Annotated in this window: 56 protein-coding genes and 1 riboswitch (1 of these 57 cut by a window edge); of the genes, 17 read left to right on the top strand and 39 right to left on the bottom strand. The window is 41.9% G+C overall.

The annotated features are described in order from the left end of the window. Positions 1-2,085, bottom strand: the 5' portion of a protein-coding gene (locus EBQ12_RS08375; protein WP_125589691.1) for a 3-hydroxyacyl-CoA dehydrogenase/enoyl-CoA hydratase family protein. Its footprint begins 303 nt before the window's first position; the window shows 2,085 of its 2,388 coding nt (coding positions 1-2,085); its start codon is at positions 2,083-2,085; the stop codon falls past the left edge of the window. 199 nt (positions 2,086-2,284) lie between these two features. On the opposite strand from EBQ12_RS08375, the gene EBQ12_RS08370 reads away from it, so the two are divergent. Genes EBQ12_RS08370 through EBQ12_RS08360 form a run of 3 tightly spaced genes read left to right on the top strand, consistent with a single transcriptional unit; the run spans position 2,285 to position 3,044 of the window. Next, positions 2,285-2,422 (top strand): YuzL family protein, encoded by a 138-nt coding sequence (locus EBQ12_RS08370; protein WP_008347049.1) that lies wholly within the window; start codon positions 2,285-2,287, stop codon positions 2,420-2,422. Positions 2,423-2,450: 28 nt separating this feature from the next. Next, positions 2,451-2,684 carry a hypothetical protein gene (locus tag EBQ12_RS08365; protein ID WP_234833634.1) on the top strand — a complete coding sequence of 78 codons (234 nt, stop codon included), beginning with the start codon at positions 2,451-2,453 and terminating at the stop codon, positions 2,682-2,684. A 12-nt stretch (positions 2,685-2,696) separates the two neighbouring features. Continuing rightward, the gene (locus EBQ12_RS08360; protein ID WP_017359283.1) at positions 2,697-3,044 is read left to right on the top strand and encodes a spore coat protein; all 348 of its coding nucleotides are present in this window, start codon (positions 2,697-2,699) and stop codon (positions 3,042-3,044) included. A 31-nt stretch (positions 3,045-3,075) separates the two neighbouring features. Here the strand turns inward: EBQ12_RS08360 and EBQ12_RS08355 are convergent, their stop codons facing one another. The 3 genes from EBQ12_RS08355 to EBQ12_RS08345 all read right to left on the bottom strand — a co-directional run bounded on the left by EBQ12_RS08355 (position 3,076) and on the right by EBQ12_RS08345 (position 4,822). Beyond that, positions 3,076-3,327, bottom strand: a complete 252-nt coding sequence (locus tag EBQ12_RS08355) for a YusU family protein (protein ID WP_017359282.1) — start codon at positions 3,325-3,327, stop codon at positions 3,076-3,078. Positions 3,328-3,399: 72 nt separating this feature from the next. Next, the gene (locus tag EBQ12_RS08350) at positions 3,400-4,230 is read right to left on the bottom strand and encodes an ABC transporter ATP-binding protein (RefSeq protein ID WP_008347057.1); all 831 of its coding nucleotides are present in this window, start codon (positions 4,228-4,230) and stop codon (positions 3,400-3,402) included. Between the two features lie 145 nt (positions 4,231-4,375). After that, positions 4,376-4,822: a YusW family protein gene (locus EBQ12_RS08345; protein WP_171465740.1), complete on the bottom strand. Its 447-nt coding sequence runs from the start codon at positions 4,820-4,822 to the stop codon at positions 4,376-4,378. Between the two features lie 113 nt (positions 4,823-4,935). On the opposite strand from EBQ12_RS08345, the gene EBQ12_RS08340 reads away from it, so the two are divergent. After that, positions 4,936-5,778 (top strand): oxidoreductase, encoded by an 843-nt coding sequence (locus EBQ12_RS08340; protein ID WP_125589689.1) that lies wholly within the window; start codon positions 4,936-4,938, stop codon positions 5,776-5,778. Between the two features lie 244 nt (positions 5,779-6,022). On the opposite strand, the gene EBQ12_RS08330 is transcribed toward EBQ12_RS08340, so the two are convergent. Beyond that, positions 6,023-7,393 carry a S1C family serine protease gene (locus EBQ12_RS08330; protein ID WP_017368023.1) on the bottom strand — a complete coding sequence of 457 codons (1,371 nt, stop codon included), beginning with the start codon at positions 7,391-7,393 and terminating at the stop codon, positions 6,023-6,025. 337 nt (positions 7,394-7,730) lie between these two features. Between EBQ12_RS08330 and EBQ12_RS08325 the strand changes: the two genes are divergently transcribed. Next, complete coding sequence (locus EBQ12_RS08325) at positions 7,731-8,405, top strand: response regulator transcription factor (protein WP_017359278.1); 675 nt, start codon at positions 7,731-7,733, stop codon at positions 8,403-8,405. Then, positions 8,402-9,733, top strand: a complete 1,332-nt coding sequence (locus tag EBQ12_RS08320; protein ID WP_065461027.1) for a HAMP domain-containing sensor histidine kinase — start codon at positions 8,402-8,404, stop codon at positions 9,731-9,733. Before EBQ12_RS08325 ends, EBQ12_RS08320 begins: the two co-directional genes overlap by 4 nt. A 21-nt stretch (positions 9,734-9,754) precedes the next feature. Here EBQ12_RS08320 and spxO read toward each other — a convergent pair whose 3' ends face one another. Continuing rightward, complete coding sequence (spxO, locus tag EBQ12_RS19335; protein ID WP_008347070.1) at positions 9,755-9,919, bottom strand: anti-adapter protein SpxO; 165 nt, start codon at positions 9,917-9,919, stop codon at positions 9,755-9,757. Between the two features lie 192 nt (positions 9,920-10,111). Between spxO and EBQ12_RS08315 the strand changes: the two genes are divergently transcribed. Beyond that, entirely contained in the window at positions 10,112-10,990 is an 879-nt protein-coding gene (locus tag EBQ12_RS08315; RefSeq protein WP_041091874.1) for a TetR/AcrR family transcriptional regulator, read from the top strand. 110 nt (positions 10,991-11,100) lie between these two features. Here EBQ12_RS08315 and fumC read toward each other — a convergent pair whose 3' ends face one another. Beyond that, positions 11,101-12,495: a class II fumarate hydratase gene (fumC, locus tag EBQ12_RS08310; protein WP_008347076.1), complete on the bottom strand. Its 1,395-nt coding sequence runs from the start codon at positions 12,493-12,495 to the stop codon at positions 11,101-11,103. Between the two features lie 87 nt (positions 12,496-12,582). After that, a complete protein-coding gene (locus EBQ12_RS08305) occupies positions 12,583-12,750 on the bottom strand; it encodes a YvzF family protein (RefSeq protein ID WP_003213147.1) in 168 nt (55 codons plus the stop codon). Positions 12,751-12,865: 115 nt separating this feature from the next. Between EBQ12_RS08305 and EBQ12_RS08300 the strand changes: the two genes are divergently transcribed. From EBQ12_RS08300 to EBQ12_RS08285, 4 genes are read left to right on the top strand one after another with little or no spacing between them, the layout of a single operon-like run. Further along, the gene (locus EBQ12_RS08300) at positions 12,866-14,290 is read left to right on the top strand and encodes a spore germination protein (RefSeq protein ID WP_060781388.1); all 1,425 of its coding nucleotides are present in this window, start codon (positions 12,866-12,868) and stop codon (positions 14,288-14,290) included. Then, the gene (locus EBQ12_RS08295; protein ID WP_008347081.1) at positions 14,277-15,371 is read left to right on the top strand and encodes a GerAB/ArcD/ProY family transporter; all 1,095 of its coding nucleotides are present in this window, start codon (positions 14,277-14,279) and stop codon (positions 15,369-15,371) included. The genes EBQ12_RS08300 and EBQ12_RS08295 overlap by 14 nt, the downstream gene beginning before the upstream one ends. After that, positions 15,368-16,489, top strand: coding sequence for a Ger(x)C family spore germination protein (locus tag EBQ12_RS08290; RefSeq protein ID WP_060781390.1), 1,122 nt, complete (start codon positions 15,368-15,370; stop codon positions 16,487-16,489). The genes EBQ12_RS08295 and EBQ12_RS08290 overlap by 4 nt, the downstream gene beginning before the upstream one ends. Before the next feature lie 37 nt (positions 16,490-16,526). Further along, positions 16,527-16,895, top strand: a complete 369-nt coding sequence (locus tag EBQ12_RS08285) for a hypothetical protein (protein ID WP_007500307.1) — start codon at positions 16,527-16,529, stop codon at positions 16,893-16,895. A gap of 42 nt (positions 16,896-16,937) precedes the next feature. On the opposite strand, the gene liaR is transcribed toward EBQ12_RS08285, so the two are convergent. The 7 genes from liaR to EBQ12_RS08250 all read right to left on the bottom strand — a co-directional run bounded on the left by liaR (position 16,938) and on the right by EBQ12_RS08250 (position 22,219). Further along, the gene (liaR, locus tag EBQ12_RS08280; protein ID WP_007500305.1) at positions 16,938-17,573 is read right to left on the bottom strand and encodes a two-component system response regulator LiaR; all 636 of its coding nucleotides are present in this window, start codon (positions 17,571-17,573) and stop codon (positions 16,938-16,940) included. Beyond that, positions 17,570-18,634, bottom strand: coding sequence for a two-component system sensor histidine kinase LiaS (gene liaS, locus EBQ12_RS08275; RefSeq protein WP_007500303.1), 1,065 nt, complete (start codon positions 18,632-18,634; stop codon positions 17,570-17,572). Before liaS ends, liaR begins: the two co-directional genes overlap by 4 nt. Beyond that, entirely contained in the window at positions 18,631-19,395 is a 765-nt protein-coding gene (gene liaF / locus EBQ12_RS08270; RefSeq protein ID WP_035389364.1) for a cell wall-active antibiotics response protein LiaF, read from the bottom strand. The genes liaS and liaF overlap by 4 nt, the downstream gene beginning before the upstream one ends. 30 nt (positions 19,396-19,425) lie before the next feature. Further along, positions 19,426-20,295 (bottom strand): LiaG family protein, encoded by an 870-nt coding sequence (liaG, locus tag EBQ12_RS08265; protein WP_046527522.1) that lies wholly within the window; start codon positions 20,293-20,295, stop codon positions 19,426-19,428. A 111-nt stretch (positions 20,296-20,406) separates the two neighbouring features. Beyond that, complete coding sequence (gene liaH / locus EBQ12_RS08260; RefSeq protein WP_060832637.1) at positions 20,407-21,072, bottom strand: stress responsive protein LiaH; 666 nt, start codon at positions 21,070-21,072, stop codon at positions 20,407-20,409. A 15-nt stretch (positions 21,073-21,087) separates the two neighbouring features. After that, complete coding sequence (locus EBQ12_RS08255; RefSeq protein WP_041091879.1) at positions 21,088-21,483, bottom strand: hypothetical protein; 396 nt, start codon at positions 21,481-21,483, stop codon at positions 21,088-21,090. Between the two features lie 166 nt (positions 21,484-21,649). Continuing rightward, positions 21,650-22,219, bottom strand: coding sequence for a cob(I)yrinic acid a,c-diamide adenosyltransferase (locus EBQ12_RS08250; protein WP_125589684.1), 570 nt, complete (start codon positions 22,217-22,219; stop codon positions 21,650-21,652). Positions 22,220-22,408: 189 nt separating this feature from the next. Here EBQ12_RS08250 and EBQ12_RS08245 point away from each other — a divergent pair, with 189 nt between their 5' ends. Next, on the top strand, positions 22,409-23,155 hold the full coding sequence (locus EBQ12_RS08245) for an SDR family NAD(P)-dependent oxidoreductase (protein WP_125589682.1): 747 nt from the start codon (positions 22,409-22,411) through the stop codon (positions 23,153-23,155). 234 nt (positions 23,156-23,389) lie between these two features. Here EBQ12_RS08245 and pdxA read toward each other — a convergent pair whose 3' ends face one another. The 20 genes from pdxA to EBQ12_RS08145 form a co-directional block, all read right to left on the bottom strand. After that, positions 23,390-24,394: a 4-hydroxythreonine-4-phosphate dehydrogenase PdxA gene (gene pdxA / locus EBQ12_RS08240; RefSeq protein WP_125589681.1), complete on the bottom strand. Its 1,005-nt coding sequence runs from the start codon at positions 24,392-24,394 to the stop codon at positions 23,390-23,392. Beyond that, complete coding sequence (locus EBQ12_RS08235) at positions 24,370-25,716, bottom strand: four-carbon acid sugar kinase family protein (protein ID WP_125589678.1); 1,347 nt, start codon at positions 25,714-25,716, stop codon at positions 24,370-24,372. The genes pdxA and EBQ12_RS08235 overlap by 25 nt, the downstream gene beginning before the upstream one ends. A 25-nt stretch (positions 25,717-25,741) precedes the next feature. Then, positions 25,742-27,526, bottom strand: a complete 1,785-nt coding sequence (locus tag EBQ12_RS08230; RefSeq protein WP_206428017.1) for a sigma-54-dependent Fis family transcriptional regulator — start codon at positions 27,524-27,526, stop codon at positions 25,742-25,744. 146 nt (positions 27,527-27,672) lie between these two features. Next, positions 27,673-28,848, bottom strand: coding sequence for a sialidase family protein (locus tag EBQ12_RS08225; RefSeq protein WP_008347099.1), 1,176 nt, complete (start codon positions 28,846-28,848; stop codon positions 27,673-27,675). Next, on the bottom strand, positions 28,848-30,251 hold the full coding sequence (locus EBQ12_RS08220) for a sodium:solute symporter family protein (protein ID WP_025207958.1): 1,404 nt from the start codon (positions 30,249-30,251) through the stop codon (positions 28,848-28,850). Before EBQ12_RS08220 ends, EBQ12_RS08225 begins: the two co-directional genes overlap by 1 nt. 71 nt (positions 30,252-30,322) lie before the next feature. Beyond that, positions 30,323-31,495, bottom strand: coding sequence for an iron-containing alcohol dehydrogenase (locus EBQ12_RS08215; RefSeq protein WP_125589674.1), 1,173 nt, complete (start codon positions 31,493-31,495; stop codon positions 30,323-30,325). Positions 31,496-31,499: 4 nt separating this feature from the next. Next, a complete protein-coding gene (gene dapA / locus EBQ12_RS08210) occupies positions 31,500-32,402 on the bottom strand; it encodes a 4-hydroxy-tetrahydrodipicolinate synthase (RefSeq protein WP_079919746.1) in 903 nt (300 codons plus the stop codon). 179 nt (positions 32,403-32,581) lie between these two features. Then, positions 32,582-33,868: a heme ABC transporter ATP-binding protein gene (locus EBQ12_RS08205; protein ID WP_125589671.1), complete on the bottom strand. Its 1,287-nt coding sequence runs from the start codon at positions 33,866-33,868 to the stop codon at positions 32,582-32,584. Next, on the bottom strand, positions 33,865-34,923 hold the full coding sequence (locus tag EBQ12_RS08200) for a FecCD family ABC transporter permease (protein WP_125589669.1): 1,059 nt from the start codon (positions 34,921-34,923) through the stop codon (positions 33,865-33,867). The genes EBQ12_RS08205 and EBQ12_RS08200 overlap by 4 nt, the downstream gene beginning before the upstream one ends. Further along, entirely contained in the window at positions 34,889-35,839 is a 951-nt protein-coding gene (locus EBQ12_RS08195) for an ABC transporter substrate-binding protein (RefSeq protein WP_125589667.1), read from the bottom strand. Before EBQ12_RS08195 ends, EBQ12_RS08200 begins: the two co-directional genes overlap by 35 nt. Positions 35,840-36,010: 171 nt before the next feature. Continuing rightward, positions 36,011-37,402 (bottom strand): glycoside hydrolase family 28 protein, encoded by a 1,392-nt coding sequence (locus EBQ12_RS08190; RefSeq protein WP_058336917.1) that lies wholly within the window; start codon positions 37,400-37,402, stop codon positions 36,011-36,013. A 20-nt stretch (positions 37,403-37,422) separates the two neighbouring features. After that, positions 37,423-38,916 (bottom strand): UxaA family hydrolase, encoded by a 1,494-nt coding sequence (locus EBQ12_RS08185; RefSeq protein WP_125589665.1) that lies wholly within the window; start codon positions 38,914-38,916, stop codon positions 37,423-37,425. Beyond that, positions 38,913-40,364, bottom strand: a complete 1,452-nt coding sequence (locus EBQ12_RS08180) for a tagaturonate reductase (protein WP_125589663.1) — start codon at positions 40,362-40,364, stop codon at positions 38,913-38,915. The genes EBQ12_RS08185 and EBQ12_RS08180 overlap by 4 nt, the downstream gene beginning before the upstream one ends. A gap of 55 nt (positions 40,365-40,419) precedes the next feature. Then, entirely contained in the window at positions 40,420-41,430 is a 1,011-nt protein-coding gene (locus tag EBQ12_RS08175; protein ID WP_125589660.1) for a substrate-binding domain-containing protein, read from the bottom strand. A 67-nt stretch (positions 41,431-41,497) separates the two neighbouring features. Continuing rightward, positions 41,498-42,934 (bottom strand): glucuronate isomerase, encoded by a 1,437-nt coding sequence (gene uxaC, locus EBQ12_RS08170; RefSeq protein WP_125589658.1) that lies wholly within the window; start codon positions 42,932-42,934, stop codon positions 41,498-41,500. Positions 42,935-43,069: 135 nt separating this feature from the next. Further along, positions 43,070-44,824, bottom strand: coding sequence for a HAMP domain-containing sensor histidine kinase (locus tag EBQ12_RS08165; protein ID WP_017359251.1), 1,755 nt, complete (start codon positions 44,822-44,824; stop codon positions 43,070-43,072). Between the two features lie 3 nt (positions 44,825-44,827). Continuing rightward, positions 44,828-45,550, bottom strand: coding sequence for a response regulator transcription factor (locus EBQ12_RS08160; protein WP_008347112.1), 723 nt, complete (start codon positions 45,548-45,550; stop codon positions 44,828-44,830). A 177-nt stretch (positions 45,551-45,727) separates the two neighbouring features. Continuing rightward, positions 45,728-46,543: an ABC transporter ATP-binding protein gene (locus EBQ12_RS08155; protein WP_017359249.1), complete on the bottom strand. Its 816-nt coding sequence runs from the start codon at positions 46,541-46,543 to the stop codon at positions 45,728-45,730. Between the two features lie 21 nt (positions 46,544-46,564). Continuing rightward, positions 46,565-47,587 carry a FecCD family ABC transporter permease gene (locus EBQ12_RS08150; RefSeq protein ID WP_048003212.1) on the bottom strand — a complete coding sequence of 341 codons (1,023 nt, stop codon included), beginning with the start codon at positions 47,585-47,587 and terminating at the stop codon, positions 46,565-46,567. After that, on the bottom strand, positions 47,588-48,640 hold the full coding sequence (locus EBQ12_RS08145) for a FecCD family ABC transporter permease (RefSeq protein ID WP_008347113.1): 1,053 nt from the start codon (positions 48,638-48,640) through the stop codon (positions 47,588-47,590). A gap of 258 nt (positions 48,641-48,898) precedes the next feature. Between EBQ12_RS08145 and EBQ12_RS08140 the strand changes: the two genes are divergently transcribed. Continuing rightward, positions 48,899-49,837, top strand: a complete 939-nt coding sequence (locus EBQ12_RS08140) for an ABC transporter substrate-binding protein (protein WP_125589655.1) — start codon at positions 48,899-48,901, stop codon at positions 49,835-49,837. 37 nt (positions 49,838-49,874) lie between these two features. Here EBQ12_RS08140 and EBQ12_RS08135 read toward each other — a convergent pair whose 3' ends face one another. From EBQ12_RS08135 to EBQ12_RS08120, 3 genes are all read right to left on the bottom strand, one after another. Next, on the bottom strand, positions 49,875-51,284 hold the full coding sequence (locus EBQ12_RS08135) for an amino acid permease (protein WP_025207968.1): 1,410 nt from the start codon (positions 51,282-51,284) through the stop codon (positions 49,875-49,877). A 192-nt stretch (positions 51,285-51,476) separates the two neighbouring features. Then, positions 51,477-51,655: riboswitch (Lysine riboswitch) on the bottom strand. Between the two features lie 122 nt (positions 51,656-51,777). Then, the gene (gene sspJ, locus EBQ12_RS08125) at positions 51,778-51,921 is read right to left on the bottom strand and encodes a small acid-soluble spore protein SspJ (RefSeq protein WP_008347117.1); all 144 of its coding nucleotides are present in this window, start codon (positions 51,919-51,921) and stop codon (positions 51,778-51,780) included. 82 nt (positions 51,922-52,003) lie between these two features. Further along, a complete protein-coding gene (locus EBQ12_RS08120; protein ID WP_007500254.1) occupies positions 52,004-52,432 on the bottom strand; it encodes a MarR family winged helix-turn-helix transcriptional regulator in 429 nt (142 codons plus the stop codon). 171 nt (positions 52,433-52,603) lie between these two features. Here EBQ12_RS08120 and EBQ12_RS08115 point away from each other — a divergent pair, with 171 nt between their 5' ends. The 4 genes from EBQ12_RS08115 (at position 52,604) to modB (ending at position 56,626) form a co-directional block, all read left to right on the top strand. Beyond that, positions 52,604-53,095: a metal-dependent hydrolase gene (locus tag EBQ12_RS08115; RefSeq protein WP_008347118.1), complete on the top strand. Its 492-nt coding sequence runs from the start codon at positions 52,604-52,606 to the stop codon at positions 53,093-53,095. A gap of 123 nt (positions 53,096-53,218) precedes the next feature. Then, on the top strand, positions 53,219-55,069 hold the full coding sequence (locus tag EBQ12_RS08110; RefSeq protein ID WP_017368052.1) for an LTA synthase family protein: 1,851 nt from the start codon (positions 53,219-53,221) through the stop codon (positions 55,067-55,069). A gap of 115 nt (positions 55,070-55,184) precedes the next feature. After that, on the top strand, positions 55,185-55,961 hold the full coding sequence (gene modA / locus EBQ12_RS08105; protein WP_125589653.1) for a molybdate ABC transporter substrate-binding protein: 777 nt from the start codon (positions 55,185-55,187) through the stop codon (positions 55,959-55,961). Further along, a complete protein-coding gene (gene modB / locus EBQ12_RS08100; RefSeq protein ID WP_008347121.1) occupies positions 55,961-56,626 on the top strand; it encodes a molybdate ABC transporter permease subunit in 666 nt (221 codons plus the stop codon). The genes modA and modB overlap by 1 nt, the downstream gene beginning before the upstream one ends. 180 nt (positions 56,627-56,806) lie before the next feature. Here the strand turns inward: modB and EBQ12_RS08095 are convergent, their stop codons facing one another. Next, positions 56,807-57,652: an aldo/keto reductase gene (locus tag EBQ12_RS08095; RefSeq protein WP_017359243.1), complete on the bottom strand. Its 846-nt coding sequence runs from the start codon at positions 57,650-57,652 to the stop codon at positions 56,807-56,809. Between the last annotated feature and the right edge of the window lie 19 nt (positions 57,653-57,671).

The following is a 57,671-nucleotide window of genomic DNA, read 5'->3' as shown; positions in this document are numbered from 1 at the left end:
ATCAAGAGAAAGAACGAGTTGTTTCGCATCATGGATTAAATGATCACCATTCATGCTGATCCGGTCATTCACTCGGAGCATCTTCATATCACGCGCTTCCTCTGCTGATGTAGATACCTTTGCCATCGCAATGGCTTCAAAGGTTTGTAGCGTAGCATCTTGGATCGCAGTTGCTGATGGCTTTTCCGCTCCTTGCAGATGGCGAATATAGAGTTCTTTGTTTCCGCCTCCGCCCGGTATGAGTCCGACCCCCGCTTCGACAAGCCCCATATACGTTTCACTGGACGCTTGGATAGCGGCTGCTGGTAGACAAAGCTCCGTCCCTCCGCCAAGTGTCATACCAAATGGTGCAGCCACAACTGGACGGTCACTATACTTCACCTTCATCATCGCCTGCTGGAACCTGCGAATGACAAAATCAATTTCAAAGAAGTTGTCGTCCTGTGCTTCCATTAAAATTAAGGCGAGATTCGCACCAACACAGAAGTTCTTTCCTTGGTTACCGATGACCAGCCCTTTATAATTCTTTTCCGTTTCATCTACAGCACGATTGATCATATCAATGACATCAAGCCCAATGGCATTACTTTTCGAATGAAATTCAAGCAAGACAACATCATCCCCGATATCGATCAAGCTTGCACCTGTATTTTTAAAAATGACATCGTGTTTCTTTTTCAATCTAGCTAACGACATATTCTTGTCGTTTCCCTTTTCCTGTTCATAAGCACCATTCTGATAAAATGCACGGTCTCCTTCGGCATTTTCTTGATAGAATGTGTCATGTCCTTGTGAAAGCATATCTCGCACCCAGGTCGGGATGCTGTGCCCTTCCGCTTCCATTCGACTGACGGCTTTTTTCACGCCAATCGCATCCCACAGCTCGAACGGGCCATGCTGCCAGCCAAATCCCCATTTCATGGCGTTATCGATGGACTGAATATCATCCGCAATGTCGCCTTTTAGTTGAGCTGAATAAAGAAGAACAGGTGCGGTCATATTCCAAAGCAATTGCCCAGCACGGCCGTCTTGATAAATAAGCGCTTTCAATTTCGCTTTTGTCCCCTTTTGCTGCTTGGCAATGTCAATGCCCGGATCCTTCAGCTTTGTCCGTTCTCCGTATGTGAGTGTGACAGGATCAAGCTCTAAAATGCTCTTTCCGTTTTTTTGATAAAATCCTTGCCCTGCTTTGCTGCCGATCCACCCTTTTTCGAGCATTCTTTCCATAAACTCAGGCAGCTGAAAAATATCTTTTTCCTTTCCTTCTACCTGTTCATACACATTGCGGGCTACATGAGAAAATGTGTCGAGTCCCACCACATCAAGTGTGCGGAAGGTCGCACTTTTCGGTCTGCCAATGAGTGGACCTGTAACAGAATCGACCTCTCCGATCGTGTATTTGTTCTCAAGCATTTCACGCACTGTGACAAGAAGCCCATAAGTGCCAATTCGGTTGGCAATAAAGTTCGGTGTATCTTTTGCTTCGACCACACCCTTGCCAAGTACATCTTCACCAAATGTTTTCATATATGAGAGTACTTCTGGATCTGTTTCTTGAATAGGAATTACTTCTAACAGCTTTAAATAACGAGCTGGGTTAAAAAAGTGAGTGCCTAAAAAGTGGCGTTTAAAATCAGCTGATCGGCCTTCTGCCATTTTTTCAACAGAAATACCGGATGTATTGCTGGATACGATGCTGCCTTCTTTGCGGTGTTCGTCGATGAGAGAGAATACGTGTTGTTTAATGCTGAGCTTTTCAGTGACGACTTCAATGATCCAGTCAGCATCGTGTAATAAGGAAAGGTGATCTGTGAGATTTCCGGGTGTGATGTATGATAGGTTTTTGGCTGAAGTAAGAGGTGCTGGCTTTTGCTTTAACAATTTTTTCATTGCGTCTTGGCTTAATCTATTCCGAACACTAGGGTGATCAAGCGTTAGCTTTTTTGCCGTTTCTTCCTTTGTCAGTTCATGTGGCACAATATCTAGCAATGTTACTGGTATCCCGATATTGGCTAGATGTGCAGCAATGCCTGAGCCCATGACACCTGAACCAATGACAGCCGCCTTGCGAATATGTTTGCCCATAAATATCCCCCTAAACATTTTGAATGAACAGTCATTCATTTTTTGTCCAAAAAAAAGCAATGCCTCTTTCTTTATCTTAAAAGATTTTCCGAAACAGTTCAATAGCAGATTTCAAAAATTTACACATTCTCATGCGTCTTTCTTTACAGCGTATGAATTAAAGACGAGGGGGAATTGTAAGAATGGAGGTGATGTCCACATGTCTCGTTTGCAAAAGAACCCATCAAAAGCAGGCGTAAGTGCTGCAAGTGTGAAAGGAAACGCAGGTCCATCACAAGAAGCAGACCTAGGTGGTAAAAAGACCAGTCAAAATCAGCAATATAAAAAGAAATCGTAAGGAGGAACACAACTTGAACAACCAGCAAATGAATATGCCCCCACAGGTAATTTCAGTAAAGGATTCCTTGTACCTAGAGGATATGCTGAACTGGAATTTGATCGCGATGAAAAAGGCCCACTTTATGGCCGAGCATTGTCAGGATCAAACATTGAAACAAGAACTCAATCAAGTTGGTCAAATGCACCATCAGCATTACACACAAATACTTCAACATTTAGGCAGCTCAGGGCAAGGCCAGTCTTCTGGCTTTATGCAATAGGAGGTAACAGACATGGAACAGCAAAACCAACAAAAAATCGGGAATCCACAAACGCCGGTTCCAACAACGACAAACATGAACGATCGCGACTTTGTCACAGACCTTTTGTCGACTGAAAAATATATGACAAGCGGATATAACACAGCGCTCAATGAATTCAGCCATGAATCTCTTTACCAAGATATTCAGCGAATTGCGCTCGAAACACAAAAAGCGCAAAGACATTTATATGATGTCATGTTCAAATATGGCTGGTACTCTGTCGAAGCTGCTGACCAGCAGAAGCTTCAGCAAGCACATCAGAAGTTCCAGCAAACACTGACAGATCAATCACCGTACGGATCATCACCCATGTCATAAAGAAAAACTGCCAGCTCGTACTGGCAGTTTTTTAACGGTCTTTATTGGCACGATGAGCTTCATTTAATTGCTTGATCCGCTGAATCGTTTCTTTGATGTCTTCTTTTGCCTCTGGATACGTGTCATTAAAATGCTTGGCTAAAGGCGGCATGCTTTTGGCAATATGAGAATAGATGATCCACTGCGAGACATCTCTTTTCAGTTCCTCATTCGTTTCACCAAGCAGCAGCTCTGTATATTTATCAAGCAGGCCTTCGAGCTTTTCATCTAATTCATTTCCCATTTGTATTCCGCTCCTTTTTTCAGAAAAAAGCCTGACTCTGCGTGTAACAGATGTCAGGCTTTTCACATACGATTATCTTGCAGCAAGAAATGTCTCAGCTTGTGCCTGTTGGACAATACAGCGTCCTCTGCCGTGCGGAATACATAACGGTGTTCCGAATAAAGGATCTGTTGTTACTTGGCAGTTCATATCAAAGACATTTTTCACAAGATCACAGTTAATGACAGTTTCCGGTCTTCCTTCTGCATAAATTGACTTGTCTTTAATGGCCACAAGGTGATGCGCATATCTGCAAGCGAGATTGAGGTCATGCAGAACCATGACAATCGTGCGCTGCTCTTTTTCATTTAAATCAAAAAGAAGATCCAGGATTTCAATTTGGTGCGTCATGTCTAAATACGTTGTTGGCTCATCTAATAGAATAATATCCGTCTCCTGTGCCAATGTCATCGCAATCCATGCACGCTGCCTTTGTCCACCTGATAATGAATCAACCGTTCGATCAGCAAGGTCTTCCATCTTCGTTGATTTCAGTGCGCGATTTACCGCTTCTTCATCTTGCTTTGACCATTGCTTCAGCCAATTTTGATAAGGATATCGCCCTTGCTTGACGAGTTGATGTACCGTTAATCCTTCTGGCGCTTCTGGCCCTTGCGGAAGAATGGCGAGCTGTTTCGCCACTTCCTTTGTTGGTAATTTGGCAATGGAATGACCTTCAAGCAGGACAGAACCACCCATTGGCTTCATGAGACGGGCCAAAGAGCGAAGTAGCGTGGATTTACCGCATCCATTGCTGCCAATAAATACTGTGATTTCACCCTTAGGGATTGACACATTTAGTTCGTCTATGATCATTGTTTCTCCGTAACCTAAGCTTAAACCTTCAGTAGAAATGGCACTCATTCCGCTCAAACGCTCCTTTTCTCATCCAAATTTTTTATATTGAATATCGTCTATGTAGACGTCAAAGATCACTTATCTCAATTTAGTGTATCAGATTTAAGTGATCTTGAAAATCATTTTCAATTAAAAAATGAGAAAGTCTCGTTTACTTTTTCTTTTCGAATGCACGTTTTGTTCCATCTTCGAGCTTGATATCGACTCGTATCCGCTGATAATCATCATCTAAATTAAAAGCAGATAATAATTCATTGACATATGTTTCATTCAGCTTTGCACTAGGAATCGACATATCATTGAGCTTCATCTTCATTTCACGTAAAGCTTCTTCCCCTTCATAGCGGACACCATTCATATGATCTCGAATCAGTGCTTCTTCTCTTCCACCAGCTTGACGATAGGTAGCTTCATATAATTCGCTTTTTTGTCCATATTGTACGTGCAATTGCAAATGCTGAAATGGCAGTTCCTTCATTTGAACAGCTGACAGACTTTCAGCTTCTGCTTCATGTGGATGTTGTATTGGTTCGATTGAACGACAGCCAGACAGCATAAAGAACAGCACTCCTAGCAGTCCCGCCTTCTTCCAGCACATCATGTATTTCCTCCTATTTCATAGCATCGTTTTTTATTCTTCTCCAAGCCCCTTTTCGTTATTCAATAAAACAGCAGACTATGGTAGATTAAAACAAAAAGGAGAACCGGATGATGAATAAAACAGCCATTGTGACTGGTGCCAACAGCGGTTTCGGAAAGCTCATCACATTGCGTCTTGCTCAGCAAGGGTACACTGTGATTGCTGGCGTAAGACAGGAAACCAATGCGAAAAAGCTTGCCGAAGAAGTAAAGAACGCCGCTTTATCCGAATCGATACATATTGAAGCATTAGATGTGACAGATACACAGTCCATTCAAGCATTTCAGAAAAGGCTTAATGCCTATGCTCCGATTCACCTGCTTGTGAACAATGCGGGAACGGCCTATGCTGGTTTTGCTGAAGAGGTGCCTGTTGATCAGTACCGAGAGCAATTTGAAGTGAATGTCTTTGGTGTGATGGAAATGACACAAGCAGTCCTTCCGTTGATGACGAGCGGTGCAAAAATATTGAATATGAGCAGTATCAGCGGACTCATGGGAATGCCCGCACTCTCTCCATATGTATCGTCAAAGTTTGCGCTAGAGGGCTATACAGAGAGTTTGCGAATTGAGCTGGCTGCGTTTGGCATTCAAGCCGCTTTGATTGAGCCGGGTTCTTTCCAAACGAACATTTGGAACACCTCCATGAATGAGCAAATGACACCACCCGCAGCAGGTTCTAAATACACAACTATTTATGAAAACATGATGGCCTATATAGAGGCGCAAAAAAACAACTATGGTGATCCCGGCGAAGTTGCAGAGCTTGTGGTTTCGCTTGCAGAGAAGAAGCGGCTAAAGAAGCTAAGGTATCTTGTCGGGAAAGGTGTTCGGCTTTCATTCATAGCAAAGCAGCTCCTGCCTTGGAATGTATGGGAAAACATTATTTTACGGACACTATCCTCAAAAAAATAGGCACAAAAAAACAGGTGGATCGATTATCCACCTGTCAGCGTGTAGACAAACCCTCGCATTCTTTGTCAGTCCTGCGTGCTGGTGCTCACGAATGTGAAATTCGCTCCGCGCCAGTACTCGTCCTTCCTAGACTGCAAAGGCTTTCTATCACGCTGAAAAAAAGAAGACAAAGGGCTAAAATCAAGTTCATTTTAGCCCTTTGTCAACAATCTAACAGGTGGATCGTTTATCCACCTGTTTTCTTTTATTCGTTATCAGACTGCCCAAGGGTAATATCAAGATTTTTGTTCTTTCCATCACGAATGACAGTCATAGTCGTTTTATCGCCAATTTTTGTTTCTTTATAAAGGATTTCTTTCAGCTGTGAGCTGTTCGCTACATCTTTTCCTTTGAACTTGATGATGACATCTCCAGACTTCAAGCCTGCTTTTTGTGCAGGAGATCCTTTTGAAACATCTTTTACATAAATGCCTTTACCGATTTGTTTATCAAATAGGCCAAGTGTATTTTCCTGATACGTTTCAGGCACTTGCTCAAGGTCAATCATTTGTACACCAAGGTAAGGACGTTCGACTTTTCCATTTTTCAACAGCTGATCTACGATCGGTTTTACATCGTTACTTGGGATCGCAAATCCGAGTGATTCTACTCCGCTTTCGCTAATTTTCAAACTGTTGATGCCGATGACTTGACCGTCTGTATTGATCAGCGGACCGCCACTGTTTCCAGGGTTAATGGCTGCATCTGTTTGAAGCACATTCATCTCAACAGTTCCAGATGATGTATTGGCTTCAACGGTACGATCGAGACCACTAATAATCCCTTCTGTTACTGTACCAGAGAACTGCGCACCAAGCGGGTTCCCGATTGCGATGACTTTGTCTCCAGCACGAAGCTTAGAAGAATCTCCAAAGCTTGCAACTTTATCAATGCCGTCAGCATTTATTTCCACGACAGCTAAATCTGTCATTACGTCACTGCCGACAAGCTTCGCATCTTTTGTTTTTCCATCGTATAGTGTGACCTTTAATTTATTGGCACCCTCGACTACATGGTTATTTGTGATAATGTATGCTTTTTTGCCATCTTTTTTGAAGATGACACCAGAACCCGTTCCAGCTTCTGCTTCAGTTGAATCACCGCTAAGACCGAACGAGTTTTGTGTAGATTGATAGTTTGAAACCCCTACAATCGTCGGCTCTAAATCTTCTACCATATCAGCAACATTCGTCGCATTGGTGATTTGTTTTGTTGAGAAATTTTCAGATGAAGCCGGTTCGCTTGATGCTGTTTGGGTTTGAGTGTTTGCCGCTGTATCTTGTGACTGCGGTAAAAGCGGTGTAATGCCAAGCACAAGACCGCCTCCAATAATCCCTCCAAGAATAGGACTCAGCCATGCAGCCTTTCGTTTTTTCTCCTTTTTAGACGAACGGTCATCAATCACTTGAGGAGACCCGTTTGACACCCTCTCCTGAGAGGCAGATGCTTCGTTTTCATGATGGTGAAAAACGAGTTCTTTCTCTTTTTCTGGTTCTTCTATTTGTTTCTCATTCTCTTGATGTGTGTGTTCTTGATCATTCATCTTTTTCTCTTCATCTTCTCTTCGGAAATCCATCGCTTGCACTCCTTTGCATCATTTTCATGAAATGCTTCATTCATATGTCTAGACAGGACTCATGTCCTCTTAATGGCAATATCATTGAAAAATTCTTTATGACAATATGTCAAATTATATAATACTTATTCATAGAAAAAAAGCAAGGTGTGCACATTGGTGAAAAGCACCTATTCATTAGCCTTTTGTCTATGCCCTTTTTTCCCTTGAGCTTATCATAAACAAACATTATGGGATAATGATGAGAAGAATATGTGAAATTGTGAAAAAAGCGTGTGATTGTTGACATGCCGCCTTTGTATCCCGTTATAATGACGTTGAGAGGATGTGGAAGACTTTGTCGTACACCATTTATTTAGTTGAAGATGAGCAGAATTTAAATGAACTGTTAACCAAATATTTAGAGAGTGAAAATTGGAATGTGTCCTCTTTTTTAACCGGAGAAGCGGCACGCGAAGCAATGAACAAGCCCCCGCATCTATGGATTTTAGATATTATGCTGCCTGATACAGACGGCTACACACTCATTAAAGAAATCAAAGCAGCCTCGCCTGACGTACCGGTCATTTTTATTTCGGCACGTGATGCAGATATTGATCGTGTGCTTGGCTTAGAACTCGGGAGCAGTGATTATATTGCGAAACCCTTTCTTCCACGCGAGCTGATCATCCGCGTGCAAAAGCTGCTGGAGCTTGTATATAAAAACAGTGACACACCGCAGCAAAGCGTCACACCCGTTTCTTCCTATATCATTCATGAGGACGTAAGAGAGGTGTATGAAGGAGATCAGCTGATTAACTTAACGTCTAAGGAATTTGATTTGTTGCTCTTATTTACCCATCATCAAGGACATGCCTTTTCCCGGGAAGATATCCTCGTCAAGATCTGGGGGCACGATTACTTCGGGACAGATCGTGTGGTCGATGATCTTGTCAGACGGCTGCGCAAAAAAATGCCTGACTTAAAAGTAGAGACCATTTATGGATTTGGCTATAGGATGCTAAAAGGATGAAGAACAAACCACTCGCTTTTCAAATTTGGGTTGTCATCTCTGGCATTTTACTCACCATCTCGATTGTCCTGATCATTTTATTTTCAAATACATTACGCAGCTTCTTTACGAATGAAATTTATAAAAACATCGAAAACGAGCAGCAAGTGTTAACAGAATACCCTCTGAATCGAGACGGCTCACCAAAGTCGACACCAGAAAACCGCTCGGTTCAGCACATTCTGATTCCGTCAGATGAATTAAATCAAATGGCTCAGTTTTTCCCGCATGCCTTTATTGAAAAAGTGCAGTCCTTTGTTAAAAAACAAAAAAGCGCAACAAAACGCTATTCTGAAGAAGTGAATGGTCAGCATATCTTTTTTGTGATCAAAAAAGTCTCAACAGGCAATACACAATATATTCTCTTGTCATATGCACCCGATTCTTATAGAGATGACTTGTCCTTTACACTGTTTAAACAGCTGATTTTCATCTTAGGAACGGTTATTTTACTAAGCTGGATTCCATCGATTTGGCTCGCCCGCTACTTATCACGTCCAATTGTCGCGTTTGAAAAGCACGTCAAGCGCATTGCACAAGAAGACTGGGACGATCCTGTGATTGTTGACCGGCAAGATGAAATTGGCAAACTGGGGCATACGATTGAAGAAATGAGACAAAAGCTCATTCAAAAGGATGAAACAGAACGAACGCTTTTGCAAAATATATCACACGACTTAAAAACACCTGTGATGGTCATCCGCGGTTATACGCAGTCTATTAAAGATGGAATTTTCCCTAAAGGAGATCTTGAACAAACGGTGGAAGTGATTGAAGGCGAAGCGGAAAAGCTTGAGAAGAAAATCAAAGATTTGCTGTATTTAACAAAGCTTGATTATTTATCAAAACAACATCCGGCGCATTCTCCCTTCCTTGTGAGTAATACAATGCTGGAAGTGGTTGACCGTTTACGCTGGTCGAAAAATGAATTGCAGTGGAACGTGGACTTAGATGATGAGGCTGCACTTGAAGGCGATCCAGAACAATGGAGCAAATTATTTGAAAATGTATTAGAAAATCAACTTCGCTACGCAAAAAATAAAATTGATATTCATATGAAGCAGGAAGAGGATCAAATTCGCATCGTCATTCGTAATGATGGCCCTCCAATTGAAGAACACATGCTATCCAGCCTATACGAACCTTTTAGTAAGGGAAAAAAGGGCGAATTCGGCATTGGATTAAGCATTGTCAAACGAATTCTTTCGATGCATCAAGCGTCCATATCAATTGAAAATGATGAACTAGGTGTACGCTATACGATCACTGTTCCAAAGAAGAGGCTGTAGGTTTTACACCGCAGTCTTTTTTTAGATGAATGAATACCCATTGAAATCACGGTATGTGGCTTTGATCTTCTTGCCAGCTTGATACATCCATTTCTTTTCAATGGTTGTCTCTTTCGGCATTTTGACTTTTTCTACTTGAATTCCTTTTGCTTTCAAGCGTCTAATCATATCATCAATTTCTCTCATGGAACATCATCCTTTCACATTTTTTGACCGGTTGGTCACCTTACTTTATAATATAAAGAATTACACTGTAAAAAACAAGTTACAATCTGATTAATTTTTGAAAAGTTTTGTCGTTTATGACCGATAAGTCACATCTCTTTGCGCACGTTTCCTAAGACATTTGTCGCTCGGTAAGAAAGGATGACATTCATATTGAAAAAGAAAGAAAAAATGATTATTGAGGCTGGTATGAAGTTATTTGCCAGCAAAGGCTATAATACAACGTCTGTTCAGGAAATTGCGGATGAATGCCACATGTCAAAGGGTGCGTTTTACCTTTATTTCAAATCGAAGGAAGCACTACTTATTTCGATCTTGCATTACTATTACGATAAGGTATTTACCCGGATTCATGAGGTTCAAACAGAGGGCGGCACACCAAAAGAGACCTACCGGAAACAGCTCACTGTCTATTACGATAATATTTTGCAGCAAAAAGATTTTATTAAAATGCAGCTAAGCGACAGGGCGCTCCCATTGAACGAAGAAACGCAACAGCTCGCAAAGCAAATTCGACTTGCGACGATTCAGTTGCACATTGATAACATTAAGCAAGTGTATGGAGATGCGGCCATTCCTTATATGGCTGATCTATGTTTAACGATTGAGGGCATGAGTCACGTTTACTTTGAGCTTGCCATTTTATATGATTTTCAGCTCGAAGCAGAGGAGCTTGCCGCAACAATGATTCACCGTATCGATGATCTAATGGGCGGTATGATGAAGCGCAATGACCATCCACTCATTTCTGTGGACCAAGCAAGCGACTGGTTTGGCCCGATTTATGAACGATCATTTGACCCGCTCACAGAATCTCTATTAAAAGAATTAAGAGAACTGGCAGAAGCACATTATGAAGTGAAAGACGAGCCAGATTTATTTGAAGCGCTTGGCATTTTAGAAAACGAGTTAAACAAACAAAAACCAAGACAAGTCATCGTCAAAGGCATGCTTTATCAATTGAAATTATACACACCGCTTCAGCCGGTCTCAGACTCCTTATTACGCATTCTAAAAGAAGATCATTTATAAAACCCAGGGCTTGGTTGCCCTGGGTTTTATTGTGACAAATAATCAAAATTCTTTTCTGTTATGTCAGGAAGTTTCCATAAAAAACCAGAGGCACAGAGGCCTCTGGTGTCTTATTTTGCTTTCGGTGTCACCATTTCTTCTGGTTTCACAAACTCTTCAAACTGCTCTTCTGTTAATAGCTCTAATTGAAGGGCAGCTTCTTTTAGTGTTAATCCTTCTTTGTGCGCAAGCTTCGCAATTTTCGCTGCATTTTCATATCCGATGTGCGGGTTGAGTGCCGTCACAAGCATCAATGAATTGTTTAGGTTTTTCTCGATTGTTTCTAGGTTTGGTTCAATTCCAATGGCACACTTGTCATGGAATGAGTTCATACCGTCAGCTAGCAATTCAACTGACTGCAAGAAGTTATAGATGATGACCGGCTTAAATACGTTCAGCTCGAAGTTTCCTTGGCTTGCGGCAAAACCGATTGTTGCATCATTCCCCATGATTTGAGCGGCAATCATTGTTAAAGCTTCACTTTGAGTTGGGTTGACTTTTCCTGGCATAATGGAGCTGCCTGGCTCATTTTCAGGAATGATCAATTCACCAATTCCGCAACGAGGACCACTTGCAAGCCATCTCACATCATTGGCAATTTTCATTAAGTCAGCTGCAAGTGCTTTAAGCGCACCGTGTGCATATGTGATTTCATCATGACTTGTCAGCGCATGGAATTTGTTTGGTGAAGAATTGAACGTTTGACCTGTTAACTGGCTGATTTCTTCTGCCACGTATTTACCAAACTCAGGATGTGCGTTAATTCCCGTACCAACAGCTGTTCCGCCAATGGCAAGTTCTCTCATTTTTTCAGTAGATTCTAAAATCATTTCTTTTGAACGATCAAGCATGTACACCCAGCCGCTAATCTCTTGGCCCACTGTAAGAGGTGTTGCATCTTGCAAATGCGTACGGCCAATTTTCACGATCTCTTGGTATGCTTTTGCTTTCTCATCAAGCGTCGCTCTTAACTGGTCAATCGCAGGCAATAGCTTTTTGTACACAGCTAAAACAGCTGCCACGTGCATAGCCGTTGGGAATGTATCATTTGAACTTTGGCTACGGTTCACATCATCATTCGGGTGAATGCTGAATTCACTATTTTTATCTTTCAAGTAAGCAGTTGCTCTATTTGCAACAACTTCGTTCATGTTCATGTTACTTTGTGTTCCACTTCCTGTTTGCCATACAACAAGCGGGAAATGCTCGTCATATTTTCCACTGATGATGTCATCACATACAGCAGCAATCGCTTCTGCTTTTTCACTTTCTAAGTTGCCTAGACGTTCGTTCGCAATCGCTGTGCTACGTTTCAAAATTGCAAACGCATTCACAACTTCCTTTGGCATTTTCTCAGAACCGATTTTGAAATTTTCTTTGCTTCGTTGTGTTTGTGCACCCCAGAACTTGTCCTGTGGCACCTTGATTTCGCCCATTGTGTCTTTTTCGATTCTAAATTCTGTCATTATGTATCCCTCCATAGCTTCATCACTCAACTCTATTCTATACAAAAAACGAAAATCCTTTAAGCGTTTTCAATTAAAATTTTATCTTTATTTTAATTTTAGTTCAATATAAACACGAACATCTTTGGAATATTTGTATTTTGGATTGGTTTTTCCGTAATCTTTTGACGTATAAGTCACCTCATAATGCTTGTCAAACGACTGTAGAATACGGTCGATCTCCTCTTTTGTTCCTGCTAAACGAATTTGCGCCATCTTCTCTTTCCTCCAACACCGTGATTCTTTCATATACCACAAAATAATGTAACACAGAATATTGTTTTTTCAAGCAGGTAATGCTAAGAAAAAGAAATTGAGGCGGGTGATCCTTTTGAATCAAACTCCATTGAAAGAGCACTTATACGATAATCTCTCTGTCATTCTCCCTCAGTTAAAGGACATGGATGATTTGATCCATGAGAAAAAAACATTGCCTCATGGACAGGTTGTTTATTATTTATACATTAAAGAAATGAACGAAGCGATGCAGATTCAAACCTTCTTAAAGCTGCTATTGCAAGATCATGCCTCTCTGACAAAAGAGAAGCTAGAATCCAATTTATCGATGATGACTACCCGTACGGTGAAAACCTCTGAAGAACTAGTAGATGCTATTTTTCAAGGACATTGTGTCGTACTGATTAATGGATTTCAGCATGCTTATATTTTAGAAACACACGGAACGAAGAAACGTAATTTAGGAGATGCTACATCTGAAACCGTCGTAAGAGGACCAAAAATTGGTTTCATTGAAGATATCAACACGAACTTAGCTCTCGTCAGACAGCGTTTGAAAAACCCTGATCTCAAAACAGTAGATATGAAAATCGGCGAAAAGAAATACACCCAAGTATCGATCATGTACATTGATGGTATCGTTGAGCCCTCTGTTTTAAAAGAGGTAAAAAAGCGTCTCAAACAAGTCACCATAGATGATATTCAAGACTCAGGCGTTCTTGAGGAGCTGATTGAAGACAATGTGTATTCTCCTTTTCCGCAAATTCAAAACACAGAACGGCCTGATAAAGTGGCATCTGCTTTAAACAATGGACGCGTCGCCATCTTTGTTGATCATTCACCTTTTATCTTAATTGTCCCTGCTTCCCTCGCGACGATTATGCAATCACCTGATGATTATTATGAAAGATGGGTCGCCGCCTCTCTGATTCGTTTGCTGCGTTTTACGTCCATCTTTCTCACATTGTTTTTATCAGCCATTTATATTGCCCTTGTGTCCTTCCATCAAGGTCTTTTGCCCACAACTTTAGCTATTTCCATCTCAAGCACACGTGAGAATGTCCCCTTTCCTCCTATTGTGGAAGCACTCATCATGGAAATGACCATTGAGCTGCTGCGAGAGGCTGGGTTAAGGCTTCCTAATCCACTTGGACAAACAATCGGACTTGTGGGCGGTGTTGTCATTGGGCAGGCAGCCGTACAAGCCCATATCGTCAGCTCCATTATGGTCATTATTGTCAGCGTCATTGCACTTGCATCCTTTACCTTTCCTCAATATGGAATGGGGATATCATTTCGTGTCCTTCGCTTTGTGTCCATGTTTACTGCAGCTGCATTCGGTTTATATGGACTTGTCCTGTTTATGCTCGTCTTACTCACTCATTTGACAAGACAAAAAAGCTTTGGCACCCCATATTTTTCACCAGATTTTGTGTTCAGTTATAAAAATGAGGACAATTCCATCATCAGATTGCCTTTGAAAAATCAAAAGAAAGGGGAACGACATGGTCAATCATAAAGAGTCGATCACAAGCTATCAGGCAAGTGCCATTATCGCCAATACCACACTAGGTGCAAGTATGATGATTCTGCCAAGATCAATGGCTCAAGCTGCGCCTACACCTGACGGCTGGATTGCACTCTTACTCATGAGTGTGATATACATTGTGTTCATTTTTGTCAATGTGCTCATGATGAAAAAGGTCTCCTTTTCTTCCTACTATGACTATACAAAAGAAGGACTTGGGAAATGGATTGGCTCACTTGCCAACCTGTTGATTATTATTTACTTTCTCGGCGTTGCCAGCTATGAAGTACGAGCCATGTCTGAGATGGTGAAATTCTTTCTACTTCAAAACACACCGGTAGCCGTGACGATGATCAGCTTTATTTTGGTTGGTTTTTACCTTGTGATTGGGGGGATTGGTGATTTTGCCCGGCTGTGCCCTTTTTTTCTGATTGTCACACTCATCATCTTATTTGTAGCCTACGGACTTAGTGTACAAGAGTTTAAGCTCGATAACCTACGGCCAGTTTTAGGAGAGGGCATTTCCCCTGTTTTCAATTCCTTGAATGCTTCGGCCATTTCGTTTGTCGGCATTGAAATGATGCTTTTCATGCCTGCCTATATGAATACACAAAAACACACTTTTGCATATGGCTCCATCGGCTTTTTGATTCCTGCGATCATCTATATTTTCACCTATATTCTTGTGGTTGGTGCGCTCACGGTGAAAGAAACGGCGACTCTGACGTGGCCGACCATTGCCTTATTTCAATCATTTGATATTCAGGGGATTTTTATTGAACGGATTGAATCCTTTTTGCTGATTGTTTGGCTTGTCCAGCTTTATACGAGCTTTGTAGGATATACGTTTTTTGCTACGATAGGAGTCATCAAATTGACTAAATTCCCTAAAAAAATCGCGCTCGCCTTGATGGGCATTGTGATCTTCTTTGCCGCTCTTTTCCCAAAAGATGTTGATACGGTCCGAGACTATTTAACCTACGTAAACAACTTGTTCTTTCTTCTATTTGGTATACTCCCGTTTCTTTTATTTATCATCGTATTTTTCAAAAGGAGGCGGAAAACAGCATGAAAAAGAAAGCGGTTCTTGCGCTCTTCTCACTGATTCTATTATGCGGGTGCTGGGATAGTACAAATATCGAGGAGCTCAACATGGCAATTGGATTTGCTGTAGATAAAGGAGATGACGGACATAAATTGAAGCTGTCTATGCAGGTGCTCGTTCCGCAAAAAATTGAGCAAGAATCAAGCGTGAAAGATCCGACGAAGATTATTGAGACAAGCGGTGATTCCATACACCAAATTTTTCGTACAACGGCCCTAAAAACACACCGCATTTTTGCTCAGCAGCTGAGGGTTTATTTGTTTTCTCAAGACCTTATCAATGAAAATAATTTCGATTTGGTCATCAATCAATTCATTCGGGACAATGAAACACGAAGAGGAAGCCTTGTCTTTATGGCTTCTGAGAAGCCTGGAGATATGCTGAAAATCAATGACGACGGCCAGCCTGCCGCTTCCACCTTATACGATATTTCTTCGAATACAAAAACGACCATTCGTATGTTCAAGCCCGTTTCCTTAGGAGATATTTCTTCTGCCATGCAAAACAACGTATCCTTTGCCATTCCGAAAGTCAGTGTCAGTCAGGGAAAATTAATGCTGGATGGTGCCTCGATTATTCAGAACAAACGATTTCTCACCAACATCTCTCCTTTAGCGGTGCAGTCCTACAACCTGCTGACTGGAGACGCTAAAGGCGGAGTGATTGAATTCCAATATGAACATAGCATTTATTCTTTTGAGATCTTTAAAATCAAACACAACATTGACACCCATAAAACAGCCAGTGGCAAATATGAATTTGATGTGTCAGTTGAACTCGATGGAAGATTGTCTGAAGATTGGAATGAACGAGAAAACGCATTTAATGAAAAATACCTCCAAGAAATTGAGAAAGTCGTGGCACATCGACTGGAGGAAAATGTGAAAGATTTTATCGGGGAATTACAGCATGAGATCAAAGCAGATATTTGTGGATTTTATCAAAAAGCGAGTATTGCCTATCCGAAGGAATTCCGAAAAGAAGCGAAACATTGGGATGACATTTTTAGTGAATCGGATATTCGTTACAAGGTAAATGTGAAAATCCGTGACTTCGGGACTAAGGGCGCAACACAATCCTTATAGAGTATGTTAAAATGGTAAGAAAAAAAGGGTGTCAATCATGAAACGAGCTTTACTTTCGGCCGGCATTCTATTTTTGATTCTAGGAATACTTCTGTTAGTCGTGGTATTCATGCAATCAAAAGAAGATTTCTTCATTGAAGCCGACAGCTTTTCAAGCACATTTTTGATCGTGATTTATTATGGACAAACCCCTGCGCTCCTTCTGATTGGAGGCGGTTTATTTGTTGGACTTTCACAGATCATTGATTTGCAAGAGAAAAAAGCGGCAGTGGCAAAGGAAAGCGTCAAACTGCTTTCCGAGATGAAGAAAACCCTGGAAGACAAATCGGCCGAGGAGCAGGAGGCTTTTCCAGTTCCTGAGCTCCATCAACTATCCGAACGTCCAATCACAGGACAGAAGGACTAATTTTGCGCATGTTCCAGCAGCTTTCATTTGAAAGCTGTTTTTTTATTGAATCAGCTTATGGCGATGTGCATACACGGCTGCTTGTGTGCGGTCTTCTACATCAAGCTTGGAAAGAATGTTAGTAATATGCGTCTTGACGGTTTTGATGGTAATAAACAATTCCTCAGCAATGACCTTATTCGATTTCCCATCGGCAATCAGCTTTAATATTTCCATCTCTCTTGCGGTTAACGAATCGTGCAGAATGGACCCATTTGATGAATGGCGGAGTTTGTTCATGACCTTTCCAGCTACTTTTGATTCAAGTCTTGGTTCGCCGATACTCGCAGACCTGATGGCATCAGCAATTTCTCCTGCTTTCGATGTTTTTAAAAGATAGCTTAATGCACCAGCCTCAATAACTGGATACACTTTATCATCATCAATAAAGCTCGTCAGTACAATAATCCGAGCATCCTCTATTTCTTGACAAATTCTTTTCGTTGCTTCGATGCCATCCATGCCTTCCATAACAAGGTCCATTAAAATCACGTCTGGCTTTAATTCAACCGCTAGTTCTACACCTTTTTGTCCATCTGACGCTTCACCGATGACTTCAATATCCGCCTGTGCCTCTAAAAAAGCAGCAAGACCCATTCTCACCATTTCGTGATCGTCAATTAAAAGCACTCGAATCATCGAACGTTCTCTCCTTTTCCTTCATCAAAAATGGGAACCTTCACATCAATTTGTGTGCCTTTTCCCTCAAATGACATAATCTCTGCGACACCGCCTACTTCACTTGTTCTTTCTCGTATCGATTCAAGTCCGTAGGAAGCAGTCTTCACATGATCTGTTTGAAAACCAATCCCGTTGTCGATAATTTTCAACTGAACTTGACGGTTCCGAATAAGCAGACGTACTGTCACCTTTGTCGCCTTTGCATGCCTAAACACATTGGAAAGGGCTTCTTGCACAATTCGGAACAGATGGTCCTCCACCCCTTTAGACAGCGGAGCATCATCTTCTATTTCCCAATCAATATCAATTGGCTGCTTTGCCTGAAATTCATTGAGTAGCTCAATCAAGCCTTTTTTCAAGTCTTTTCCTTCAAGGGTGATCGGTCTTAAATGCAGAAGGAGTGCACGCATCTCATTTTGTGCATCGCCAGCCATTCGTTCCACAAGACGCATTTGCTTTAAAATCTTTTCATCCTTTTCCTTCATCCCCTCAAGAATCGCAGACGTCATCATCGAAATGGCGAATAGCTGCTGGCTGACTGCATCATGCAGCTCACGCGCTAGACGCTGACGCTCTTCTGAGACAACCGATTTTTTCATTTGAACCTGCCATTCAGCTCGCTCATTTGAAAGCTTTTGTAAGGAGGCTACTTGCCCTTCCACTCGTTTCGCCATTTCATTTAATTGATCTGCCGCCAAACCAATTTCATCATCACCTAGAGAAGGCAGTCTATAGGCAAAATTCCCATTTTCAAACTTCAAAATCGACTCTACAAGCTGATCCAGCCGCTTCTTATGCTGATAGCCAAACACATGCCCCGCTGATACACCAATGGCGAGACTAATAATGAGTAAAATACAAAAAAACGGGATGCCGAACCACCGCGTAGACAGCAAAATCATGGGATCAAGCTGGTAATAAAAAAACATCGGGAGTGTCGTCATGATGACAACACCAAGCGAGATACCGACTGCAAGACGAACAGATTGCCACTGGATGCCTAAATGCAGTTTCCTCATAAGTACCTCACATCCACATCCCCTATCAGGAGAGAAATGGAGATTTTCACTTTTCGCTTGCTCTCATCATAATCATTTGTCATGACATACACTTTACTGCCGAACCCGCTTCTTTTTTCATCAATGATTTTCATATCACCAATCGCCGCCGAAGCACTCACACACACTTCAATATCCTGCGGTACATAAATATCGACATCTCCGATGAGTCCACTAATGACGATCGTACTCTCTTCCTCAGCAATAATCGCCTTTGATAAGTCGATTTTGACATCGCCAATAAAACCTGAAATGGTCAAATCACTTAATTGAAATGGTTTTTTCATCAGCCTGACTTCACCGATAAAGAAATCATGTTCTTTGCGCGGCTTTGCCTGGCTTTTTGTTTTCTTCTGATCGCCCTCTTTTTCAAGATTGACTTTCAGTGAAGGCTTTCCATCGTCTGATGAATCCTTTTTATCGACATCAAAAACAGGTTTGTTTTTCAATAAACGATAGCCCGCATAGATCAAAAAGGCAGCAAATAAATACCCAGTCAAACTAAACGTGATATTTAGTAGAAATTTCAAGAAGAGAAAGCCTGCAAAAATATAGGAAACCGAACCGAGCCAACGTTTAGATCGAGAGTGCAGCCAATAACCAAATAGAGCAAAAAACACTGGCCAAAATAGGTCTGCCCCAATCCCAATAATTTTGAGAAAAAGATTAATACCAAAAATCACCACAATGATGCCTAAAATTTGATTTCTAGAAAAACGCAGTTGACTCGCCTCCTTCCTTTTTTCGTTTGTTTACCGCAATTTTAAGTTTCCGCTTGTCATCTCAATATCGACTAAGTGTGTCCCTTTCCCATGCGTGCCTGTAAAACCTCGGCCTTCACTATCCGCTTGGTCAAAATCATACGAATGATCAATACGTCCACTCGTTTTTTTCACTTGAACTTTGAAATCTCCCTCATCTGGCAAGTTCAATTTCGCACTGCCTGATGTCATGTGAAAGTCGACTGGTGAATCAATTGTATCAAAGCTTGCTGTCAGCCTGCCGCTTGTCATGCCTAATTGCAGCTTTCCTTTTACATCTTGAATATCAGCACGACCAGAAGTGGCACCAATATCACTTTCCTTCGCATCAATATGAGACACTGAGAGTCTGCCAGAAGTCGCCTTGATTTCCACTCGATTTGCTGAGAAGTTTTCAGCTGTGAGATTTCCGCTCGTTGATTTGAGCGTCACATCTTGAAGAGACAGCTTTCCTTCGCCATTTACTTCGCTCACGCCGATTCCACCTGTTATTTTCACATCTTTATGATAATCTGTTGGAATTTTGACTAAGAGTTCTCCTTTTTCAAATGCAGAGAAAAACAAAAATCCTTTATTTTCAGCACGGACTTTGAATGTTCCGCCTGTTTGTTCAGCATACATTTTCCCTTTTCCATTCACAACCATCACAGAAATATCCGAACGATCTTCCGGCTCCACCTTGATGCGAAATCCAGAAAGAGAGATATCTAATTGTTCAACCTCATCCTTTTTCGCTGAAGCTGTTGTGACCGCTTTATCACGAGAAAAGCTCAAATGAAAGAGATCTCCATTTTTGAAAAGCATCCCAATCATCAAAAAAACACCAACAAGTATACAAATTAGACCAATGAACCGTTTCATTTATATCATCCCTTTATCCTTTGACCTTTTTATTATAAGGAAAAGCGAAACAGAAAGAAATCAAATAACGGAAGAAAAATCCTGTTTTTCTTCCGTTTTGACACATTTCCATTAGTTTGCCGGCTGTTTCTCAAGCTGCTTTGATCGTTGAAGCTTTTGCCATTCCTTTTCAACCTCATCAGCGTAATCAAGATGAGCATATGCACCCTGATCGGCAAATTGTGCATAGCTGCCCGCTTTTGTCTCCATTTCCTCTATACGGTTCTCCATGCGTAGAAATTCTTTATAAGCACTTTCACTATCAACCTTATTCATAGATTCATTCATATGCTGCTTTGCCTGTGCGGCATTGGCTCTTGCAATCAGCGCTTGCTTCTTGTCTTTAACATCACGCAGCTTTGTTTCTAGATGCTGCAACTGTTCTTTCAGCTCTTTCAGCTGTTTAACAGATTGCTGATAGGCTTCTTGATATTCGTTGTGCTTTTCTTCAAAATACTTCATTTCAGTCAGTGCTTTCCGTGCAAGTTCTTCTTCTCCTGCATGAAACGCCAGCTCCGCCTGTTTCTTTCGCTTATCAGCAAATTCTTCTGTTTCTTCTGCTTTTCTCAAGAAACCTTGCTGAATGGTTTGCTGTTTAATGATCGCATGCTTCGCTTTAGCAATATCGTCCTCCATATCACGAACATATTGATTCAGCATGACACGCGGATTCTCCAATTTATCTAAGCCTTCATTGACTGTTGCAACAAACATATCACGTACTCTTCTTAATACCATTTCATATTCCTCCCTTTATTTTTTCTTTAAAAAGTCTTCCCATTCTTGATCAAATGACGTGTGCATAGATTCTTTCATGTTCGGTGCTGTGTTTGGCTCCATATATGTTGTTCTGCCGGATGATTCCTTTGCAGATTCACCATTGATCATCTTCCAGCCAAAGTAGAGAAGTACTCCAGCAAATGCGATTCCGAGTAAAAATGGCAGCGACTGTGCGACAAGCAATACACCGATAATAGAGAGTATGACCCCTGTTGTTTTACTGCCCTTATCATATTTTTTGACACCTACATAAATGAGCCACGCCCCAATCAAAGTCGGGATCAGCCCGCCCAATGAACCACCAAAGAAGATGGATAAACCGATAAACATCAGGATTGAACCGATGATGGTTTTACTTGTGATTTTCATCTTCATGCCTCCTTTCTTGCTCCTTGCTTTCACTATAGTCAAAAAAGGAAGCCGACAAAACGTGTCGTAGATTGATCTTTGATTGCGACCAGAGTCGTAACATGGCTCAGACTGAGCGGTTGAATCTATAGAAAAAGCACTCTTCGACTTAGAAGAGTGCTTTTCCTCATTTAGAACGAAACACATCTGCACTTCGTTCATATTCAACATCTGCTTCACCGAGCCGATGATTCACAATACGGGCGGCAGCAAATAAATAGTCGGATAGACGGTTCACATATGTGAGCATAACTGCTGGAATTTCCTCCTGCTTTGCGAGTGTCACAATATGCCGCTCGGCTCTCCTGACAACTGTTCGAGCCACATGTAAAAGGGCAGCGCCTTCCTGGCCGCCAGGTAAAATAAATTTAGTCAGCGGTGCGGCTTCTTCTACATACACGTCCATTCGCTTTTCAAGGACTGTGACAGATTCTTCTTTTAACTTGCCTTCTTTCGGTGGTTTCACCGTTGCCAAATCACCGCCGCAGTCAAACAGTTCATGCTGAATGACCATCAGCTCAGATAGAATATCTTGAAACAATTCGCCATGCTGCCTTAAGTTTGCATGGGCTAGTCCAATCAAACTATTCCCCTCATCTAATGTACCGTACGCTTCTACTCTTGCGTCATCTTTATCAGCCCGCCCGCCAATCAAGCCTGTTTGACCTTCATCTCCGGTTTTTGTATAAAGTTTCATTGAGGTTCCCCCTTATCCATTGCTTGTTCCTTTTAGTATACCCTGAAGTGGAAAAGATGTATTTGTTTTATTATGAAACACTTTTATTCAAAATCTCTTCATTTCTACTTTATATGTTGAATGATGAAACATCACATTTTATAATAAATGAAAGCGCTTTTTAATTATGACTGATGGGTGGGATGATAGATGACTTTACAAAACAAAGTAGCAATCATTACAGGTGCAAGCAGAGGAATTGGCCGCGCCATTGCGGAGGCATTTGTCTCTGAAGGAGCTAAAGTGGTGCTGAACGGAACGAATGAAGTGCTATTGCAAGACGTTTGCTCCTCTCTGAATAAAGAAGAGACACGCGCTGTTTCTGTCACTGGTGATGCTAGTTTACCAGCGACAGCTGCCTCCCTCGTTGAGAAGGCAAAAAACCATTTCGGACAGATTGATATATTGGTCAACAATGCTGGGGTCAATTTGCGGAAATCAACAGTCGATACATCTGTTGATGAATGGAAAAGACTAATTGATATTAATTTGACGGGTACGTTTCTCATGTGTCAAGCAGTCATTCCTGACATGATCAAACAGCAAGGCGGGAAGATTGTCAACATGAGTTCAACTACTGGCAAAACCCCTCATCACAATGCATCACCCGCTTACGGCGTTTCAAAGGCAGGTATCAATTACTTAACGATGCATCTTGCCAAAGAATTAGCAGCACATCACATTCATGTAAATGCTGTCTGTCCTGGGCCAATTGAGACAGACATGAGCAAACAGTGGAGTGATGAATACCGTAGATCTGTTTTAGAAAGAATTCCTCTGAAAACAATTGGAACACCGCAGCAAGTCGCAAACGCCGTTACCTTTTTAGCCTCTGATCAGTCAGATTTCATCACAGGAGAAACCATCAATATGAATGGCGGAACGTATATGAACTAAATAAAGAGCCTCCATAGGAAGGCTCTCAGATTGTTGACAAAGGGTTAAAATGAACTTTATTTTAACCCTTTGTCTTCTTTTCAGCGTGATAGAAAACCTTTGCAGCCCTAGGAAGGACGAGCATCGGCGCGGAGCGAATTTGACATTCGTGAGCACCGAAGCGCAGGACTGACACCGAATGCGAGGGTTTGTCTACACGCTGAGAGCCTCCATTGGAAGGCTCTTTCTCTTTTACTATCGGTTCTCTCTCGTACCAGAAAGCATGATTGCCTGCCGAATGGCTTCTTCCATACTCGCAGAATCAGCCTTTCCTGTTCCTGCAATATCAAATGCCGTCCCATGATCGACACTTGTACGAATTATAGGCAATCCAACTGTAATGTTCACGCCTGATTCTAAGCCAAGCACCTTGATTGGTCCATGCCCTTGATCATGATACATCGCCACAACGATATCAAAGTCGCCTCTTGTCGCCCTAAAGAACAGTGTATCAGCTGGTAGCGGGCCAAATACTTGAATCCCTTCATCCTGTGCTCGTTCTACCGCTGGAATGATCTTCTCCTCTTCTTCGCCGTTTCCAAACAGACCATTCTCCCCGGCATGCGGATTAATCCCGCACACAGCAATTCTAGGTGCAGGGATACCAGATCGAACGAGGGTATCATGAGCCAGTTTAATCGTTGTGTATACACGCTCAGGGCTGATTTTTAAGATGGCATCCATTAATCCGATATGTGTCGTCACATGCACCACTTTTAAATTAGGAGCTGCCAGCATCATGGCATAATCGTCCGTACCCGTCAGGTCAGCTAAAATTTCTGTATGCCCTGGATACATATGACCAGCCTTATGAAGTGCTTCCTTGTTCAACGGTGCTGTACAAATGCCGTCAATTCTAAGGTCATTCGCAAGTGTAATGGCTTTTTCAAGATATCGAAAAGCAGCATTCCCTGCTTCTTTTGAAATCTCTCCTACTGGAATATCGCTTGTTAATAGATGAAGATCAAGACAAGGAACGGCACCAGCTTTTACTTGTTCCGCTTCCTCCGGTTCTTTAATACTGACAATCTCCACATGTGTATTCACAAAATCTTTCGCCCTATTTAATATATGGGTGTCTCCAATGACAAATAGAACGGCTTCTTCATGTAAACGGCTTTGCTGGAAGGCTTTTAAAATAATTTCAGGACCAACCCCAGAAGCATCTCCCATCGTTACAGCAATGATTGGTTTTGCCATTCGTCTACCCCCTCTATGTTTTTCAACACTTCAACCGCATGGAGCACAGAATTTTTTTGACCATATGCCCCTGCTTTTGTGACCGCATATACACTCGTATCAACGAGCCGCCCAAGCGGGATGCCGGGTTCAATTTCTTTCAACAGCTGAATCCCGCCTGCTCCAAGCTCATGGCATATCGCACGCGCCGTATCTCCACCAGTTAAAAAAAGGCGTTTCACCCCTGTTAATTCAACAATGTCTTTTGTGATCTTACCAAGACAGACAGATAAGGTACTTCCTACTTCTTGTCTTGTCATGCCATTCGCTTCACCGTATGCCAACATCTGTTCAACCATTTCTGGCCTTGCGTCTGTATAAAGGAGAATATCTTCATCCTGACGCATGAGCAGCTGATCCATGACTGATTTCCTTTCCCATGCTTCACGGCCGTTTAATACATTCAACGGGTTCACTTTCACATCGAGACATTTGTGCTTTTCTCTTAAAAAAGCAAACTGCTCATTTGTTTTTTGAGAAGCACTTCCTGAAACGATGAGAACAGATTCATGCTTTTTTGCATGAGAAAGATTGCGGTGTTTCGCAACATAGGATGATAATGCGCCAGCGAGTCCAGCTGACCCGACCCAAAGCACTCTTTGATTGATCTTCATAAACAAATCAACGATCTGTGTTAAATCATGGTTCGTTTCTGCATCACACACAAACCATTGATGACCATGTTTTAATAAAGATGAAACGTCATGACTCGTTTCGTTTAGCTCTGAATAGACCGCTTGCTGCGAAAGATGTTTTGGCTTGATGTTTGTCTGCTCTTCAATTAAGTCTGAAATACTGGATGTCAGGACAGGCGTTTTTGGGTCCTTCGCTGCTTCTGATAGATGAACAGGCACACCCTCCACATAATGAATCCCATAGGCCGTAGATCTATTCGCATCGGGGTAAGCGGGGGCAATGACTGCCGCATCAAACCGGCCAAGATCCATTAGTGCCTGAAGCTCTACTCCTATATTTCCTCTTAACGTTGAATCTATTTTTTTAAAGAAAAGGTGCGAATCTCCTTGTAGAAACGGCTGAACCACTTGACTGACCTCATTATACGCTCTTTCAGAAGACATACTTCGTGAGTCTGTATCGACAATCAGTACATCTTCCTCCTTGTACTGGCTCATATCCTCAAATGACGGCTGGAACAGCACAGAGGCTTTTAAACCGGCCTTCACAAATTGAACACCTGTATCACTTGCGCCTGTTAAATCATCAGCCACAATGATCACCTTTTGCTCTAAGTTCGCTCCTTTTTTTAATAGATCGTTTGTCATTTAGACACCTCGGTCTCATTGCATATTATTCCTTTAACTTTCTCCACAGCGTCGTGCGGTTAATATTCAGCCGCTTTGCTGCTTTTGATTGATTCATATTTTCTTCTTCCAGCACCGTCCGAATGATTCGTCTTTCAATCTCGTCAAGCGTGCCATGTAAATAGCTGGACAGCTGTTTTTCTTCATTCTCAGAAGCAAGTTGCTCAATTGCCGGCTTTGCTTTACTCAACGTGATATATCCACTTTTTGTTGTCAGCACCAGTTCCTCCATAATCCGCTTGAACTGCCGGACATTTTCTCTAAATCGCTCGTTTTGAAAGGCGGCAATCACATCTGCTGACAGCCCAACAACCTGCGTCCCATAAAGAGAATTTAATTCAGCTATAAATAACCTGCTCATATCCTCAATATCTTCTGCCCGTTCAGATAACGGCGGGACATGAATGACGAGCTCCTGCAAACACGTATATAGGTCTTCATGAAACGCCCCAGATTGCATCAATTTGAACAAATCAACTGTAGATGCAGCCATCCAGCGAATGTTCTGCTGATGATGAATAAGCTGCTCGGCCATGATGGGCTGCATAGCCATTGGGACACGATCAATATCTTTCAAAAAGATCGTCCCTTTTTGATGCACCGGAATTATGTTTACATCATCTAATTCAGTCAAACGGCTGCAATGCACCGTCATAAAGCTCTCATTTTTCCTCTCGCTCATTTGGTGAATAGCAAAAGCAAGGCTTGATTTACCAGTTCCTTGTTCACCATAGAGACAAATCGATCGATCTGTTTGGCTGAACGCCTTTGCCCTTTTAATCACATCTTTCATATTTGAACTCTGCTCAGTAAAAAGAGCAAATGGATGTGCTGAATGAATAGGTGCAGCCAGCGTCCATATACGCTGCCCCTCCCTATTAATCACAGCAGAAGGCTTCTCAATCGTCAAAAGCAGCTCACCTTTAGATAACAAGCTTCCTTTGACATGCCACACTTGCTGCTGAAAGGAGATTTGAGAATATCCACTTTGTTTTCCTTCTCGAACCGCTTTTACTGCTGGTTCAAGCGCCGGGCACCATGCCATCACATCAACATGAGACGTAAACGGTGCAAATAACCCTTTTTCTGTCCATTCTTTCATTTGCTGATTAATAAAATAAAGCTGATTGTGCTGATCAATGATCAGCATCCCTTTTGACTCCTGGTCAATCATTTCACGAAAGAGGCGCTGCTCAGCTGTCGCCTCTTTATATAAACGGTACATTTGTTTTGCTTGATGAAACGCTTCTTTGACAGATTCACGTCCTGAGGTAATGAGCATGCTTTGCATCCCCAACTCCTTGGCCGCTTTATCTGTAACCACATCACCCAGTACAACCTGTGTCCCTTGCTCCTGTAACTGCTGTAAAAGATCCCACACTTCTTCCTCTTGCTGTATTGTATAAATATCAATTTTGATCCCGTATAACTCTCCGATGGTGCGTACACCTTGTGTAATATTTTCAAATCCAACTACTGCTTTTTTCCCTTGGTAATCTTTAATCAGCGTCAGGGCACGAAGCAAGTCGTAGCCTGACACAGGGATATCCACCACTGGAATGTTGACGTGTTTTTGAATAAGCGCAGCTGTCCCCCCGCGGCTCATAATAATATCCATTCCTTGAGCCTCGGCCTGTTCTGCCAGTGCAACACCAGACCTAAGATCTCCGACTTCAAGCTGGAATGTGATGCTTTTTTCGTCTTTGGCAAGGTCGATTAATACATCGCCTAATCCTTTATACGGCGCAATACCTAATACTTTTATATTCATGAAAAGGACCCCCATTTTTTATCTCTTCATCGTGAGACATACGTTGAGGGAGTCCAAATGTTAGCAAATTGAGACAACCCTCCAAACATCAATTATAAATGAAGAAAATGAGGGTTACAATTCACGGAAACACTGATCCCTTGCGGTTAAGACGTGTGATGAGTCCATTCTTCTTTCACACACACATACTTGATGGCCTGCCGGTAAAAAGTAAACGCAATGTGCAGACTACCATCTTTTCCTTCTGTGATGGATGGATAGGAATACTCTCGATTCAATTTGTCCTTTGAGTTGTTTGTCATGGCATATCCATCGCCAATTTCAAGGTTACGTCTGACGGGCCATGTCGCACCGTCATCCGTCGAGATGGCAAGTGTCATTGGCGCACGCGGTGTTCCCCAAAAGGCTGGACGCGCCTCTGTATCAACAGCCGTTCGTGTATCGCCTTCATCCTCAATTTCATCATACAAGGACGCTCTTCTTTCTGTTTGATCATCCGCGTTGATATGGTTATAAACGAGGGCAAGATGACCATTATGGAGCACCGTAAATTGAATGGATGAGTTATTGTTTGGCAGCTCTGTTGCTCTTGGCTCAGACCATGTCCGTCCATGATCCACTGAACGGCTCATATAAATCGAATCAGCAAACCGGCTTCTAAAGAGGGCAAGCAGGGAACCATCCGCACATTTTCCGATATTCATATGAACACAGCCAGTACTGTTGGGCACAGTGACCTCTTCCCAGGTCTTCCCTTGATCTGAGGAAATCTTCACAGCACTGACATCACGGTTTCCTGTCCATTTTACACCAGGAATCGTTTTACAATAGAACACCGGAAGGAGCCAATCATCATTATCCAATACAACAATAGGCTGTCGTATAAACGTCCCCGGCTGATCAAATAAAGTACCAATCTCTCCCCAAGTCTCTCCTCTATCCTCCGATAAACGATATCTCACAAGAGCTGTATCTTGATTGCCAGAAAGTTGTGCGGTATAAAGCAGCCACAGCCTGCCATCTTTCTCTTGAAAAAGAACTGGATTTTGTTCAGATCTTGTAGAATCATCAGACAGCTTCACAGCCTTCGTCCATTGATTACTTCCTTGCTTGAGCCTTGACATATAGATAGAGATATCAGGAATTCCTTCTTGCGTACCGCCAAACCATACACACAGCAAATCTCCATTATCCAGTTCGATGAGATTAGCCGCATGGTTTTGCACGCAATCTGTTGGTAAAAAGGCTTCTTTTCTAGCTGCGTCTTGTTCATTTTGTCGCAATTTTCCATCTATTTTGATCATGATGTCTTCATTTGTCATCATAATTCTCCTTTCAGTGATTGATCCTTTTTAGCTGGCGGGCTGATCCATCGATCCATCACCAGAACTAGGAAAGGAATGATAATGGCCACATACATATTATCGATTCCAAATGGATTATCGAGTAAATACCACACCGTCGTGGCGATGCCTGAAGCGGCAAGACCAATGGTTGCTCCTCTATTTGAATTAAAGTATGGCAAGTAAAAGCCCATTGCTGCTACAACTGCAATCGATGTTCGAAGTGCTCGTGTAAAAAAGGAAAGTGACAGCAACTCTGGTGCAAGTGCGACCCCCACAAGCGGCACAATCCCAACCATGACAGCTACATACCGAGTCACCTTCATACGCTGCTCTGGTGATGGTTTCTTTTTCGGTACATAAAAGTCATCAATAATCAACGTGGTTGTAGCAAGTGCAACCGTCGAGACACCAACAAAAATGGATGCGACAAGCGATGTTGCCACAATAGCGCTCAAAATCGGATTCATATGCTGTAAAAAGACAGGGAAAGCATAAATAGGATCAATGTCTGGATACAAATAACGGGCTGCGACACCGATGATCCCGATCGCAATGGCAAGCGGCAAACAAAGGAGTGCTGCATACAGGGTCGATTTTTTCGCTTCTCGTTCACTTTTCGACGAGGTGATCGCTTGAATGATAAACTGCGTCGCAAAAATGGCCCCCATGTTTCCTATAAACCAGGCTCCAATCGTTCCCCAACCGATGGTCCCATCCCATGTAAAGAAATGGTCGGGTAATGTTTGTTTCATTGGCTCAAAGCCTTTTGTTAAATAAAGGGCTACCCCTAGTGTAATTAAAATCCCCGCATACTTCACAATTGAATGAAGGATCGTGACCCATGCAACCCCCTTCATTCCTCCGAAAGTAAAATAAAATGTACTCACAACCGCCGTGATGATGGCACAGGTCATTAAAGGAAGGCCAAGAATGGATGCAATGGCAGCTGAACCACTTAAATAGTTTCCTAGATTCACTAAGAGCAGGGCTGCAATCATAATGACAGAGACAACAAGCTTTGTTGATTTTCCAAATTTTTGATCGATAATACCTGAAATCGTATATTGTCCTGTTCGATAAAACTTTCCCACTAAGAAAAAGGAAAAAATAAAAAAGGCAATAGCAACTGTGATAACAGACCATGAAGCGGAAAGCCCGTGTGTAAAAGCAGATTCAGCTGTTCCGACAGTTGACTTCGTCCCAATGAATTCACTCATTAACAAAATACCGACCACAATAGCTGGAAGTGACTTAGCGGCATTGTTAAATTCTGAGTTAGACTTACTACGGAAACGCATCGTCAGCCAGGTCGTAAACAGAATATAGAGAATAATGACGATTAAAATAAATGTGATGACAGAACTACTTAAGACATTCACTTAAAATCCCCCTTTGTGTGCAAGCCGTATGAAGCAACTTCTCATGTCCCATCCCAGTGACGTATGAAGTGTTAAACGTGGAGCAGTTTCATGTAAATCTGTTCAATATCAGAGACAGACATCGGCTTCGGGTTGTTATCCATTAATCTCTTCACCTCCGAAGCAGCTTCAGCAAGTGCCGGCACATCTTCTTTTGACACGCCGAAGGCTTTGAGTTGTTGAGGAATGTGTAAATCCGCTGTCCACTCTTCTACTTGACGAATCACTTGCTCTGCAAGCGTATGCTTTGAGCCTTTCTCTTCGATCCCTATCACTCTAGCAATATCTTCAAGACGATCTTTGATATGGTCTGCATTAAACGCCGTGACATGAGGAAGCAGCATGGAATTAGCGACACCGTGTGAAATTTTGAATTTCCCCCCTAACGGATAAGCCATTGCATGAACAGCAGCGGTTCCGGCACTTGTGAGCGCCATCCCGCCATACATGGCACCAACCAGCATATCTTCCCTTGCTGTCATATTATCCCCGTGATGATAGGCCTCCTGAATACTTCCTGAAATGAGCCTCATCGATTCGAGTGCAAACATATCACTAAATGGATTGGCTTTATTTGAAATATACGATTCAAGCGCATGCGTAAACGCATCCATCCCTGTAGCTGCGGTAATGGCTTTTGGCAATTTGAGTGTCAGTGCGGGATCTAAGATCACAAGATCAGGCAAAAGGTATGGGCTGACCATGCCAATTTTTAATTCTTTTTCCGGAAAGGTAACAATCGCGTTTGGTGTCACTTCTGATCCCGTACCTGAGGTTGTTGGAATGAGAATCGTTGGAACTCCTCTTTTTTTAACAAGGTTCGTGCCAACGAGATCAGAAATTGGCTGATCATTCGTCTTTAGAACAGCTAATATTTTGGCCGCATCCAGCACACTCCCGCCACCAATCCCAATAATGGCTTCATGCTCCCCTTTTAAAAATGTCTGGAATACGTCCTCGATATTTTCTTCCGTTGGTTCAGGCTTAATCTCTGTGCTGATCTCACTCGCAATCCCTTTTTTCGCAAGTTCTGTTTTGATTTGATCTGCGTAACCAAGAGATACGATGGATGGCTGCGTTAAAATAAAAATCGATCTCAACGTGCTTAGTCCTAATAGCTCTAGTTTCTCCCCAAGGAGCTCTAGAGAGTGGGCGCCAGAAACAATGTGTGATGCCGTTTGAAAGTGATAATGTGATATTGTCATCTCTTCACGACTCCTTTGCTGCTTTTGCTTGTATCCGATAATTCTCCATCATGTTCACCACAGCTTCTAAAGCCTCGCCGGATAATGCTTTGACCGGGCTTTTTGGCGGACCTACAGGAATCCCTGAAAGTTCAGCTGCTTTTTTCAAAGGTGCTGGTAACGTTCCTAATGTGAATGTCGCTCTTAACGGCTGCAGTTGCTGCTGACATTGCTCACTTTGGTCAAGATTTCCTTGCTGAAACGATTCATAAATGCCAACGACGGTTTTGGGAAGCACATTTGCCGTTGCCGCCACTGCACCTGTTCCGCCTAGCTTCAATGTCTCTAAAATGAGGGAATCCGTTCCTGCAAGCACGACAAACTCTTCATCCTTTGTGACATCGAGATACGCTTTGATATTGGCAATATCTCCACTACTGTCTTTAATACCTAACACATTCGGTAGAACGCTGAGCCTTGCAACCGTCTCTGGCGCAAGTGACACACCTGTTCTTGATGGAATGTTATAAAGTAAAATGGGGATGGTCACATTCTCTGAAATATGACGAAAATGCTCATACAGCTCCTCTTGTGATGGCGCAACAAAATAAGGGGTGATAACCGACAAGACATCTACGCCTAAATCTGCGAACTTGTTTGACAGCTTAATGGTTGCCTTAGTGCTATTCTCACCTGCTCCCATGTATACAGGCACCCTGCCGCCCGCAGCCTTTACAACAGTTTCAGCAATTTGAAGCTTTTCTTCCTCTGAAAACAAATGAAATTCGCCGTTTGTCCCTAAAGCAAAGATGCCGTGCACACCTGAGTCGATTAAATGATCAATAAGTTGCTTTGTCACTTCTGGATGAAAATGCTCTTCTTCTGTAAGCGGTGTCAAAATAGCTGGAATGATTCCTTGAATGTTCAAATGATCCTCCCCTTCCGGTTGTTGCATTTTTAAACAATTAATTATTAAAACGCTTTCATTATTCTTATTATAAAAGCAATGTGATTTATTTAGCAACATATTTTTCGTTTTTTTCAAATATTCAGTGGATGACATAAGTAGATGTTGATGTTTTCAACAAAAAAAGTGAACCAGCCGGTTCACTTTTTCATAGCATTCAATGTATGAAGAAGATGCTTCACTTTCAGTCTGACTCTTTCATGTAAATGAGCAGTATGCTCCTTTTCTTCTGCATTGGCAGCAGCGATACAAAGATGATGTACCTGGATACTTGTCTCTTGTTTAATGAAGTGCGTCAGCTCGCCCATCAGCTGGACAGACGCACCATCTGATATCGTTCCTTTCAGCACAAGCCAAACGGACAGCTCTCCTTCTTGATGCATCCCATAAAGAAGGACATCTTCATCATCATCTTCAGCGGCGTATTGCTTCGGCCCATCAGATTGACCAAGAAATAAGTACCCTTCCTCATCATCCAGCATGTCATGGAGTGCTTCAGTTCCCGTTCCAAGGGACCGTGTCCAAAAGAAACCCCCGCTTTTCTCATGTGATGAAAGGATGCGCAATGGCTGATGAGTAGAAAATGTCATTCCGTTTGCGCCATATGTTTTCCACCCATCCGCTAAGTTCAGCCTTGAATGTTCAGAGATGGACGCAGGTTCAATTACCAGCTGAGGGTTTGCCCGCAGTGGATGTTGGAGAGGTGTTACATTTGTTTCATACACCCGGTTCACCCGTTCGGTGGTCAACACATGATGCGGTTCTCCCAGCATGTCCGTCTTTCCTTCATTCAGCAAAAGCAGACGGTCACAATACAAACTGGCAATGTTCACATCATGAAACACACCGATCACCGTTAAGTTAGAGGAAACCGTCTCTTGTTTAATCAAATCGAGTAACTCTTTTTGATAAGCTAAATCAAGAAAACTCGTTGGTTCATCCAGCAATAAATAGTCAGGGCACTGAGCCAGCGCTTGAGCTAAGTAAACCCGCTGCTGTTCTCCACCGCTTAACTCATGAATGGATTGATCCTTAAATTGAGCAATATCTGTTTGGTCCATCACCTTGCTGACAATCTCGATATCTGCTTTCGTAACAGATTGCAGCCAACCTTTCTGATAAGGATAACGCCCAAACTGGACCGTTTCTTCCACTGTAAATGAAAAGGCTTGATCGGTCTTCTGGGGAAGAACCGCCAATTTTTGCGCAAGTGCCTTTGGCCGGTAGGATTGAACTGGATGGCCACTTAGTGTTACTTGGCCGCTCTCAGGTGCTAAAATACCTGCGATCATTTTAAGCAGTGTCGTCTTACCGCTCCCATTCGGACCAAGGATACCGAGGAATTCCCCTCGCTCCACTTCAAAACTCACGCCGTGAATGACCTCTTTTTCACCATATCCTCCTCTAACTTCCTTCACTTGAATCATAGATGCGTCCCTCCTCTATATCTGCGGATGAGGATGATGCCAAAGACAGGAGCACCAATTAACGCCGTAATGATGCCAATAGGCAATTCAGTCGGTTCAATGATCGTACGAGAGAGCACATCTGCTAAAACGAGAAAGGAAGCACCATTCAGCATCGACAAAGGCAGCAAATGACGATGATCCGTAATGGATAAAAGACGGATAAAATGCGGAATCACCAGTCCTACAAATCCGATCGTTCCTGACACAGCCACCGCACTTCCAGTCAGAATCGAACCAGCAAGCAACACCACATATTTGCTCCGTTTCACATGAACCCCTAACAGTTTTGCCTTTTCTTCGCCATATGTCATCACATTTAAATCTCTTCCCATCAAGATCAATGCAAATGTACCAATGAGGAAAAAAGGAAGGAAAAGAGCAATATATCGCCAGCCTCTCATAGACACACTGCCTAGAAGCCAATGAATAATCTCTTTTAAATCATCACCTGTTAACGCAATCATTAATGAAATGAGGGCTCCTAAAAAAGAGCTGAAGATGACCCCCGTCAAAATTAAAGAAGAAATGCTCATTCCTCGGTGAACCAGACGGGCAAAAAAGAGGACGAGACATAGTGTGACAAGCGCTGTTGTCATACTCAAAAAAGGCAGTGTAAAACTGCCAAGCAAAGGAAACTGCAAACTGAAAAACAATGTGGCTACAGCTCCCACAGATGCCCCTTGAGATACCCCAAGTGTATAAGGGTCAGCGAGGGAATTTTTTAATAAACCTTGAAAGGCTGCACCAGATAACGCCAGAGCTGCACCGACTAACGCCGCTAATATCACTCTCGGCAGCCGGATATTCATCATAATATTGCGGTCAATTGCATCAATGGTTCCGGCCTGAATTCCAAATACTTCATGAACAAAGATCCGAAGTATAGAAGGAATGGGAATCCCTAAGCTGCCAAATGAGATTCCCATTCCAATGCTCACGACAAGAAGTAAAGCGCTTGCTGTGTATGCGATGATGATTTTATTTGAACGTGTCAGGATAGATGCTTTTCGCAAGAGCCTCCACTCCTTCAACCAATCGCGGTCCCGGTCGTGATGCCAGATCCGTATTCAATTGAAAGACTTGTTTTTCTTTGACTGCTTTGACCGCCTTCCAGCCGTCTCTTTTTTTCAGATCAGCTAAACTTGCGCCATCAATCGTAACGATGGCATCAGGATTTCGTTTAATAATTGATTCTTCCGTCATTTGCACCCAGCCTGTTTGGTCGCCAGCAGCATTTTTTGCATGAATGACAGACAACATTTCGTCCATAAACGTTTGTTTACCTGTTGTATAAATTTCAGGCGCACCTGATACTTCGACAAAAACTGTTTTTTGTTTGTCTTTGGAGATGGATTCTGCTTGTTTTTTGATGTCATTCAGTTTTGATTTCATCTCATCTACAAGCTTCGTTGATGCCTCTTTTACGCCAGCTGCTTCACCAATCATATGGATAGACTTATACACATCTTTGAAAGAGGCTGCATCATTAACAGTCAGCACTTGAATACCTGCATCTTCAAGCTGTTTAAATCCGTCTTTTGAGCTCATTTGTGATGCATGTGCTAAGACAAGATCAGGTTTTAAGGAAATAACCTTCTCTACATTGAAATCAAGACCGCCAATCTTCTCGACCTTTTCTACTTCCTTTGGATAGTTGTCAAAGTCTGATCTACCAACGATTTTATCTCCAAGACCAAGGGCATAGGCAACCTCTGTATTACTTGGAATTAACGAAACAATTCGTTTAGGCTGTTCTTTGATTTCAACTGTTTTACCAGCTGCATCTTTGATGGATACAGGAAATGCCGCAGCCGCTGTCTCTTTAGGCTTTGAACTGTTTGTTTCTTGGTCCGTTTCCGCACCTGCACACCCTGCTAAAACACCGATCACAAGTAACAATGATAGCCAAATACCAGTTAACTTCTTCATCAATAAACCCCCTGCTTTATGTACTGCTTGACGTCATCTCTTTCGTCAATTCTTTTCTAATTTCGGGAATATTATACTACAGTGCAGATAGGTTGTATATGTGATTCCGAATACGTCTTGTCTGTCCTTATAAAAGAAAAACAGCCTTTGACGTGGCTGTTTTCACTTCCGCTATTGGTTGATATGTTCACCATTAATGACAACTTTCTGAAATGAAGGAGATACTGCATGTTCTAATGAAAGAGGGTACGTGACATCGTCAATGACACAGTCTTTCATTTTAAAGTGTGTGACCGGGGAATGTGAGTATGCGGCGATCTTGACACCATATCGCCCTCCGCTGCTTTTTAACCCTTCTACTTCAATATGACGAACTACAGGCCTATGCGGACCGGCATCCCCTTCCTCATACATCATGTCGATACAGACCACCTCATGCTTTAAGCTTTTCACTAGATTGTTTTTAAAATAGATGTGTTCAATGGTACCGCCCCTGACAGAGTTGGTCTTAATGCGCAATGCCCTGTCGAGGTTCGGACTGTCCATGACATTATCCTCTGCATATACATACTTGACGCCTCCAGAGATTTCACTCCCAATCGTTACTCCGCCATGACCATCACGCATCGTATTTCTACGAATGACGATGTTTTCAGATGGAACACCGATTCTCCGGCCGTCCTCATTTCTGCCTGATTTAATCGCAATACAATCATCGCCATTATCAAAATAACAATCTTCAATGAGCACATGTCGGCACGACTCTGGATTCACACCATCTGTATTTGGGCCATGACCGATGATATTCACCCCGCGGACGATGACGTTTTCACTTAACACCGGATGGACTTGCCACATCGGTGAATCCTTTACGGTTACTCCTTCAATGAGAATGTTTTGGCAATTGTATGGCTGGATAAAGCTTGATCTTAAATAATGTCCTTCGCCAAACACTCTTTCTTCCACTGGTATTCTTTTTTCAGCCATTTCAAAAAGAAGCTGACGATCCCGATCTTGAGAGGGCTGACCATTTGTTCCATACTTCCAAGGCCACCAGTGGTGTTCATCCCCTCTCCCGTCCAGCGTGCCTGCTCCTGTAATCGCGATGTTTTCTGCATGATGGGCATAAATAAGTGGTGAATAATTATAAAGCTCAATTCCTTCATATCTTGTTAGAACAAGCGGGAGATAATCACGTGTATCTTGGCTGAAGGTCACATAGGCATTTTCATGAAGATGAAGCTCTACATTGCTTTTCAATTCTAGAGCGCCTGTCAAAAATGTCCCTTCAGGAATCAGCACACGCCCTCCTTTCAAACGATGTGCATCATCGATGGCAGACTGAATAGCATTTGTCGAAAGCTCTATCCCTTTGTTATCTGCACCATAATGAATGACATTGAATTCACGATCTGGGAACTTTGGCGCTTTTATCTGCTTTAACACCTGATCTATGCCATTTGTTTCTTTGTCTTTTTTCCCTTGCTTTGCTAAACGTGCGAGTCCAATTCCTGTTAGTACTGTTCCTGCTGTCACATACATCAAATTTCGTTTTTTAGACATTTCATCATCCCCCAGACGCCTTAAAGTGTCACACCTGTTTTAAAAATGGCCAACTCTCTAAAATTGTTTTTTTCATGATTTAACAGCTTTCCACTCGCCACATCAATCACCGTGGCAATGAACTTCTCTAGCACCACATCTTCTGATACATCCTCAAGCAATTCCCCCGCATTAAAGTCAATCCAATGTTTTTTTGTTTCGTATAACGCGGTATTGGTCGATACCTTCATCGTTGGAACAAATGTGCCAAACGGTGTGCCTCTGCCTGTTGTAAAGAGGACGAGCTGACAGCCAGACGCTGCGAGAGCAGATGAAGCAACCAAATCATTCCCAGGCGCACTTAATAAATTCAATCCTTTTCGTTTTAGCAGCTCCCCGTATGTTAAAACATCCTTTATAACGGAAGTACCCGCTTTTTGTGTGCAGCCGAGTGATTTATCTTCTAATGTCGAAATTCCTCCTGCTTTATTTCCCGGGGAAGGATTTTCATATACTGGCTGTCGATGATCCATAAAGTATTGTTTAAAATCATTGATCATCTGCACAATATTGTCGAATGTCGCTTTTGATTCCGCTCTCTCCATTAAGATCGTTTCAGCCCCGAACATTTCCGGCACTTCTGTTAAGACGGTGGTCCCTCCTTGAGCCACAATAAAATCGGACAGTCTGCCTAAAAGTGGATTTGCGGTAATGCCTGAAAACCCATCTGATCCTCCGCATTTCAAGCCAATTTTCAGCTCAGATAACGGAATGTCTTCACGCTGATCTTCTTTCGCTGCGTCATAAATTTCCTTGAGCAAAGCAACACCTGTCTCAATCTCATCCCCTACTTCTTGGCTTCTTAAAAATTTCACCCTCGTCTGGTCATACTCCCCTAATGTAGCTTTAAAATCCTCAATGTCATTGTTTTCACAGCCGAGACCTAGAACGAGAACCCCTCCAGCATTTGGGTGCTTTACGGCATTTTGAAGAATGGTTTTTGTGTTTTCATGATCATCCCCAAGCTGTGAGCACCCATAATTGTGCTTTAATACGAGAGCCGTTTCAAAAGGATGGATGTCTCCACCCATTTCAGCGGTAAATATTTGAATGATTTGATCGGCAATGCCATTGACACACCCAACTGTTGGGACAATCCAAAGCTCATTTCGTATACCACTTGCGCCATTTTTTCTTTTATACCCTTTGAATGTCAGATTCGTTTTTTCATAGGGGTTTTCTGTTAAAGAAGGGCGGTATTCGTAATCGAGCTTACCTGATAGATTCGTTTTGATATTGTGCGTATGCACCCATTCTCCAGCAGAGATCTTAGTGGCTGCATGACCAATGGGGTAGCCATATTTGATGATATTCTCTTTTTCTTTGATCTCAGCCAATGCAAATTTATGACCTTTAGGAACGGTTTCTTTTAAAATGATTGTATGACCTTGGTGCTGAAGCTCTTCGCCTTGCTCAAGCACTTTTAAAGCGATACCAACATTATCTGAAGGATGAATCACAACAAAGTCTCTCATGCCTTCTCCCCCTGACTTTCATATTGAAGAATTTGGTGAACAGCAGCTCTCATGCCATTTTCATGTATGAAGGTGAGCTGCTCGGCTACTGCATCCCTCAGCCCTGCGATCCTCGTCAAATCCATCCCCCATAAAACTTCGTTTGAAAGAAGTTGATCGACCATTAATTCATAGGAATGGTCCACTTCCTCCCATGCTTCCTTCATGAATGTCATCACAGACTCATCATCCTTTATCTGATCTGCATGGACTTGATAAAAATAAATCAAACTGCTCAATGAGAACATAAGCTTCGTAGGCAACTGTTTTTTTAGCTCTATATAATCTAGAAGAGACGGGAGAATACGCGCCCGAAATTTAGATACACCATTTAAGGCAATATCGAGTAATTGATGTTTGACAAAAGGGTTGCAGAATCGATCCCACACGGATTGTGTATAAAGAAGAAGCTCTTCTTCAGGAAGTGGCAAACCTGGCAGCACTTCCTCCTCAAGCATGCGGCGAATGAACACACCAACATGCTCATCATCCACCGCTTTTTTGACAGTATCCAAGCCAGATGAATATGCAATCGGCACCATCGCTGTATGCGCACCGTTTAAAATGCGAACCTTGCTCATACGATAGGGAGCGATATCTTCCACAAAAAGTACGTTTAACCCTGCTTCTTGAAAAGGAAGCTCTTTTTGAACAAACGCAGGTGCTTCAATGACAAACAGGTGGTAATATTCTGCCGTGACAAGCAATTCATCGATATACCCCTCTTCTTTTTGAACAGTCTCCGCTGCTTTCTGAGAAAAGCCTGGGACAATCCGATCAACTAACGTATTACAGAACGTGTTGGCTTCCTTGACCCAAGCCACAAAATCAGGCGGAAGATTCCACTCAGCTGCCATTGTGATCACATATTCTCTTAATCGATCACCGTTTTGTTCAATCAATTCACAAGGTAAAATGATCAAGCCCTTTTTCTCATCCCCAGAAAAAGCTTTGAAGCGGTGATACAAGAAGGCTGTCAGCTTTCCTGGAAAACTTACTTGCGGCCGATCTTCTAATCGGTCCTCTTTTCTTAACACAAGTCCTGCCTCTGTTGTATTAGAAAAGACAAAGCGCACATCAGGACTTTCCGCTACATGTAAAAAGGCTTCATAATCTGTATATGTGCTGATTCCCCTGCTGATGGATTGAATGACGATCCGTTCGTTCATTTCTTTTTGGTCATGAAATCCTTGAATACATAAAGTGTACAAACCATCTTGTTCATTTAGAGCAGTCACTGATCCTTTTCGAGGAGGAACAACCACTGCTCTTCCTTTAAAACCTGTACAGTCGTTTAGCTTCTGGATCTGCCAATTCATAAATCCCCGCATAAAGTTCCCTTCGCCAATTTGTAGAATGGTTTCAGGATATTCAGCCACTGGGTACACATCTTTGGATAATCGTCTCAAACGCTTTTCCTCCTCATTTTTGCACACGTGAACATTTTTATTTAAAAGATGCTGATTACTGCACCTTTTTGACTGAATCTCTAATCATCAGCTCTGTGTGGACATACACTTTTTCCAGATGATCGTCTTCTTGCTTTTCACCGTTGATGACTGAAAGAATGGCTTCTGCTCCAAGCGCACACATTTTTTCAATTGGCTTTTTGACTGTTGTAAGGGCAGGCGTTGTATAAGATGAAAATGAAATATCATCAAAACCGATAATAGAGAGATCATCAGGACACCTTTTACCTTTTGCAAACAATGCATTCATCGCACCAATCGCCATATCATCGTTTGAGCAAAAAAGGGCAGTTGGCGGAACATCAAGAGTGAGTAAGGCTTCCATTGATTCATAGCCGCTCTTCATATGATAGTCGCCTGTGATCATGTATTCTTTCTTCATGGGTACATGATGGTCAATGAGTGCTTGCAAAAATCCAGCTTTTCTTTCTTGTGTGGATTTAAATCCTTCTTTCCCTTCAATAATGGCAATTTGTTTATGCCCCTGCTGAATGAAATAGTGTGCAGCTTGGTATGCCCCTTCACCATCATCCGCTAATATATTCATCACTTGATTACTTTCTACACGGCGATTCAGTACAATAATGGGAATGCCCTGTTTTTTCACATGATGGATAAACGCTTCATCATGCTCGCTTTGGCTCATGAGCAAAATACCATCATACCGCTGTTTATGAATGGTTGTGTAATCATGAAAATCGTCAATTCCTCTTACAACCAAATGATAGTTTTCTGTTATCACACTGTTGACGCCTTTTAATGCATCAACAAAGAAACTTGAGGATGTGCCTTCTGTTAAACTCGTAAAAAACAGACCAATTGTAAATGATTTTTGCGAGACAAGGCCTCTGGCATGGACATTCGGTGAGTAATTCAGCTGTTTTGCAATCGACAAGATGTTTTGTTTTGTTTTCTCTTTAATAAAAGGGCTATTATTTAAAGCCCTTGATACTGTGGTATGAGAAACGTTTGCCAATTTTGCTATATCTTTGATTGTGACTGTCATGCTATTCCGCCTTTTATGATTTTTTATCATCTTATCATAAAAACGCTTTCATATTCTTGCTTTTTGTTCATATCATCTTGCTTTTATGCGATAGCTCATTTGCCCGTTCAAATTGAAAATACTGCTTTGCATTTTCATAGCTGATTCCTTTTACCATTCCCCCTAGCAAATTGAGATCATTAGGCGCTTCACCTTTTTCCACCCAATCTCCAATGATGTCACATAACAGTCTACGGAAATATTCATGTCTTGTGTAAGACAGGAAGCTTCGTGAATCTGTCAGCATCCCAATAAATCGGCTGATCAGTCCGATACTGGAAAGTGCCATCATCTGCTCTGTCATTCCCTGCTTTGTATCATTAAACCACCAAGCGGTTCCATGCTGCATTTTCCCAGGAGTCTTTCCATCTTGAAAACTTCCAGCTATCGTTGAAATCACCACATTGTCCCTTGGATTCAAGGAATAGAGGATGGTTTTTGGCAATGCATGTGCTTGTTCTAACCGATCTAATACGCGGCAAAGAGGTTTTGCAATGTCTTCATCATTCATTGCATCATATCCGGTATCTGGTCCAAGTCGCTTAAACATTTTCGAGTTGTTGTTTCTGAGCGCATTGATATGAAGCTGCATCGCCCATCCCCGCTGAGCATATGCCTGACCTAGTTCAATGAATGTGTGCGTTTTAAATTGAACCTTCTCCTTTTCCGTCAATGGATGTCCAGACATTCTTTTATGAAAAATGATCGTAGCTTCTTCTTCCGTCGTGTCTTCGTACGTCATTTCATTGATGGCATGATCTGAAATCAAACAGCCCTGTTCATGAAAGAAATCGATTCGCATATGAAGTGCTTTTATGAAGTCTTGATAGGATTCAATCGGGATAGATGAAACCTCCGCCAGCTGATGAACATACTCGATAAACAAGTCATTTGTGACATCTAATGCCTTATCTGGCCGAAACCCAGGCAGCACTTGCACAGAAAAGCCTTCTTCCCGCAGTTGTTGGTGATAAATCAACGAATCAACCGGATCGTCTGTCGTCACAACCGTTTCAACATTTGATTTCACAATGAAATCTCTCGCACCAAATCCGTCTCCTTGCAACTTTTCATTTACTTTTTTCCAGATGATGTCTGCGCTTTCTTCATTCAAAAGTTCTTCGACATCAAAATATCGTCTTAGCTCTAGATGGGTCCAGTGATAGAGAGGATTTCCAATCGTCATCGGAACGGTTTTCGCCCATGCTAAAAATTTCTCATAATCTGAGGCATCTCCTGTGATATGTGTTTCAGGTATCCCATTTGCTCTCATGGCGCGCCATTTGTAATGATCTCCGTAAAGCCATGCTTCGGTTATATTTTGGAACGTTTTATTTTCATAGATTTCTTTTGGACTTAAATGACAATGGTAATCAATAATCGGAAGGTTCTTTGCAAACTCATGGTATAGTTTTTCTGCCGTTTGACTGTTTAATAAAAACTGCTCATCTAAAAAGGCTTTCATCAAACTCCCCCATCTCTTATAATGATGAAAATCAATTTGTTCACGTTAACAATTTTATTGTAATCGCTTACAAAATTGATTTCAATCCTAAAACAAGAAAAAACGATCTCCTTTAGAAAAGAAAATCGTTTTTGGTTATTTTACAGATGGTGTTTTCTTTAGGATAATCGCAATAGTTGTTCCTTGACCTAATTCACTTTCTACTTGAATATCGCCATCGTGCAGCAAGACAAGCTCTTTTGCAATCGCCAGTCCTAATCCTGTTCCATTTGTTGGATCATTCGTATTTGTCCCTCTATAGTAACGATTAAATAAATGATCCACCGTTTCTTGCGCCATTCCGCGTCCGTTATCTTTCATTTCGATCCGAACTTCATCATTTGTTTCAGATAGAACAGCTTGAATAAGAGTACCTTTCTGGTTATGCTTCACTGCGTTCGCCAGCAGGTTCTCAATGACTCGTCTAAACCAGGCTTTATCGATCTCAAACATGACACCCTCTGTTTGATCTTCAAAGGATGATAAATAATCTTCTGAAAGCGTGCTTCTTGAAAACTCGTCCATAATGGAGGCTAAAAATTCACCAAGTTCAACAGGTTTTCGATTAATAGGCAATGCACCATTTTTCAATCGATACGTGAGGTTTAAATCCTCAATCAAGGTCGACATGTATTCTGATTTCTCACGAATGACTTGTCCCATTTCCATGACTTCTTCCTTGGACCATTGGTATTGATCTGATTCTAGCATTAATCCATAGCCGTAAATCGTGCTAAGAGGCGTTTTTAGATCATGAGACAGCCCTGCGATCCATTCTTCCCTTGTGGTTTGAATCTTTCTCCGGTTTGCTTCATTCTCTTTTAACGTATTGGTGAGCTGATCCATTGTTTTGAGGATATCCTCAAACAGCCGGTACTCCCGCTTAATACGGCCCTTTTTATTTTTACTTACTGGAATACCTTTTCTATTTGTTGGCTCCTGCAATTTATTTCTTGATAAGAAAATCAGCCAGCGGATAATGTGATAGATCGGTAGCCCATAGCGATACGAGTACCATAATGTCATAACGATAATAATCGTAAGCGCAAGACCTGCAATCAAAAGCGTTGTATATTGGTTTAAAGCCTCTGTCTCTTTATCATAAAGCTCGTCTGGGCTGTATACTTTGTTTGGCACCGAAACAATCATATACAAATCCTTATTCACTTTGATATACGACAGGTCACTTCTAAACTCCCAAGGCTTTGATTGATACTTGAGCAGTTCAACATCCGTTACGTTATTTTTCAAATTATTTTTGGCTCGGATACCTTTTAAGTATTTTCCTTCTTCATTAAACAGATGCACCGATCCATTCATTCTTTTCAAAAATTCTTTTGTTTCAACTGAATATTGAGACAATGCAGCCAGGTTTTTTTCATGCTGCTTGAGATAATTGGCTACCTTTGTGCTGTTCGTTTTAAATCCATATAAGACGATAAAGCTTTCTTGATCAATCTCAATTGGCCAGAAGTACATCTTGTAATCTTTAAATTGTCTTTTTTCAAAGATCTTGATCATTTCATCCTTTTGATAGGATGTTGGAATGTTTTTAGGGAGTTGATAGCTATAGACGTTGCGTTTTTTGGAATCAATCACTTGTAGCCAGCCATCACGTTTTTCCACTGCTTGTTTGAGCTGATCATCGGCTTCCATTTTTCCATCCTCGTTAAAATAAAGCCAGCTCATGAGTGTATCTCCATCTGCCTTCGTTAAACCAGTTTCAGTCATATTCTCATAGCGCTTTTGAAAATAAAGATTTTCAGAGAATGTTTGCCCGATCGTTAGAATGACGATGACAATAAACATTTGTCCGACAAAGTGAAAGAAAAGTTTTGTTCGTAAATTCATAAACTATTGAAGAACCTTCACAGGTTGGGGAATGAACTTATAGCCCATACCACGGATCGTCACAATATATTCAGGCTGACTTGGATCTAACTCTATTTTTTCTCTCAGCTTTCGGATATGAACCATGACGGTGTTGTTGTCACCATATGACGGAACACCCCATACTTTCTCATAGATTTGATCTTTTGAAAGTACTACATTCGGATGGTCACAAAAATACTTCAGCAAGGACAAAAGCTGAGCTGAGCAAGCCGTCACCTTTCCCCTTACTTTCAACTCGGCTGCATGAGGATGGTACGAGAAATGAGCATATTCATATTGACTGTGCGCTTCTTCCTGCTCCTCCTGTAAGGAGACATAAGTTCGGTTTAAGTGCGCCTTAATTCTAGCTACTAGCTCTAACGGATTAAATGGCTTTGTGATGTAATCGTCTGCACCTTGTGCAAATCCAGTCAATTTGTCTACATCAGACGTTCTTGCTGTTAAATAGAAAATCGGTGCCTTCGTCATTTTCCTGATGTCAGGCAGAACATCAAAGCCTGACTTACCGGGCATCATCACATCTAGAAGTAAGAGGTGGATGTCCTCGTTTTTGACAATATCTAATGCTTCATCTGCATGATAGGCTTTATAAATATGTTGAAACCCTTCTTTTTTTAATACGCGTTCAACCATTTTTACAATTGCTTCTTCGTCATCTGCAATCAATATTTTTGCTGTTTCCACGCATCTCTTTCCTTTCTAGCTATGATCTCTAACCGTATATTACCATTGTCCAAAGTAAAAAAGTACCTCTTTTCTGCATAAAAGCGAAAAAAGATCAACTGGAGAAAATGGCATCAATAGGTAATACCAGAAGATGCAAAAAAACTCGGTCATATATACCGAGTTTTTGTCCATCTATTATCCGTTCACAGCTTCAAGCTTTCTTTCATGATTCATTAAGTCATATGTTAAACAGATCGGCTTATTCGTTCTCGGATCAAGCACAATTTCTGCATCGATGTGGAACACCTGACTGAGTACCTCTTTTGTCATGACCTCATGAGGTGTACCCTCTTTAATGACTTTCCCTTGATTGAGGGCAATCATGTAATGCGAAAAGCGTGCAGCATGATTGAGGTCATGAATTACCATCAGCACCGTTCTGCCCTGTTCTCTGTTTAAGCGTTCTAATAGCTGAAGGATCTCCAGCTGATGAGCAAGATCTAAATACGTCGTTGGTTCGTCTAATAAAAGCAGCTCTGTTTCCTGAGCGAGTGCCATCGCAATCCATACCCGCTGACGCTGTCCACCGGAGAGTGCTTCAATTGGCCGGTCATGAAATGCAATCATTCCCGTCTCCTCAAGTGCCCATCTGATGATTCGTTTGTCCTCATTTGATAAACGGCCAAATCCATTTTGATGCGGGAAACGTCCATATGACACAAGCTCATAAACGGTCAGACCACTTGGGGCTTCAGGCGTCTGCGGTAAAATGGCCATTTGTTTTGAAATTTCTTTTGTTGGTGTTTGATGGATCGCCTGGCCATTTAAATAAACAGCACCTTGATGGGACTTCATAATACGAGACATTGTTTTTAAAATCGTTGACTTCCCGCACCCATTCGGCCCAATTAATGTGGTCACCTTGCCTTTTGGGATGCTGATATTTAAATCGTCTACAATCAAACGGTCATGATAGCCAATACAAAGTTTTTCTGTTTCAAGTGATTTCATCTGTTGTACTCTCCTTCCTCATTAGTTCGTTTTCATCAATAAGTAAATGAAGTAAGGTGCGCCTAAAGCAGAAACGACAAGTCCAACGGGCACCTCTGATGGAGCAAGTATGACACGCCCAAGTGTATCTGCAAGTAATAACAGCAGTGCACCAATCATAGCGGACGCCGGTATCATTCCTTGATGTTTCGGACCAACTAGCTTTCTTGCGAGGTGTGGTGCCGCTAACCCTAGGAACGATATACTCCCTGCAACAGCGACACTCGCACCGGCTAATGCAACTGCAATCAGCATGAGAAAACTTCTTTCTTTATGAACTGAAATCCCTAAGCCATAAGATATCTGATCACCCAAATTCATGATATTTAAGTAGCGTGCCCTCACCATCGCTAATACAAGAAAAATCAGCATCCACGGCACGACTGATAAGACATATGTCCAACTTGAGCCCCAAATACTTCCTGACAGCCACACAATGGCTTGGTTAAAATCATTTGGGCTCATCTTTAATTGAATAACCACAATCGCTGCCGAAAATGCAGCATTGATCCCAATACCAGTTAAAATCAATCGAACAGGCGTAATGCCCTTTTTCCACGCTAGCACATAGATGAGGAATGCAGCAAAGGCGGCACCTACGAAAGCGAAAAGCGGCAGTACAAATATTGAAAAATCACCTAAGTTCGACATCGAACCCTGAAAGGCAAAGATAAACAAAACCACCGCAAAGCCTGCACCCGCATTTACACCTAGAATGCCGGGATCAGCTAAACCATTTTGAGAAACACCTTGCCAAATGGCTCCTGATACAGCGATAGAAGCGCCAACAAGTAAAGCGATGACCATCCTTGGAAGTCTGAACTCGAATAATACAAGCTCATCCATTTCACTTCCGAGTCCAAAAAATGTTTTGAATGTATCCATCGGAGAAATCCGTATCTCTCCGGTATTTAAACTAATCAGGAACACAGCCACGATCGCTAAAAAGATCATGACCATCGTTCGTTTGTATTTCTTTTTCTTTGCCTGCTGCACCATTTCCATTTAAATTCCGCTCCTTTCACGTCTCGCTAAATATAAGAAGAAAGGAACGCCTATAATGGCTGTAATGGCACCAACTGGCGTTTCAAACGGCGCATTGACAAGCCTTGCCGCAATGTCTGCATAAATGAGCAAAATAGCCCCTAAAATAGCTGAGCAAGGGATAATCCAGCGATAGTCAACGCCGACCAAGAAACGCGTAACATGAGGAATCACAAGCCCGATAAAGCCAATAGAACCTGCAACTGACACGGCTGCACCTGTTAAAAGGATCACGACCAATATGCCAAGTACCTTGACTGTTCGTGTATATTGTCCAAGCCCTTTTGCTAATTCATCACCTAAGCTTAAAACCGTGATGGAGCGGGCAAGAATCATTGCGATGATCAGTCCTACAGCCGCAACAGGAATGATGATCTTAATATTGCTCCAATTTACCCCAGCCACACCGCCTGCGTACCAAAAACTCATATCTTGCGCGACGTCAAATCGAATGGCAATCGCTGAGGAAATTGAGCTTAAAAGTGCGCCAACAGCCGTACCGGCTAATGCGAGCTTCACAGGAGTAAGTCCCCCTTTTGAAAGGGTTCCAACCCCAAATACAATAGAGGCGCCAAGTGCTGCACCCAAAAATGACCAAAGAATTAATGTAAAAGAAGATTGGCCTGGGAAAAAAGCAAACGCAATGGCAATCGCAAATGCAGAGCCATTTGTCACACCCATGATTTCAGGAGACGCAAGCGCATTTCTTGTCATGCCTTGCATGATGGCACCTGATACTGCTAAAAAGGCACCGACAAGTGCGGCACCAACTGTACGCGGTAGCCTTAGTTCCCTAATGATTTGATGTGAGGTTTGTTGTGAATCAAAATGAAAGACGGCTTCCCATACCGTGTGTAAATGAATGTTTGCCGCTCCTAGCGATACTGATAAAAAAAGACCAAATGCTAAAGCAATGATTCCTATGATGACAACAGCTGCTGTACCAAAAGGCTTTGTCACAATATCTATCGCATCATCTTTAGCTGACAGCTGTTTATTCGATTGTGAGCCCAAAACCAGTCTCTTCCTTTCCGTTCATATCTATTCGTTATTAGTGATAATGATTATCAATCTCGGAGTCTAGTATATCACTTTCTTCACGTTTTGAAATCCTTGTTCTGATAAATTTCTTTATTTTCATCAAAAAACCGTGAGAATTTCACCATTTTCTTTTGGTCATAAAATAGCCGATGCATTTTTTCTTCTATCATGTTAAGATATAATTGCAAATGAGAATCATTATCATAAACAATTGAATAGGAGCGAACTTTAGTGAAAAAACGAACTGGACTTCTTTTGATTTCCCTCATGACCCTTATGATTTTTACTGCTGCTTGCGGCAGCACTTCCAATAAAGAATCGGGAGCCAAAAAAAATGACACGATCACCTATCAAGATGTAAAGGGTGAAGTGAAACTGCCTCAAAACCCAAAACGTATTGTGCTTCTGGCGGAAAGCTATTACGGGGATCTCGTCACACTCGGCAAAACCCCAATTGCTGCTACTGCGCCCATCTTTAAAAACCCTTTCTATAAAGGAAAAACAGATGGAGTGAAAAATATTGGAAAATCACCCTCTGTTGAGAAAGTAGCCTCTTTGAAGCCGGATATGATCATTGCTTGGGGAGAAGATGAGAAATTTGATCAATACAAAAAAATTGCCCCTACAGTTGCCATTCAATACAATCAATATTCGTTTAAAGACCAGCTAAAAGAATTCGGTAAAATGACAGGCACATCAAAAAAAGCAACGGATTGGATCACACAATGGGATGCCAAAATTGCTGAAGTGAAACCAAAAGTAACAAAAGCTGTAGGAAACAAAACCGTTTCGATCGTATCACCATTCGATAAGGGCATTTACATTTTCGGTAACACTTTTGCACGCGGTGGTGAAATCATTTATGACGAGCTGAAATTAAAAGCTCCGAAGGCCGCCCAAAAAGAAGCCATCGACAGTGGTGTCGGTTATGCAAACATTTCTCTTGAAAAGCTTCCAGAATTTGCAGGCGATTATATTTTCACAAGCCCATGGAGCGGTTCAAAAAGTAATGGCGATCAAGTGTATAAAAGCAGCATCTGGGCATCACTTCCTGCTGTCCAAAACAAACGCGTATTTGAAACAGATACAGTCGGTTACTTCTTTAATGACCCTGTGTCACTAGAAGGTCAGCTCGAATTTATTGTGGATCGATTAACATCTGACTCATAAAAAAATACGTTTCTCCAATGCTGGAGAAACGTATTTCTTATACTGTACCTTTGGCAAATTTTTTGGACATGAATGGGTAGAGTAAAATGCCAACTAAGAACAATCCAATACCAAGACCGAATGTTTTTAAATCAGCTGTGCCTGAAATAATGACCCAAGCAGAATACCCCATGGCCACAAGCGCAATGATCCCGTCTCTTGTCCGATTTCCTTTTTGGAGCTCATATGTGTCACCTTGCATGATGACCTTAAAGCTGTAGATCGACGACACGATATACGGAATGAGATACGCAAGTGTCGCTGATGTTGTTAAGAAAGTAAAGGCTTCATTAATCGTACGTGACATGACTGAGAAAATAAACAGCTGTGACATGATATTTGTGACAGTCAAAGCAAAAACAGGACTGCCTTTTTTGTTTGTTTTTGCAAACACTGCTGGGAAATCGCCAGCTTTTGCTGCTTGATAAGGGACTTCAGAACCAAGCAAAATCCAGCCAAGCATCGAACCAAATAAACAAATGATCGCAAGAAGTGCCATGACAATGCCGCCAGCCGGTCCGATAATGAGCTGAAGCACGTCTACGAATGGTTTATCAGAACCTTGCAATTGATCATGCGGCAGAACGCCCATTGTAATCAAGGTAATAATCATATAAATAGACAGTGCAATTAAAAGTCCTGTAATCGTCGCACGTTTGACATCACGCTGCGAGGAAGCTCTTCCTGATAAAATGACAGCAGATTCGATGCCGATAAATGCCCATAGTGTGGAAATGGCCGCATGATGAATTTGGCCTCCAAGTCCGAGCACTCCTTCACCACTTGCTGCTTCAACAGGGAAATAATAATGTTCAAATAATGCTGTTTGGAATGCAAATAAGCCTGCGACAATAAAAAGGACGAATCCAAGCACCTTTGAAAAGGTCGTAATAAAATTCAGCTTACTTGCTGCGCTTAAGCTTGTAATTAAAATCGTATGAGTCCCCCATAGAAGGATTGTACATACGATAAACGTTGTGAGCTGACCAAGTGTGATCGCTTCTTTTCCAAAAGTAAAGACCTCCGTTTTCACGGTTAAAATTGGGAAAAAGGTTGTTAAATAACCAGCTAGGCTTGTGATAATGGCGACATTACTAATCCAGCTTGCCACCCAATATCCCCAAACCATTGTAAAACCGGCTGCTTTTCCTTTTTTCGGATCTTTAAAAAGCGCTCTTGCATAGCTTTGTGGTCCAGCTGTTAGCTGCGGTTTATGAATGGACAAATGTCCAAACACAAAGGCAATCATCAGTACGCCGCCACCTGTGACAAGCCATGCCATCGTCACACCTAAAGGACTTGCATGCTGGGCAAGTGTACTAGGCAGCATAAAGATGCCTGAACCTACCATATTTCCGACGACAAAAGCCGTCAATAACCAAAAACCCCATTTTTTTGTCTGTTCCATTTTCGTACCTCCGTTATATTCACTTTGGACCAGACCCGGCAGTATCTTCATTGATATATTTGTGAAGCAATGACTTGCATTCTTTATGTTCATGTTGGGTCACTTTCTTACCAGCATACCCTTTTCTTAGGCAATCAGAACATAAAAAAAAGCCTGAACAAAAGTCCATGCTTTTCAAAACATACACCTTGATCTCCGGATAGCCCTCCACGCTTCAAAGACGTGGCAGTCCTGCATTTGTTCAATGCAGACCCAGCATAAAGAAAGTTGGAGCTCTCTCTACACTTCGGCGCTGATGCCTTTTTTCTCATGATCAACGATTCCATCTCTCCCATGAGTGACTCATCATCCGCGCAACCTCTACCTCACTGAGACATAGCGTGAGGATTTCTATTCATTTTTACTACACGAAGGTTATCAAACATTCTCATATCTGTCAAAGGGAAAAACATAGAAAAAAGGCAGAGAAATGATTCTCCGCCTTTTTGTCAGCTTATTGATGGTTGTTTTTCTTCTTTTGGACAGCTTCCTGAAGCGGATCGCCTGCTAGTTCTTTACTTGCTTCTTCTAACAGCTGATCGACCTGCTGATGGTCTTTCTCGCTTTTCGCCTTTTTATCCTTTTGGAAAAATGACATCGCTATTTCCCCCCTTTTCATAAAATGCCTTTGCCTGTTTAATTTGTGCTACAGCGCTCAGCATTATACAAAGAGGAGCGGTTCATTCATCGTGAAAGGTCTGTCTCATTTTTTGCAAATACGTTAGAAAGGTCTTTAAGTCTTCCTCTGTGAAGTCTGACATCATATGCTGAATCACCTTTCCAAAAAGACGTGTATGCTTTTCGTAAATAGCCAGCCCTTTTTCCGTGGCTTCTAGCCGGACAAGGGAATGATCGTCCTTGTCCCTTTCTCTCTGAATGTAGCCTTGCTCACATAATTTATTGAGGGCAATGGAAGCGGCACCTGGGTTGAGAGAGAGTCTTTGTTTGAGCTCTTCAGCATGTGATACTTTTCCTTGTATCAATATAGAAAGAGCATATATCTGTGGAGGCGTGATGTCTTTTTCTAACTCAAGTAACTTGCGGTTTAATTTACGGCTGACTTCATAATGTACAAGAACAATTTCTTTTAAAATGTCTGCATTACTCATCCGAATCGCATCCTTATCGTTAGTGTCAACATGACTTCCTTCTTATTATAGAATGTTTTTCCAAACAGCCAACTATTTTATCCCATTTTTCTTTAGAAATAAGCCTTGCTGAATGGATTCACCCTTGATATAGTGAGTACTTGAACAAAAAACAGAACAGGAGTACGCATCATGACAGGAAAAACACATATTATGGGCGGAATTGCCGCCTCCACAGCCGTCGCCTATTATTACGGATTCGAACCAGTGACGATGGCTGCTGCAGGATCAGTAGGTGCCCTCATCCCAGATCTATGTCATACAAAAAGCAAAATCGGCAGGAAATTCCCGCTGCTTTCCACACTGATCAGTAGTGTGTTCGGGCACCGCACCTTTACACATAGTTTATTATTTCTGCTGATCATTTATTTTATTGCGACAACATACATTCCAAATGACAGCCTCAGTACCGGGTTACTAGTTGGGATGGCAAGCCACCTCATCCTTGATGCAGGCACAGTGAACGGTATTAAATTTTTGTTCCCTGCAACCATGAAAGTACGCCTCCCCTTTTATGTCAAAACAGGCAGCACAGGAGAGCAAGTCGTACTAGCTGCTCTGACCATTGTCACCTGCTATTACATGGCTGTCATTTGCGGAATATCCATCCCATTGCCGTTTTAGAAAAAGAAAAAAGAGTTTTGCAAAAAAGCAGGATATGAATTGATCATTCCTCATTTTTTTAGTAGTTTTAAGATAAGTGTTTTTGCCTTGCAGCTGAATACAGAATGGTGAGGAGTTACATAAATGAAAGCGTTTTTCAAAAATCACTGGTTTTTAGTGTACTCCATCCTCTTTATGTGGATGAAAACATACATCATTTATCAATTCGGATTTCATATACGAACGGCCAATCTGTTTCACGAATGGCTGCTTTTGATCAATCCACTTAGCTTTTTGCTCCCTTTGTTTGGGATTGCTCTTTTCTTAAATGAAACGAAACAAAAGGTCTTTTTATTGACCACAAATTTTATTTTGACAGCCATTTTGATATCGAATACGATCTTTTACGGTTTTTATATTGATTTCATTACCATTCCTGTCTTATTTCAAGCAAAGAACATGGGAGATATGGGTAGCAGTATGAGTGAATTGTTTCATCCGCTATTTATACTCATGCTGATTGATTTTGTGGTGCTGGCATGGCTCTTAAAACGGAAACCGCTATCACCAAAAGCGTCTTTTAAGACGATCAAAACATACTATGTGGTTTGCTGCAGCTTGCTATTGTTCCATGTCAGCTCAGCTTTGATGGACCACCCTCGATTTTTGACAAGCTCGTATGATCGAGAAGTCATTGTACGCAACCTTGGGCTGTTTCAATTCCATTTGTATGACGGTGCCGCTCAAACAGCACGTATTGGTCAAAAAGCCTTTGCTGACGAAGATACACTTTCAACAGTGGCAAACTACACAAAAGCTGATTACAGTGCACCAAATGAAGACTACTTTGGACTTGCTAAAGGCAAAAATGTCGTGTTCATTTCACTTGAATCAACGCAGCAATTTGTCATGAATCAAAAGGTGAATGGACAATACATCACACCATTTTTAAATCAACTTGCCAAAAAAAGCTTCTATTTTGATGAATTTTATCAGCAGACAGAGCAAGGCAAAACGTCGGACTCAGAGTTTATCGTCGCAAACTCCCTCTATCCATCTAGCAGTGGCGCTGTCTTTTTCACAGCGAGTGACAACGAATATGACACACTGTACAAGCAATTGAAAAAAGAGAATTATCAATCCGTCCAATTTCATGCGAATAATAAAACGTTCTGGAATCGTGATGTGATGTATGAATCTCTTGGGATTGACCGCTTTTATGATGTCGATTCATTTGATGTCAATGAACAGAATTCGACTGGCTGGGGCTTAAAGGATATCGACTTTTTTGACCAATCCATCGATTATTTAAAAAAGCTGAAAACGCCTTATTACAGCACGTTTATTACCTTAACCAATCACTTCCCATTTGAAATTGATCCAAAGGATCAGTTCATTGATGAATACGATTCGACTAGCACCATTTTAAACCGCTATGTGACCACCGTCCGCTATCAAGATGAAGCCATCAAAAGGTTCTTTGAACGAATGAAAGAAGAAGGACTATATGAAAATACAATGTTTGTCCTCATGGGAGACCACTATGGCATTTCAGAAGCACATCATGAGGCAATGGCAGAGCTGCTGAAGCAGGATGAAATCACACCGTTTGATGCAGTTAAACTGCAGCGGGTCCCTTTTTTGATTTATATTCCTGGGGTGACAGACGCGGCCCCTCAAACCATTTCTGAAACAGCCGGTCAAATGGATGTCAAACCGACACTTCTTCATTTACTCGGCATTGAATCAAAAGATGCCATTCAATTTGGGAATGATCTTTTCTCCAATGAACGGACGCCGTTCGCTGTGCTGAGAAACGGAAACTTTATTACGGATGATTATCTTTATACGAAAAACACGTGCTATGATCAAAAAACAAAACAGCCTGTTGAACAAGACGAAGTATGTCAGCCTTATATAGAAAAAGCCAATAAAGAGCTGTCTCTATCAGATAAAGTAATCAACGGGAACTTACTACGTTTTTATCAGCACTAAAAGCTGCCCTCTGGCGGCTTTTTCTTTTCTCTTTTCCTGAAAACCTATGAATGGTCAAATAAGTTTGATTATAATAAAGGATACACATGATGTTGAATGATAAAGAGGTGTGATCATGAAATATTTATTCTTAACCTTCGTCGCCATCTGTTTGCTCCTGACTGGGTGTCAAACGGAGTCGACGTCACCAGATAAAAGCAAAAAGACAGAACTTGTGATTTCAGCGGCGGCAAGCCTGCAGGATGCTTTGAAAGAGATTGAATCTGCCTATGAAGATGATCATCCAAACGTAAAACTCACGAATAATTTCGGGTCATCAGGTGCATTGAAACAGCAAATCGCTCAAGGAGCAAAAGCGGATCTCTTCTTCTCAGCAGCTGAAGAGCCTTTTGATGACCTTGTTCAATCTGGCGACATCGATCAGGATCATACAAAGGACGTCATACAAAATGAGCTAGTCCTCATCGTGCCAAAAGAAGGTTCTTCTGCTATCAAAACCTTTCGAGATGTTCAGCACATAAAAGGAAAGTTAGCGCTTGGCACACCTGAATCTGTTCCTGCTGGTACATATGCAAAAGAGATTTTCACAAAACTGAATATATGGGATCAAGTGAAACAGAACGCTGTCTATGGCAAGGATGTTCGTCAAGTATTAAACTATGTCGAAACAGGAAATGTGGAAGCTGGTGTCGTGTATAAGACGGACGCGCTCGTTTCTCGCAAAGTAAAGATAGTAGATGAGGCAAATCAGGACATGCATTCCCCCATCATTTATCCAGTTGGCATTGTCAAACAGACTGAACATATGAAGGAAGCGAAAGCATTTTTTCAATATCTCCAATCAGATCCAGCCGCAGCGATTTTTAAAAAGTACGGCTTTCAAGTGAAATAATGCCGATGCTGACCGAAGATTTTCTTTCACCTATCTGGCTGTCCGTACAAGTGGCTGCTTTCAGCGGGTTATTGGCTGTCGTTTTAGGAACGTCCATTGGTTTTTGGATGGCGCGTACATCTTTCAAAGGAAAAATGATCGTGGAAACGCTCCTCATGATGCCGCTTGTCCTTCCGCCAACGGTCGTAGGATTTCTGCTGCTCGTCGTGTTCGGGAAGCACAGTGTGATTGGACAAGCCATTGAATGGATCTTCCATCAGCCTGTCATCTTCACTTATTGGGCAGCGGTCATTGCATCGACGGTTGTCGCATTCCCGCTCATGTATCAATCAGCGAAAGCTGGTTTTTCTACGATTGAGTCAGACATTGAAGGTGCTGCAAAAGTTGATGGTGCGCATTCTTTCCAGGTCTTTGCCTATATTACCGTCCCACTCGCACTGCCATCTCTTCTCTCTGGTGCGGTTCTAAGTTTTGCAAGGGCCTTAGGAGAATTTGGAGCGACCTTAATGTTCGCCGGCAACATTCCTGGGAAAACACAAACCCTCCCAACAGCCATCTATGTGGCAATTGATTCTGGACGAATGGAACTTGCGTGGGCTTGGACGATTTGTATTGTGATCCTGTCTTTTCTCATGCTGTTGGCTGTGCGCCGAAGCAGGACTTAAAAAATCCCCTTCTCAAAAAGAGAAAGGGAATTCAGATTGTTGACAAAGGGCTAAAATGAACTTGATTTTAGCCCTTTGTCTTTTTTCAGCGTGATAGAAAACCTTTGCTAGTCTAGGAAGCACCAGTACTCACTGACAAAATATGCGAGGGTTTGTCTACACGCTAAGGGGATTTTTTATTTATTCAAACCCAACCGTCATCGTTTCTGGATTAGACCCGACACGTTCGTTATTATTAAGTGCATTGATTTTTTCCATGTCTTCTTGTGAAAGCTCGAAGTCAAAAATGTCGGCATTTTGTTTAATGCGTTCTTCATTGATTGATTTTGGAATAGTGACAACACCGCTTTGCAGATCCCAACGCAAGATCACTTGAGCCACAGATTTGTTGTATTGTGCTGCAATTTCCTTTAATACGTCATGATCCAAAAGCTTTCCTTGCATCAGCGGAGACCACGCTTCAATTTGAATGCCTTTTTCTTTCGCATATTGTCGTAATTCTACAAGTGTCAGTTTTGGATGAAACTCCACTTGGTTCACCGCTGGAACAACCTCCGCATCTTTTAACAGCTCTTCTAAATGCTGCACGTAGAAGTTGCTGACACCAATCGCTCTTACTTTTCCATCTTTATAAAGCTTCTCAAGCGCACGCCATGTCTCTTTAAACGTGTCTGCATTTGGTCCAGGCCAATGAATCAAATAGAGGTCTAAGTAATCAAGACCGAGCCGGTTTAAGCTTGCGTCGAATGCAGCGAGTGCTTTGTCATATCCTTGATCTGTGTTCCATACTTTTGACGTAATGAACAATTCTTCTCTTTTGACGCCAGATTCTTTAATGGCTTTCCCTACGCCTGTCTCGTTTTTATAAACGGCAGCCGTATCAATGCTGCGATAACCGTTTCGTATGGCTGCTTTTACGGCATCAACCACTTGGTTGCCGTCCTCCACTTTGAATACACCTAAACCAAACCATGGCATTTCTACTCCGTTATTTAGTGTTACGGTATCATTCAAGCTTTTGACCATGTTAACAACCACCTTTTCA

Source organism: Bacillus sp. 2B09 (assembly GCF_003946835.1).
Classification (GTDB): Bacteria; Bacillota; Bacilli; order Bacillales; family Bacillaceae; genus Bacillus; species Bacillus altitudinis.
This window is presented reverse-complemented; position numbering and strand designations above follow the sequence as displayed.

Coding starts and splice junctions, on each gene's coding strand:
- EBQ12_RS08370 (WP_008347049.1), top strand. CDS start 2,285: ATGTCTCGTTTGCAAAAGAACCCATCAAAAGCAGGCGTAAGTGCTGCA.
- EBQ12_RS08365 (WP_234833634.1), top strand. CDS start 2,451: ATGAATATGCCCCCACAGGTAATTTCAGTAAAGGATTCCTTGTACCTA.
- EBQ12_RS08360 (WP_017359283.1), top strand. CDS start 2,697: ATGGAACAGCAAAACCAACAAAAAATCGGGAATCCACAAACGCCGGTT.
- EBQ12_RS08355 (WP_017359282.1), bottom strand. CDS start 3,327: ATGGGAAATGAATTAGATGAAAAGCTCGAAGGCCTGCTTGATAAATAT.
- EBQ12_RS08350 (WP_008347057.1), bottom strand. CDS start 4,230: ATGAGTGCCATTTCTACTGAAGGTTTAAGCTTAGGTTACGGAGAAACA.
- EBQ12_RS08345 (WP_171465740.1), bottom strand. CDS start 4,822: ATGTGCTGGAAGAAGGCGGGACTGCTAGGAGTGCTGTTCTTTATGCTG.
- EBQ12_RS08340 (WP_125589689.1), top strand. CDS start 4,936: ATGAATAAAACAGCCATTGTGACTGGTGCCAACAGCGGTTTCGGAAAG.
- EBQ12_RS08330 (WP_017368023.1), bottom strand. CDS start 7,393: ATGGATTTCCGAAGAGAAGATGAAGAGAAAAAGATGAATGATCAAGAA.
- EBQ12_RS08320 (WP_065461027.1), top strand. CDS start 8,402: ATGAAGAACAAACCACTCGCTTTTCAAATTTGGGTTGTCATCTCTGGC.
- spxO (WP_008347070.1), bottom strand. CDS start 9,919: ATGAGAGAAATTGATGATATGATTAGACGCTTGAAAGCAAAAGGAATT.
- fumC (WP_008347076.1), bottom strand. CDS start 12,495: ATGACAGAATTTAGAATCGAAAAAGACACAATGGGCGAAATCAAGGTG.
- EBQ12_RS08305 (WP_003213147.1), bottom strand. CDS start 12,750: ATGGCGCAAATTCGTTTAGCAGGAACAAAAGAGGAGATCGACCGTATT.
- EBQ12_RS08295 (WP_008347081.1), top strand. CDS start 14,277: ATGGTCAATCATAAAGAGTCGATCACAAGCTATCAGGCAAGTGCCATT.
- EBQ12_RS08290 (WP_060781390.1), top strand. CDS start 15,368: ATGAAAAAGAAAGCGGTTCTTGCGCTCTTCTCACTGATTCTATTATGC.
- EBQ12_RS08285 (WP_007500307.1), top strand. CDS start 16,527: ATGAAACGAGCTTTACTTTCGGCCGGCATTCTATTTTTGATTCTAGGA.
- liaR (WP_007500305.1), bottom strand. CDS start 17,573: ATGATTCGAGTGCTTTTAATTGACGATCACGAAATGGTGAGAATGGGT.
- liaS (WP_007500303.1), bottom strand. CDS start 18,634: ATGAGGAAACTGCATTTAGGCATCCAGTGGCAATCTGTTCGTCTTGCA.
- liaG (WP_046527522.1), bottom strand. CDS start 20,295: ATGAAACGGTTCATTGGTCTAATTTGTATACTTGTTGGTGTTTTTTTG.
- liaH (WP_060832637.1), bottom strand. CDS start 21,072: ATGGTATTAAGAAGAGTACGTGATATGTTTGTTGCAACAGTCAATGAA.
- EBQ12_RS08255 (WP_041091879.1), bottom strand. CDS start 21,483: ATGAAAATCACAAGTAAAACCATCATCGGTTCAATCCTGATGTTTATC.
- EBQ12_RS08250 (WP_125589684.1), bottom strand. CDS start 22,219: ATGAAACTTTATACAAAAACCGGAGATGAAGGTCAAACAGGCTTGATT.
- EBQ12_RS08245 (WP_125589682.1), top strand. CDS start 22,409: ATGACTTTACAAAACAAAGTAGCAATCATTACAGGTGCAAGCAGAGGA.
- pdxA (WP_125589681.1), bottom strand. CDS start 24,394: ATGGCAAAACCAATCATTGCTGTAACGATGGGAGATGCTTCTGGGGTT.
- EBQ12_RS08235 (WP_125589678.1), bottom strand. CDS start 25,716: ATGACAAACGATCTATTAAAAAAAGGAGCGAACTTAGAGCAAAAGGTG.
- EBQ12_RS08230 (WP_206428017.1), bottom strand. CDS start 27,526: ATGAATATAAAAGTATTAGGTATTGCGCCGTATAAAGGATTAGGCGAT.
- EBQ12_RS08225 (WP_008347099.1), bottom strand. CDS start 28,848: ATGACAAATGAAGACATCATGATCAAAATAGATGGAAAATTGCGACAA.
- EBQ12_RS08215 (WP_125589674.1), bottom strand. CDS start 31,495: ATGACAATATCACATTATCACTTTCAAACGGCATCACACATTGTTTCT.
- EBQ12_RS08205 (WP_125589671.1), bottom strand. CDS start 33,868: ATGATTCAAGTGAAGGAAGTTAGAGGAGGATATGGTGAAAAAGAGGTC.
- EBQ12_RS08195 (WP_125589667.1), bottom strand. CDS start 35,839: ATGAAGAAGTTAACTGGTATTTGGCTATCATTGTTACTTGTGATCGGT.
- EBQ12_RS08190 (WP_058336917.1), bottom strand. CDS start 37,402: ATGTCTAAAAAACGAAATTTGATGTATGTGACAGCAGGAACAGTACTA.
- EBQ12_RS08185 (WP_125589665.1), bottom strand. CDS start 38,916: ATGAGAGACTTTGTTGTGATTCATCCTTCAGATAATGTTGGTATCGCT.
- EBQ12_RS08175 (WP_125589660.1), bottom strand. CDS start 41,430: ATGACAGTCACAATCAAAGATATAGCAAAATTGGCAAACGTTTCTCAT.
- uxaC (WP_125589658.1), bottom strand. CDS start 42,934: ATGAAAGCCTTTTTAGATGAGCAGTTTTTATTAAACAGTCAAACGGCA.
- EBQ12_RS08165 (WP_017359251.1), bottom strand. CDS start 44,824: ATGAATTTACGAACAAAACTTTTCTTTCACTTTGTCGGACAAATGTTT.
- EBQ12_RS08155 (WP_017359249.1), bottom strand. CDS start 46,543: ATGAAATCACTTGAAACAGAAAAACTTTGTATTGGCTATCATGACCGT.
- EBQ12_RS08150 (WP_048003212.1), bottom strand. CDS start 47,587: ATGGAAATGGTGCAGCAGGCAAAGAAAAAGAAATACAAACGAACGATG.
- EBQ12_RS08135 (WP_025207968.1), bottom strand. CDS start 51,284: ATGGAACAGACAAAAAAATGGGGTTTTTGGTTATTGACGGCTTTTGTC.
- sspJ (WP_008347117.1), bottom strand. CDS start 51,921: ATGTCATTTTTCCAAAAGGATAAAAAGGCGAAAAGCGAGAAAGACCAT.
- EBQ12_RS08120 (WP_007500254.1), bottom strand. CDS start 52,432: ATGAGTAATGCAGACATTTTAAAAGAAATTGTTCTTGTACATTATGAA.
- EBQ12_RS08115 (WP_008347118.1), top strand. CDS start 52,604: ATGACAGGAAAAACACATATTATGGGCGGAATTGCCGCCTCCACAGCC.
- EBQ12_RS08110 (WP_017368052.1), top strand. CDS start 53,219: ATGAAAGCGTTTTTCAAAAATCACTGGTTTTTAGTGTACTCCATCCTC.
- modA (WP_125589653.1), top strand. CDS start 55,185: ATGAAATATTTATTCTTAACCTTCGTCGCCATCTGTTTGCTCCTGACT.
- modB (WP_008347121.1), top strand. CDS start 55,961: ATGCCGATGCTGACCGAAGATTTTCTTTCACCTATCTGGCTGTCCGTA.
- EBQ12_RS08095 (WP_017359243.1), bottom strand. CDS start 57,652: ATGGTCAAAAGCTTGAATGATACCGTAACACTAAATAACGGAGTAGAA.